The 57,671-nt window shown below is 54.3% G+C and carries 47 protein-coding genes (2 of these 47 only partly in view); 17 read left to right on the forward strand and 30 right to left on the reverse strand.

The window, feature by feature from the left end; all coding sequences use genetic code 11:
- Positions 1 to 683: the 5' portion of a hypothetical protein gene (locus Poly59_RS02575; RefSeq protein ID WP_146532495.1), read on the reverse strand. Its footprint begins 1,156 nt before the window's first position; only the first 683 of its 1,839 coding nucleotides appear in the window; it begins with the start codon at positions 681 to 683; its stop codon lies off the left edge, out of view.
- A 300-nt stretch (positions 684 to 983) separates the two neighbouring features.
- Between Poly59_RS02575 and Poly59_RS02580 the strand changes: the two genes are divergently transcribed.
- On the forward strand, positions 984 to 2,999 hold the full coding sequence (locus Poly59_RS02580; protein WP_146532496.1) for a prolipoprotein diacylglyceryl transferase: 2,016 nt from the start codon (positions 984 to 986) through the stop codon (positions 2,997 to 2,999).
- Here Poly59_RS02580 and Poly59_RS02585 read toward each other — a convergent pair whose 3' ends face one another.
- Positions 3,000 to 3,806, reverse strand: coding sequence for a 4'-phosphopantetheinyl transferase family protein (locus Poly59_RS02585; protein WP_146532497.1), 807 nt, complete (start codon positions 3,804 to 3,806; stop codon positions 3,000 to 3,002). It abuts the gene before it with no gap.
- Between the two features lie 68 nt (positions 3,807 to 3,874).
- Between Poly59_RS02585 and Poly59_RS02590 the strand changes: the two genes are divergently transcribed.
- Entirely contained in the window at positions 3,875 to 4,402 is a 528-nt protein-coding gene (locus Poly59_RS02590; protein WP_186775973.1) for a hypothetical protein, read from the forward strand.
- Positions 4,403 to 4,478: 76 nt separating this feature from the next.
- The gene (locus tag Poly59_RS02595; protein WP_146532498.1) at positions 4,479 to 5,273 is read left to right on the forward strand and encodes an MBL fold metallo-hydrolase; all 795 of its coding nucleotides are present in this window, start codon (positions 4,479 to 4,481) and stop codon (positions 5,271 to 5,273) included.
- A gap of 39 nt (positions 5,274 to 5,312) precedes the next feature.
- Here Poly59_RS02595 and Poly59_RS02600 read toward each other — a convergent pair whose 3' ends face one another.
- The 15 genes from Poly59_RS02600 to Poly59_RS02670 all read right to left on the reverse strand — a co-directional run bounded on the left by Poly59_RS02600 (position 5,313) and on the right by Poly59_RS02670 (position 27,579).
- A complete protein-coding gene (locus Poly59_RS02600; protein WP_146533210.1) occupies positions 5,313 to 6,044 on the reverse strand; it encodes a phytanoyl-CoA dioxygenase family protein in 732 nt (243 codons plus the stop codon).
- A 2-nt stretch (positions 6,045 to 6,046) separates the two neighbouring features.
- Entirely contained in the window at positions 6,047 to 7,636 is a 1,590-nt protein-coding gene (locus Poly59_RS02605; RefSeq protein ID WP_146533211.1) for a sulfatase family protein, read from the reverse strand.
- Between the two features lie 55 nt (positions 7,637 to 7,691).
- Entirely contained in the window at positions 7,692 to 9,071 is a 1,380-nt protein-coding gene (locus tag Poly59_RS02610) for a sulfatase-like hydrolase/transferase (protein WP_246151326.1), read from the reverse strand.
- Between the two features lie 116 nt (positions 9,072 to 9,187).
- Entirely contained in the window at positions 9,188 to 10,651 is a 1,464-nt protein-coding gene (locus Poly59_RS02615; RefSeq protein ID WP_222436029.1) for an arylsulfatase, read from the reverse strand.
- 122 nt (positions 10,652 to 10,773) lie between these two features.
- Complete coding sequence (locus Poly59_RS02620; protein WP_146532499.1) at positions 10,774 to 12,081, reverse strand: DUF1552 domain-containing protein; 1,308 nt, start codon at positions 12,079 to 12,081, stop codon at positions 10,774 to 10,776.
- A gap of 55 nt (positions 12,082 to 12,136) precedes the next feature.
- Positions 12,137 to 14,686, reverse strand: coding sequence for a DUF1592 domain-containing protein (locus tag Poly59_RS02625; protein ID WP_186775974.1), 2,550 nt, complete (start codon positions 14,684 to 14,686; stop codon positions 12,137 to 12,139).
- 109 nt (positions 14,687 to 14,795) lie between these two features.
- The gene (locus Poly59_RS02630; RefSeq protein WP_146532500.1) at positions 14,796 to 16,130 is read right to left on the reverse strand and encodes a FecR domain-containing protein; all 1,335 of its coding nucleotides are present in this window, start codon (positions 16,128 to 16,130) and stop codon (positions 14,796 to 14,798) included.
- Between the two features lies 1 nt (position 16,131).
- A complete protein-coding gene (locus Poly59_RS02635; RefSeq protein WP_146532501.1) occupies positions 16,132 to 16,677 on the reverse strand; it encodes a sigma-70 family RNA polymerase sigma factor in 546 nt (181 codons plus the stop codon).
- Positions 16,678 to 16,862: 185 nt separating this feature from the next.
- Positions 16,863 to 18,347, reverse strand: coding sequence for a DUF1501 domain-containing protein (locus Poly59_RS02640; protein ID WP_146532502.1), 1,485 nt, complete (start codon positions 18,345 to 18,347; stop codon positions 16,863 to 16,865).
- Positions 18,344 to 21,091 (reverse strand): DUF1553 domain-containing protein, encoded by a 2,748-nt coding sequence (locus Poly59_RS02645; protein ID WP_146532503.1) that lies wholly within the window; start codon positions 21,089 to 21,091, stop codon positions 18,344 to 18,346. Before Poly59_RS02645 ends, Poly59_RS02640 begins: the two co-directional genes overlap by 4 nt.
- Before the next feature lie 66 nt (positions 21,092 to 21,157).
- Positions 21,158 to 22,744: a sulfatase gene (locus Poly59_RS02650; RefSeq protein ID WP_390621435.1), complete on the reverse strand. Its 1,587-nt coding sequence runs from the start codon at positions 22,742 to 22,744 to the stop codon at positions 21,158 to 21,160.
- A gap of 65 nt (positions 22,745 to 22,809) precedes the next feature.
- Positions 22,810 to 24,504 (reverse strand): LamG-like jellyroll fold domain-containing protein, encoded by a 1,695-nt coding sequence (locus tag Poly59_RS02655; protein ID WP_146532505.1) that lies wholly within the window; start codon positions 24,502 to 24,504, stop codon positions 22,810 to 22,812.
- Between the two features lie 4 nt (positions 24,505 to 24,508).
- Positions 24,509 to 25,063, reverse strand: a complete 555-nt coding sequence (locus Poly59_RS02660) for a sigma-70 family RNA polymerase sigma factor (protein WP_146532506.1) — start codon at positions 25,061 to 25,063, stop codon at positions 24,509 to 24,511.
- Between the two features lie 385 nt (positions 25,064 to 25,448).
- Positions 25,449 to 26,177, reverse strand: coding sequence for a hypothetical protein (locus Poly59_RS02665; protein WP_146532507.1), 729 nt, complete (start codon positions 26,175 to 26,177; stop codon positions 25,449 to 25,451).
- A gap of 148 nt (positions 26,178 to 26,325) precedes the next feature.
- Positions 26,326 to 27,579, reverse strand: coding sequence for an FG-GAP repeat domain-containing protein (locus Poly59_RS02670; protein ID WP_222436030.1), 1,254 nt, complete (start codon positions 27,577 to 27,579; stop codon positions 26,326 to 26,328).
- Between the two features lie 358 nt (positions 27,580 to 27,937).
- Here Poly59_RS02670 and Poly59_RS02675 point away from each other — a divergent pair, with 358 nt between their 5' ends.
- Positions 27,938 to 29,269, forward strand: a complete 1,332-nt coding sequence (locus tag Poly59_RS02675; protein WP_246151327.1) for an SHD1 domain-containing protein — start codon at positions 27,938 to 27,940, stop codon at positions 29,267 to 29,269.
- On the opposite strand, the gene Poly59_RS02680 is transcribed toward Poly59_RS02675, so the two are convergent.
- A complete protein-coding gene (locus Poly59_RS02680; RefSeq protein ID WP_246151328.1) occupies positions 29,266 to 30,711 on the reverse strand; it encodes a porin in 1,446 nt (481 codons plus the stop codon). The genes Poly59_RS02675 and Poly59_RS02680 overlap by 4 nt on opposite strands.
- Positions 30,712 to 30,934: 223 nt before the next feature.
- The gene (locus Poly59_RS02685) at positions 30,935 to 31,903 is read right to left on the reverse strand and encodes a DUF4380 domain-containing protein (protein ID WP_246151329.1); all 969 of its coding nucleotides are present in this window, start codon (positions 31,901 to 31,903) and stop codon (positions 30,935 to 30,937) included.
- Positions 31,904 to 32,478: 575 nt separating this feature from the next.
- Between Poly59_RS02685 and Poly59_RS02690 the strand changes: the two genes are divergently transcribed.
- Positions 32,479 to 32,949 (forward strand): hypothetical protein, encoded by a 471-nt coding sequence (locus Poly59_RS02690; protein WP_186775975.1) that lies wholly within the window; start codon positions 32,479 to 32,481, stop codon positions 32,947 to 32,949.
- Between the two features lie 43 nt (positions 32,950 to 32,992).
- Here the strand turns inward: Poly59_RS02690 and Poly59_RS02695 are convergent, their stop codons facing one another.
- The 8 genes from Poly59_RS02695 to Poly59_RS02730 form a co-directional block, all read right to left on the reverse strand.
- A complete protein-coding gene (locus Poly59_RS02695) occupies positions 32,993 to 33,427 on the reverse strand; it encodes a hypothetical protein (RefSeq protein ID WP_146532508.1) in 435 nt (144 codons plus the stop codon).
- 28 nt (positions 33,428 to 33,455) lie between these two features.
- A complete protein-coding gene (gene phrB / locus Poly59_RS02700; protein WP_146532509.1) occupies positions 33,456 to 34,889 on the reverse strand; it encodes a deoxyribodipyrimidine photo-lyase in 1,434 nt (477 codons plus the stop codon).
- 46 nt (positions 34,890 to 34,935) lie between these two features.
- Positions 34,936 to 35,640 carry an SDR family NAD(P)-dependent oxidoreductase gene (locus Poly59_RS02705; RefSeq protein ID WP_146532510.1) on the reverse strand — a complete coding sequence of 235 codons (705 nt, stop codon included), beginning with the start codon at positions 35,638 to 35,640 and terminating at the stop codon, positions 34,936 to 34,938.
- A gap of 160 nt (positions 35,641 to 35,800) precedes the next feature.
- A complete protein-coding gene (locus tag Poly59_RS02710; RefSeq protein ID WP_146532511.1) occupies positions 35,801 to 36,232 on the reverse strand; it encodes an arsenate reductase ArsC in 432 nt (143 codons plus the stop codon).
- Between the two features lie 13 nt (positions 36,233 to 36,245).
- Positions 36,246 to 38,021: an arsenical pump-driving ATPase gene (gene arsA, locus Poly59_RS02715; protein ID WP_146532512.1), complete on the reverse strand. Its 1,776-nt coding sequence runs from the start codon at positions 38,019 to 38,021 to the stop codon at positions 36,246 to 36,248.
- 89 nt (positions 38,022 to 38,110) lie between these two features.
- Positions 38,111 to 38,485 (reverse strand): arsenite efflux transporter metallochaperone ArsD, encoded by a 375-nt coding sequence (gene arsD / locus Poly59_RS02720; RefSeq protein WP_146532513.1) that lies wholly within the window; start codon positions 38,483 to 38,485, stop codon positions 38,111 to 38,113.
- A gap of 27 nt (positions 38,486 to 38,512) precedes the next feature.
- Positions 38,513 to 39,733, reverse strand: coding sequence for an ACR3 family arsenite efflux transporter (gene arsB / locus Poly59_RS02725; protein ID WP_146532514.1), 1,221 nt, complete (start codon positions 39,731 to 39,733; stop codon positions 38,513 to 38,515).
- A gap of 76 nt (positions 39,734 to 39,809) precedes the next feature.
- Entirely contained in the window at positions 39,810 to 40,136 is a 327-nt protein-coding gene (locus Poly59_RS02730) for an ArsR/SmtB family transcription factor (RefSeq protein WP_146532515.1), read from the reverse strand.
- Between the two features lie 642 nt (positions 40,137 to 40,778).
- Between Poly59_RS02730 and Poly59_RS29195 the strand changes: the two genes are divergently transcribed.
- The 4 genes from Poly59_RS29195 to Poly59_RS02740 all read left to right on the forward strand — a co-directional run bounded on the left by Poly59_RS29195 (position 40,779) and on the right by Poly59_RS02740 (position 43,729).
- Complete coding sequence (locus Poly59_RS29195; protein WP_186775976.1) at positions 40,779 to 40,925, forward strand: hypothetical protein; 147 nt, start codon at positions 40,779 to 40,781, stop codon at positions 40,923 to 40,925.
- A gap of 117 nt (positions 40,926 to 41,042) precedes the next feature.
- Complete coding sequence (locus Poly59_RS02735) at positions 41,043 to 41,393, forward strand: hypothetical protein (RefSeq protein WP_146532516.1); 351 nt, start codon at positions 41,043 to 41,045, stop codon at positions 41,391 to 41,393.
- Entirely contained in the window at positions 41,377 to 41,616 is a 240-nt protein-coding gene (locus tag Poly59_RS29200) for a hypothetical protein (protein WP_186775977.1), read from the forward strand. Before Poly59_RS02735 ends, Poly59_RS29200 begins: the two co-directional genes overlap by 17 nt.
- A 415-nt stretch (positions 41,617 to 42,031) precedes the next feature.
- Positions 42,032 to 43,729, forward strand: a complete 1,698-nt coding sequence (locus Poly59_RS02740; protein WP_186775978.1) for an SHD1 domain-containing protein — start codon at positions 42,032 to 42,034, stop codon at positions 43,727 to 43,729.
- A 39-nt stretch (positions 43,730 to 43,768) separates the two neighbouring features.
- On the opposite strand, the gene Poly59_RS02745 is transcribed toward Poly59_RS02740, so the two are convergent.
- Entirely contained in the window at positions 43,769 to 44,080 is a 312-nt protein-coding gene (locus Poly59_RS02745) for a VF530 family protein (protein ID WP_146532518.1), read from the reverse strand.
- 297 nt (positions 44,081 to 44,377) lie between these two features.
- Between Poly59_RS02745 and Poly59_RS02750 the strand changes: the two genes are divergently transcribed.
- The 5 genes from Poly59_RS02750 (at position 44,378) to Poly59_RS02770 (ending at position 51,164) form a co-directional block, all read left to right on the forward strand.
- Positions 44,378 to 45,253 carry an MYG1 family protein gene (locus tag Poly59_RS02750; protein ID WP_246151330.1) on the forward strand — a complete coding sequence of 292 codons (876 nt, stop codon included), beginning with the start codon at positions 44,378 to 44,380 and terminating at the stop codon, positions 45,251 to 45,253.
- Between the two features lie 260 nt (positions 45,254 to 45,513).
- Positions 45,514 to 46,449 carry a hypothetical protein gene (locus Poly59_RS02755; RefSeq protein WP_146532519.1) on the forward strand — a complete coding sequence of 312 codons (936 nt, stop codon included), beginning with the start codon at positions 45,514 to 45,516 and terminating at the stop codon, positions 46,447 to 46,449.
- On the forward strand, positions 46,446 to 48,677 hold the full coding sequence (locus tag Poly59_RS02760; protein ID WP_146532520.1) for a DUF1553 domain-containing protein: 2,232 nt from the start codon (positions 46,446 to 46,448) through the stop codon (positions 48,675 to 48,677). The genes Poly59_RS02755 and Poly59_RS02760 overlap by 4 nt, the downstream gene beginning before the upstream one ends.
- A gap of 7 nt (positions 48,678 to 48,684) precedes the next feature.
- Positions 48,685 to 50,013, forward strand: a complete 1,329-nt coding sequence (locus Poly59_RS02765) for a DUF1501 domain-containing protein (RefSeq protein ID WP_186775979.1) — start codon at positions 48,685 to 48,687, stop codon at positions 50,011 to 50,013.
- Positions 50,010 to 51,164: a WD40 repeat domain-containing protein gene (locus Poly59_RS02770; RefSeq protein ID WP_146532522.1), complete on the forward strand. Its 1,155-nt coding sequence runs from the start codon at positions 50,010 to 50,012 to the stop codon at positions 51,162 to 51,164. Before Poly59_RS02765 ends, Poly59_RS02770 begins: the two co-directional genes overlap by 4 nt.
- Here Poly59_RS02770 and Poly59_RS02775 read toward each other — a convergent pair.
- Together Poly59_RS02775 and Poly59_RS02780 are read right to left on the reverse strand one after the other, a co-directional pair.
- The gene (locus Poly59_RS02775) at positions 51,103 to 52,029 is read right to left on the reverse strand and encodes a DUF6528 family protein (RefSeq protein ID WP_146532523.1); all 927 of its coding nucleotides are present in this window, start codon (positions 52,027 to 52,029) and stop codon (positions 51,103 to 51,105) included. The two genes, Poly59_RS02770 and Poly59_RS02775, sit on opposite strands and share 62 nt — an antisense overlap.
- A 141-nt stretch (positions 52,030 to 52,170) precedes the next feature.
- Positions 52,171 to 52,485 (reverse strand): TMEM14 family protein, encoded by a 315-nt coding sequence (locus tag Poly59_RS02780; protein ID WP_146532524.1) that lies wholly within the window; start codon positions 52,483 to 52,485, stop codon positions 52,171 to 52,173.
- A 424-nt stretch (positions 52,486 to 52,909) separates the two neighbouring features.
- On the opposite strand from Poly59_RS02780, the gene Poly59_RS02785 reads away from it, so the two are divergent.
- The 3 genes from Poly59_RS02785 to Poly59_RS02795 all read left to right on the forward strand — a co-directional run.
- Entirely contained in the window at positions 52,910 to 54,208 is a 1,299-nt protein-coding gene (locus Poly59_RS02785) for an MFS transporter (RefSeq protein ID WP_146532525.1), read from the forward strand.
- 807 nt (positions 54,209 to 55,015) lie between these two features.
- On the forward strand, positions 55,016 to 57,118 hold the full coding sequence (locus Poly59_RS02790; protein WP_146532526.1) for a helix-turn-helix domain-containing protein: 2,103 nt from the start codon (positions 55,016 to 55,018) through the stop codon (positions 57,116 to 57,118).
- A 128-nt stretch (positions 57,119 to 57,246) separates the two neighbouring features.
- Positions 57,247 to 57,671: the start of a hypothetical protein gene (locus Poly59_RS02795; protein ID WP_146532527.1), read on the forward strand. It continues 469 nt past the right edge of the window; only the first 425 of its 894 coding nucleotides appear in the window; the start codon lies at positions 57,247 to 57,249; its stop codon lies beyond the right edge, outside the window.

Consider the following 57,671-nt stretch of genomic DNA (forward strand, 5'->3'; position numbering starts at 1 on the left):
CAGAACATGCAGATGTGACGCAGCTTCGACAATCCGCCACAGCTTCCACAGCCGTCCATGCCGCAACCACCGCATGAATCGTCGCCGTAAATTTTGCCGAGCACGCCGCCGCTCGACAGAACCGAACCGCCACCCATGCCGCAGGCACCAGTGCCGCCACAGATTCCTCCGCAGGCTCCGTCGCATCCGCCATACTGCATTTGCTGACCGTACATTGGCCCGCCATACGATTGTCCATATGAAGCGTCGCCGCACATGCTGTCACATCCGCCAGGACCACAGCTATCACAGCCGCCGCCTTGCAGAAAACCAACTTGCTGAACCGATCCTTGGGGACCGTATCCGCCGGCTTGCATGGCCTGAGCCGTTGCTTGGCCGCTGGCATAGCCGTTGATGGGCGTTGCCGCCATCGGCATGCCGTTATTGGGTGCGCCCGACATGGGTGGCACATAGCCGGGACCGGCTTGGCCCGCATATCCGGCTCTTTGGACAGGGCCTGACGTCGTCAGTCCCGCAATCGCTCCTGGTGGCATCTGGCCCTTAGCAGGCATCACAAAGCCGCTGGCTTCATAATCCAGATCGGCGTTCAAAACGCGAGGAGGTTGTGCAGAGGCTTGTCGGCTCTCTGCGGATACGCATATGACCAATGTCACTGCGGCGACCAAGATTGTGATTGATTTCATTTGAGTCATTCGTTGCATCGCAAACGTCTCCGCCTCACTATGGGCCGGTGTTTTACCTGGCGAAACGGCTTTCACCTGGGCCTTCGCGGTCGATCGAGAATCCAAATCCGATCGGCCAGCCACAGAGAACAACCGCTCCAAACGGATTTATCGGCACGACCGACCTCCAACGTTTGGTTATTCCGCTAGATCGGCATAGGAAAACTTTGCGGACCGTAACTCAGACGCACCCGCCAATCCGATAAAATCCGATTGTTTTCCCACTTTGTTTAAAGTCACACTCTCCCATGGACCGAACCGGTGCTCGATCGAAAAACAATCGAATCGACCCTCGAGAAGATTAAATCAGGTGAACTGACGCCCGACGAAGCGACCGAGTTCCTGCTGAAAATCGACTTGGACTCACTCGGCTACGAATCTGGCGACATGCCTTCCACAGCGGTTTCGTCGCGTCTTGCGACACCCAACACTGAGCCAGCCGATCCCGAACTGCTCTCGTCCGTGATCCATCGATTAGGAATCCCCCCCATCGAAGTCGTCCACGACTGGTGCGAGCAGCTAGCCAATATCGCCGCCGATCACGAGTCACGAACCCAACAACCGATCGGCCCAGTCAATGCGTCCGATTGCGCATTGAACGACAACGGCCAATTGATTTGGAACGAACACGTTGCAACCGACACGCTCGTTTTACCAACATCACTTTCAAGCACGTCCCAAGTTCACATTGATCGATTCCGCCATTCAATCCTTGGCAACGAGCCCGCTATCCAAAGCGAACCCGACCTAATCGTTCCCGAACAACAGCGCGACACACCCGATCTTCCCGTGTCACGCACGCGTCCATCCAAACTGCTAAGCCGATCGCTAGCCGCACTGGCCATCGCGGGCTGCGTTGCAGGCAGCGTTTACGTCGTCCAGCAAATCAACCAAGAACAACCCGTCGCGACGACGGACACAAAACCAGCCTCGAAACGCGCTGCGCCGCAGTCGGACATCTTCGATTTCTCGGCTGACTCGGTGACTCAAACGCAAGCGGCCCTCACCGACGCTGCCGAAGCACTCGAGTCGTTTGAATCGATGACCGAAGCCGAGCTAGAAACATTCGAAAAAGAATCCGCCTCGCAGACCGCCAACTTCTCACTCGACTCATTCATGCCAGCGACCCAGAGCTTCGCTCCGGCCATCGAAAAAGAACACCCGATTGCACCGGAGACGACTAACCAAGCACTTGCCGATAACATGATTTCGGATCCTCTGGCGCCGACGACCGTCCCTGTCATGAACAATGCTGTTGACGACGATGCCGAACCGCCACCCGAATCCGAACAATCAACCGCGATCGCCGCGTCCGCGGATCCCATCGAATCTGCCGTCGAACTTCCGCCGATCGAACTTCCCGCCAACGGCGAAGACAAGGAGCAGCCAAGCGTCACGCTGGTTAACCGAAACGCCAGTGGCCTGACGCTGACGTTTCCCTATAGCGTGCCGCTAAAATTGGAAGCCTCTGCCGATGCACTTTGGCACATCATCGACACTCGCAAACCAACGACCGTCGCGGCGCTGACGTCCGGTGGCGAGGACTTGTCGATCAAGTGGGAACCATCCGCCCAGCAATCGCCCAATTCCAAACTGCTTGCCCACGGCCGACTTCGCGACGACAACGGCAACGACCTTTTCCTCCGCCCGCGAATCGCTGCCCCTCCCTACAAGTTCTCGTTCGAAACCTTCGACACGATGCCGACGTGGAATCTTCGCGCACCGATCCCACCGAATGTCGCGCGCATCGCGATCGACTTTGACATTCCCGACGACCTCGAAATCGGTTGGGTCGAACCCATCGAAGCCAACGCAATCCGGCGTGCTCGTGGACTGGCAGTGCTGACGAGCACGGACGACGAAGATGTATCGCTAGGGATTCGGTTCGACATCCGCTGCAACCGCAAACTCGAGTGCCGTCTTCGTTTCGCCGGAAGGCTCGATTCGTCGATGCCCTGGAACATGGTGTCCAACGCTGGCATCGAAGCCTTCGCCAATCAATTGGCCAATCAAGCAGGCTTGGTCAGCACCGAGGCTCAGCGACTCTCCGGTGTCTACGAAATCGCCCGTACGACCATGGGCCGACGGGTGATCAAAATCAAACAAAGCCGCAACGACGCACTAGCCGAAGAAATTCGTACCGCATCCAAACGAGTCGCTCAACTGCAATCGTTGATGGCAACCATCGAGTCAACCGCAACCCTGCGAGTGAAAGTTTGGATCGACTGGCCGGATACGGAACAAACGATTCTGACCATGGACTCCGAATCACAGTAACTAACTCTGACCTACCAGCTCGTCAAAGCAGTGCAACTCGAACGTTGACTTTACTTTTTCGCTTGGCGCAACCGCGACCGCGCCAATGAAACCCGGACGTGGTGTGATCGAAAAGAACTGCCACAACCGATCACTTTCAAGTTTCGGATTAAGCATCCGAATGGTGGGACAATCCGAATCAATCTGTTCGAAAGCAAAATCCGCCAGCGGTGTCTGCAGTCCTGTTCCGATTGCCTTGATGAATGCTTCCTTCAATGTCCACACTCTCAAGAACGCCAAACGTCGGTCTTCGTCGCTGCAATGCGAATGAACGTACTCAACCTCGGGTGTCGAAAAATAACGATCGGCCAGCGCCGGATCGGTTCGACGGTTTAGTCGTTCAACGTCGACCCCCACAAGGGTGTCGGAGCGTTCGCCGATACCACACATCACCAAGCCGTCGGTATGGGCAACATTGAATGGACGTCGGGCCACATTAGGCTCGATCACAAACGGCTTGCCGTACGCTTCAACGTCAAATCGTATCGACTCGGGTGACGTGTCACCGACGCCCAATAATCGGCGAGCCATTCCTCGACCGATCACGTGCTGATTCCGGCTGGTTGGCTGCCGAAACCTTGCCGCACGTTCTCGTTCGGATTCGTCCAACCAGTTTTCGCAACATTGCTCAATCAGTCCGGCGGGCCCCGATGAACTTGTCGCGTGCCACACACGCACGGTCTCGGCGCCGTTGGTTTCGCTATTTGGGGTAAGTGAAGTCATGATCCAGTCCAGCATAGCTGGACCAATCAATACAATCGACGCCATTGATGATGTCGGTTCAATACGAGTTCCGCCAACCCGACTGAATGATGCCTGGGTGATCAACCGATCGAATGAGTATGTACTGGATCCTACCCCTTTCTATCGCCCCCCTCGCCATCGCTGATGTTCAACGATCACAGTTTCTGGCTGTGGCCGGGTTTGTGATGCTCGGCTGGGTGCTAGCGCGTCGTACGCTAAAGATGCGGAAACGGGTCAATGCCGACACCCGCGCAGCCAACAAAGAACTCGCCAAGATCCGCAACGCCAAAGCCCCTGTACTGCCGTTATCAGATGCCCCCCCTGAAACCCAGCGGTGGCAAGTCGCACTGTTCGACACCCAGCGAGAACTAAAGGCCGAACTCGACACGCGAATTGTGATCGTCCAGACTCTATTGCGACAAGTCGACGCCAAGATTCAACGCCTGAGCGAACTTCAAAACGTCGCCCCGCCGACTCCGGCGGCAAACCCAGTTGGCAATCGACGCGCCGATGTTGAGGCACTGGTGATGAAAGGCCACACCGCCGAGGAAATCGCTGCCGCCATCGGTCTGCCTCTCGGCGATGTCGAACTGACGATTGCGACCACTCGCGTCGGCTGATCGAGCAAAAGTCATCGAGCAAAAGTCCAAGCCTCTGCCTTTCGCTTCCCCCACCTGCATCGTTACACTTCACCGCATGGAAGTGATTACCTTGCAATCAGGAAGTAGTGGCAACTGTGTCTTCGTCGAAGCCGACGGAGTTCGGTTACTTTTTGACGCCGGCATCAGTGCCCGCCAAGCTGAAATCCGACTGGCCGAACATGGCCGCGACATCCGCGACGTTGACGCGTTGGTGATCTCGCACGACCACCGCGACCATACCGTTAGCATGGGCACATTCCATCGCAAGTTTGGCCTGCCAGTCTACGTCACTGAAAAGACCTTCCACGAAGTTCGTCGCCGGATCAAAATTGGACATATTTGCGATGTGCGCTACTTTACCGCTGGCGAAACGATTGACTTTGGTCCGGTGTCAGTGGAAACGATCACGACGCCGCATGACGCAGCCGACGGCGTGGTCTTTGTGGTTCAAGATTCCAAGCATCGATTCGGATTGCTAACCGACCTTGGTCATGCCTTCAACGGACTTGCCGAGACGATCGCGACTCTCGACGCCGTCTTGATCGAAAGCAACTACGATCCCGACATGCTGGACCAAGGCCCCTACCCTGAATTCCTAAAGCATCGCATTCGTGGCCCCAAGGGACACCTGTCCAACGTCGACTGCGCCATGCTTTTGAAACAAGCTCTTCCCCAGCGTCTGCGATGGGCCTGCCTCGGCCACTTGTCGGAAAAGAACAACGATCCCGAGGTCGCCATGCGGACGCATCACGAAATCTTGGGCAGTAGCTTCCCCCTACGTTGCGCCGACCGGCAAGCGGTTTCCGGCGCTATGATGATTGGCGAATTGACATCAATCACTGATCCGTGAACCACCAACGCTTGATCTCGACACCAATCGATTTAGCGTTCAATCTGCCAGCGACACAAATTCGTGCCACTCGACTCCATCGGGCAATCTGCGGTCGGCGGAAAATTCCAGATGCAGAATTCGGCGATGACGAGTCGTGCCTGGGACGGATGATCCGCTGCTGTGACTGATCAACGGCCGCATGGCAAGCACGCCGCCCACCGACGCATAGATCGTAACCGCCGCTCCGGCGCCGTCACCTTCGCTTGAACTTGAAACATGAGACCGCGGAATCACCTTCAACGGCCCGTTGTCGTCGGTGACTTCGTCCAAATGCAATCGCAGTGTCAGCATACGGGCAAGCACCGAATCACAGGCCACCAGATGCGGCACCCCAGCCTTCAATGTTGGCCGCGAAAACGACGGCGATTCAATTGAGTTGTTCTTCACCGCAATCGCCGTGTCCTTGTGCCATGGCAACGCCCATGTCCGGTCGGGCGGCTTGTCAAAGAACAACACACGAACCAGACCAAACTCGTCCCCCAAGAAATGCCTCAGAAACCCTAGCAGCGGTTCTTGCCGCCACAGGCTCTTCACGACCGGAACGGCCGTGATCACATTCCGCGCCGCGTAGACGTGACCACGACTCGATCGAGCGAGCGCACTTTGCTGCGATTCCGCGAACACTCGTTCACACGACGCTCGCAACATCTCGCACGTCGAAGCGTCAACCGCATCTTCCAGCACGGCAAATCCGCGACTGGAAAATCCTTCCGCAAGATCCGCGTCCATCTTCACCTGACGGTTTCTTCCGCAAGTCGAGGCGCGGAATAACCTTGTTCACGAATTTTGGCGATTAGCTTTTGCATCTCAACAACCTTCGCCGGATGTTGGTCTGCCAAGTTACGCCGCTGGCCAATGTCATTCTTCAAATCATAAAGCTCAACTGGCTGACCATCATCGGCCGGGTATTGATGCCGTTCTTCCCACCCTTGATCGCGACCAGACTGGTATCCGTCTTTCGAATCAATCAACAACCAATCGCCGTGCCGAATGGCATAGGCATTCTCACGAGTGTTGTGAATGTGAGTCGTGCGGATCTTATCCGTTTCCCCGGTCAATAACGGCAACAGGTTATGCGAATCTTCCGCTGAATCATCGGGCAAGTCGAATTCAAGTGCTGCCGCTAGAGTCGCCATCAAGTCGATCTGGCTGACTAACGCGTCGGAAACTTGTCCGCCTTGCGTGACGCCCGGCCACTTGATGATGTATGGCACATGATGCCCACCTTCGTAGATATCGCGTTTCAAACCCCTCAGTGGTTCGGCTGACCAGTGCCCAAACTTTTGATCACGAGCGTAGGCGTATTTCTCGGGACCGTTATCCGCCGTAAAGATAACAATCGTGTTTTCAGCTTGCCCACTTTCCTGCAGAGCACTAAGCAGCTTTCCGCAAGCATCATCCGTTTCAACGACAAAGTCACCGTAGGGCCCAGCCTGTGACTTGCCATCAAATTCATCATTCGGAATGATCGGCGCGTGAGGCGCAGGGAACGCAAAGTACAAGAAAAACGGTTTATCTTGATCCGCTTGCGACTTGATGAACTCAACCCCGCGCTCGGTCGTAGTCGGAATATTTTGGTACGGATCCCAGTCTGCATCCATTGGACCAGGGCGACACTCCCAATTTCCTTCCTTGATCGGTTTCCACTTGGATGTGTCCATGATTGCGCTGGGGGCGCGGACGACTTTGTCATCTTGGATCCAGCAATATGGTGGGAAGTTGATGACGGTATCCCCAAAGTAATGATCGAATCCGTGCGCTAGCGGGCCATCCGGAATCGACTTATCCCATTCGAACGCCTCCGGTCCCCAACCCGCGTTCCTGCCTTCGCCAAACTTCTTCGCACCAGGTTTTCTGATTGCTTCCCAATCCCAACCAAGGTGCCACTTGCCAATGGCCGCGGTATGGTAACCGCTCGATTTAAGCATCTCGGCCATCGTCAACCGTCCAGGCTTAAACACCGAACCGCCAAACGCGTTGACGATACCGTGAAAATCACGCCAGTGATGTCGCCCGGTCAGCAGGGCATATCGACTTGGCGTACAAATGCCCGATGAAGAATGCCCATCAGTAAACCGCATCCCCTCGGTAGCCAATCGATCAAGATTCGGTGTCGGTATCTTTGACTTGGCGTTGTAGCAACCAAGATCCCCAAATCCGAGATCGTCACCGTAAAGAATCAAAACGTTCGGCTGTTTCGCAGACACGTTCGATTCGGCAGTCAAGCAACCGACCAATGCAGCGCCAAAACAGGCGACGAACAACGTCCATCGCTGCCCAGTGCAACCGGCCATAAAAACTGTGACGGCGGAAAGAATCATCTTCATGTTGTTCAACTACCCTTTGTTCTCGAAATTTATTTCGATCGCGTTAACTTCACTGCGATTGAATTGATTCGCCGTACATATCGACGAGCGGCGGTTCAGCGACCCCGGCCATGGCCGAATCGATGACGTGCTTTAACTTTGCGATCGCCGCGCGATCCTGTTCGCTTGCTTCGCCAAGATCAATCGGCAATTCCTCTAGAGGTCGGTCCGTCAGTTTGAACAAACGCCCGTCGCGAAAGTACTTGTACTGGTGGTCCAGCGCAAACACCTCTCGCGAAAACTGTGACTTATCATACCCAGGGCGAGGATCGTACCAACAGAACACCGACTGCCGCGTCCCATCGGACCGTCCAAAGAGCTGCCCAGCAAAACTGACACCATCACACATCACATCTACGGGCAACTTGCTACCAGCAAGCTCAAGTAGCGTGGGCATGAAGTCCGACGCATCAACAAGCGAATCGACGACCGCCGGTTTGACGTGTCCGGGCCACGACACGATCAGCGGCACATGAACTCCGGTTTGCCGCGTCAGTCCTTTTCCACCGTTGATTGTTCGGCCGTCCGATAGCTGCGACGAAACGTCCAAGTGAGTTCCGTTGTCGCTATAGAAAATCACGACCGTGTTCTCACGCAGACCCTTCGACTTTAACCCAACAACCAAGTTACCGATCGCCGTGTCCATGTACTCAATCATGTCAGTCGCATACTCAAGCGACTCAGTCACCGGCTTTTCGGGATCCCAATCATCGCTGTTGGGCGTGGGTACAAAGGGCCAGTGCGGAAGCGCCATGGGATAATAGACAAACGCAGGTTGATCACGGTGACGCCCCAAGAAATCGATCGTCTTATCAACCCAAATGTCCTCGCCAAACTTTCCTGGATACGTTTTCAGCTCACCAGCTTCGCCCGCGGCTCCCTCTAGCATCGTCGGGTTCGCATATCGCGATCCCTTGTCCTCGGTATTGAGCGCATGATAGAGCGCGTACTCATCGAAGCCGGTGTCCTTGGCATGCATGCCCGTACCTCGCCTTTCATCGGATCCAGGAAAATCAGGCGGGTCATACGATTGCAATTGCCACTTTCCAAAGATCGCGGTCGCGTATCCAGCGTCCTTCATCCGATGCCCGAAGGTTGTTTCATTGGGATCAAGCGTGCCAAAGTACGTCCAGTTGCGATGGTTGTACTTGCCGGTCATCAACTGCACTCGTGTCGGGGTGCAAAGCGGCTGAGAGTAAGCGTGAGTGAATCGCACGCCATCTCGGGCAAGCCCATCGAGCGCAGGCGTACGATAGGAAACTCCACCATAGCACCCCAAGCCTTCAATCCCCACATCGTCCGCCATGATCAGCACGATGTTCGGCGGAGCCTCGGCATTGGCGTGAAAACAACAAATCCAAGGTAACAATATCAACAAAATGGATCGCACTGTTTTTCCCGATCGTCTTACGAATAAATATCTCGCCGCGCCGTTCCCGAACATCTGCAACCGTGACACATTGGCATGCAGCTTTATAAACAACCTGCGGCATCCTGTTGCGACTTCTACTTCAATGGTCGGTGTGCTTCATCCATGTACCGTTCCATCTTCTCAACCAATGCGGCATTCGTTGCAGCCACATCGTGCTGTTCGTCAACGTCGTCCGCCAGGTTGTAAAGCTCAATGGAAAGCATCTGTTTTCCCAGCTTCTTCTCGGACGACTGAACCGCCTTCCAATCGCCCATTCGCAACGATCGGCTGGAATACGGTTTCGCATTTCCATGAATGAATTCCATATAGATCGACTGATGCTTTGCTTGTGATTCTTCGTCCCCCAGCAAAGTGGGCAGGAACGAAAGACCATCCACCTGTGCCGGAACGGCTTGGCCAGTGATCTCGGCCATCGTCGGCACAATGTCCCAAAATGCACTGATGTGATCACTGGTTCGTCCGGCAACGATTTTTGCTGGCCAACGTACTAACAGTGGCGTTCGAATTCCGCCTTCGTAAAGGTCACGTTTGTGACCACGAAACGGACCATTCGAATCCCAGAACTCGGGGTCGTGCCCACCTTCCAAGTGAGAACCGTTGTCACTTGAAAAACAAACAATCGTATTTTCATCGACTCCAAGCTCAATCAGCAGGTCAAGAATACTGCCGACCTCGTTATCCAGGTTCTCCATCATCGCCGCAAAACCAGCGATAGGATTTTGAACCGGCGGGCAATCATCGTCCGGCCCGGCGCCGTATGTGCCGATCTTTCCATCGAACTGAGGATACACCTTACGCCATTTTTCATGCAACTGTTTCGGCGCATGCATCGCGGCATGTGGCACCGCGGTCGGGATATAGCAAAAGAACCGCGTTTTGGCACTCACACTCGACCGAATGAACTGTCTCGCATCGTCGACGATCATGTCATGAATGAAAGTTCCCGGTTGAAGCGGTTGCTCGACACCGTCGCGGACAATGCTGGATGGAAAGTAGGTGTGCGCGATCCTCTGACTCTTCCAACCCGAAAAGTGATCGAAACCATGGGTCAGAGGATTCGAGTTGCCGGAGTCCGACGTGATACCGAGCCCCCATTTTCCAAACGCTCCCGTGGCGTAACCTGCATTTTTAAACATTCGTGGAAGCGTGATCATTTTCGGATCCAGCGCGAACGTGTTCTCTTCGCCGTTGCCTCGGCAATGCACGTGCCCAGGATGCTGGCCAGTCATGATCACCGCGCGAGACGGGGAACACACCGTGTTGCCCGAATAGTGATCCGTAAAACGCAGACCTTCGCTAGCGAGCCGATCGATATTGGGCGTCTTCAATTTCTGCTGGCCATAACAACCAAGATCACCGATCCCAAGATCGTCCGCCAAAATGAAGATGACATTCGGACTGTCCGAATCAGCACCGCTAACAGGTTCGACAAAGATGGAAAACGGTATGGTGCAAAGCAAGATCAATGTGATCCATCGAACCATTGCCGGTCTTGTTAGTAGTACCGAAACAAGGCGAATGGGCTGCTTCAACGTCATGGAGATTATTCCTAGTTGCCGGTCAGTTTGGTTTCAAGCGAGCATACCACGACGCGGCGACGGCCTGTGTGATCCACAACGACGATTGGCAATCCACATGTTTGGCTTGCACGGAACGTTGCCTAGATCGTGAAAAGCTCGTCGATAGCTCCAGTCGAGTCACCAAACGAACCTGCCAAAATCCCACATCCACGCAGTGTGCTTAGCCACAGGTTGCACAATGGCGTCTTGGGATCGTCCATCACCAAGTGACGACCATGCTTGAACCCAGCACCCCCGCCGGTCACCAACGTTGGACAGTTCTTCAGCGTGTGAACGCTGCTTAGGTTCGTCCCCATCGTAATCGCTGCGTGATCATACAAACTGGACCCATCCGCCTCTTTTGTCGACTTTAACTTGTCGATGAACTCAGCCAGCAATTTTGCATGCGCCGTATCACGCGATTCCGAGACCGTCCGGCGTTCGCCTTCGGAATAGTGACTCATGCTGTGTGCGCTCATCGACGCACCAAGACTAGCGATCATCGAATCGACTGGCATGCGATACGTAAAGACACGAGTTGCGTCGACTTGCATCGCTGCAACCATGATGTCGTACATCATGCGAATTTCTTCAACGCCCTCAAGTGATTCCTTCGGCTGGCTGACGGAATCTCGAGGCACCTTCTTTTCAACGCCCAACCACGTCTCTTCTTTGGCCAACCGAACTTCGATTTCACGCACCGACTGAAAGTACTCTTCCAATTTTTCGTTGTCGGCACGATTGATTTTTCGGTTCACCGACCTTGCATCCGACAACACGGTATCAAGCACACTGCGTTGTTCCTTCAATCGTTGTTGCTGTACCGCTAGCGGCGTATTGTCTTGCGAGAACAGGCGATGGAACGCCGCAACGGGCGTATCGAGTCCTGCAACGGGCTTCCCCGATCGATTCCACGCCAATGACGATCCCGGCCCGTGACCGTCGTTCGAGGCACCTTTGGCGGCAAGCTGGATCGATGTGAAACGAGTCTGTTCGCCCAACGTTTCAGCAGCAACTTGATCGACCGAAATCGTGTTATGAAAACTCTGCCCCGGAATCGCGTACCGGTTCGCACCCGTCAACCAGAAAGTGCTTCCCGAGTGACCGTCAGCGGAATACTGGTGCATCAGATTCTGAATGATCGTGATGTCCTTCTGATGCTTTGCCAACGGTTTAAGAATTTCTGGCAACTCATAGTTTTCGCCAACGGTATTCACATCGGGATACCAACGGTCGGCTGTCACTCCAAATCCCATCCCCAAGAACACCATTCGCTTTGGTGGCCCACTGTCGATCGGCGCGGCCGACGCGAACCGCCGGAATCCAAACGACTCGAGCGCGGGCAACGCGATCAGTGCACTTGTGCTGCGAAGAAAACCACGACGTTGAATTTGTTTGCGTTTGCTCATTACCGTCTCGTCTAAGTAAGGAAGGGATGGTCGTTTGAAGTGAACTGGTAACGAACTACTTCGTTTGGAAAGTAGGTGACTGAACGAGTGCGTCAATGAAGTCGCTTAACTGATAGTTGTTTGGCTTTGCCGCGTCGATGATCGTTTTTGCAAGATCATGATCCGCGAAACCATAGGTCCGGCCGAGCCCGTAGGTGATTAGCGACTCAGTAAACCCTTGCGCGAAATCATCCGTGTGGCGAGCTACCGCGTCACGCATCGCGAAATAGTCGGCGAAAGTCTCACCGTCCGGAAGTCGTCCACTTGGATCGATATCGAACACCTTTTCGATTTGCCACTTACCGGCCTTCTGCCTTCCAGTGCCGATGATCTCTTTATCTCGCCACAATCCCGCCGCGTTAAAGTTTTCCAGCCCAAAGCCAAGCGGGTCAATCTTTCTGTGACAGTTCGTGCACTGAGGCTGCTCCTGGTGGGCGCGAGCAAGTTCTCGCGCCGACAGAACTTCGCCGGCCAGCCGGCTAAGCTGGGGGACGTTTGGCGGTGCCGGTGGTGGCGGATCGTTTAACAAGTGACGCAGAACCCACGCCCCTCGCTCGACCGCGGATGCTCGCTGACCATCCGAGCCCATCGCAAGAACCGCCGCCGTGCCAAGCAGTCCACCACGCAGCGAATCAGACGGCACCAGCACTTTGCGAAAGTGATATCCCTGAACGTTGGAAATACCGTAATAGCCAGCCATCAAATCATTGACGACTACAAAATCCGACTTCAGCAATGTCCCAAGAGGCAGCTTTTCCTTCAACATCAGATGCACGGTTTCAAAGATCTCTTCGCGAGCATTTGCGCGAACGGCATTGTCGAAGGTCGGGAAATCCCCACCGTCAAACTGAAACATGTCCAGCCGTTCCATTTGCAACCATTGAAACACGAACCCACGAACAAACTCGTCCGCTCGATCATCTGCCAACAATCGTGCGGTTTGTTGTTTCAACACACTTGGATTCAAAAGTTCACCGCTGCGGGCCAATGCTTGCAGTTGATCATCGGGCGGCGAACTCCAAAGCATGTACGCCAGTCGCACAGCAAGTTCCGCCCCCGTCAATCGCGGCGAAGATGTGTCGCCCGTTGACTCGACCATGTACATAAAACTGGGCGATGCAAGCACGACTGCCATCGGGCCGATCAATGCATCAACCGAAGACTCGCCCTTGCTGAGGCTGCCTAAATACTGATCAACCAGTCGATTGATGAACTCGGGTGCAGGCTCCTCACCACGAAAGGCAAGCGTCGCAAATCGGTGCAGGAATTGCTTCGCGAGTTTCGCGTCGGTTACCAACTCGACTTTCTCTAGCAATTCACTGGCGGAATGATTCGCCCGACTGGGTACGGGATCTGGCCCGATCAATTCGGCCCAGTCGATCCAGATGCCAGGCGGCGTCCCGATACCATTGGCTCGCATGTCCAACGTCGCCAAATTCTTGTCGCCGCGGTCTTGGTGACTGCGTTGGTGAATCCAGACCTGTTGCTTCTGGCCCGGCGAATGCTCGATCGGAAACTCAATGATCTCAGGACGATTCAGCGGCGCGGTGACTTTGCGCCATCCCAATAGTTTACGGCCGGTTCCGTACCCCGATGTGAATTCTAGATAGTGAAACCTTTCGCCAGCGTCGGGATACATGGCCGCACGCAAACGAATCACGTATTTGCCATCGGCGTTTTCATGCAGTACCGGCATTTTGACTTTTGTCATTCCGCCCTGTTTGATCGTCATGATCAAAGTGATGCCGGACTTTGTCTCGGGACGAGCAAGATACTGTTCAAGCTGCGGTAACCATTCGGCAGTACGTTGCTTCCTGGCTTGGTATTCATCGAGCAGCCCAAAATCAGAAGCAGGTTTTTCGCTTTGCGATAGGAACGCGTTCGACCGCGCGGCGATGTCTCGCATCGCAGCTGCGGCGGCGGCATAGTGCGGGTTGTATTCAACCTCGGGTTCAATACGAACCGTCTTTGACTTAATGGGCGACTTCGACGTCAACGCAAGCTCAAGCGTTGCTCTTGCCGTCGCCAAGTACTGCTCGAGCTGATCGCTAGAGAAAAACAGAGACGAACCGACGGTATCGAATCCCGATGTTGCCTGATCGTCAGGCAAAGTCGTGACATCGGGGCGAACGCCAAGCAGCGACTCAATCGTATTGGCATACTCGCGGCGATTGAGACGTCGTAGTGTGATCGCGCCACCCGAGTCGCTCAGAATCTGACGCGCCGTCACCATCCGCTGCGACAAGTCTTCAAGAAAGTCTGCCTTCACCGAGTCCCCAAGTGGTTCGACGTCCTCAGGTGGCATTTCACCCGAGTTGATAGACCCAAGAACCTTTTGCCAAAGCCCAGCAGTTGCAAGATCCTTGCTGACATCGAAGGACAAATTCTCAAGATCAATATTCGCCTCTTTCGTTGCCCCATCATGGCACTCAAAGCAGTGCTCCTTGAACATCGACAAATGCTTTTCGGGCATCAAGGCTGGCGTATCAGCGGTGGCATCAACCGCTCCCGCAGCAACGAGAGTCGCCACTACAAATGCGACGATAAAGTTCTTCGTATTGACCATTTCGATTTCTTGGTTGGTTTCTATTCTTAACCGGCGAACAGCGGACGAGCATCTTGCCACGATTCACAAACACGCGAACGATGGCGGGAAATGACACCTCGCCGACAACTCACTTAATCGTAAATTCAAGCAGCGGACCGGATGCTTCGGGGTTCGCGTCGTTAGCAAACGCGTGAGCGAGCCCGCGATCCTCGCCTTCGATCAGCCCCGTCGTCCGTACCAAAACAAACGTCACCTTGCCGTCTGGGTCCGCCTTCAAAAAATCCAGCAACTCGCTAGTTTCGATTCCGACGACGCCCTTTTGTTGACTGCGTGGAATGTCAAAGACGCCAAGCAAAACGCCGTCGTCGACATCCGGCGCATCTTCCCATGTCGGGTCCACGCCCCAAACTTGCTTGTCGACATGCGTGATTCCGTAGACTGCAAATGTATTGACCACCGGCAATCGAGAAGCGAATCCTTTACCACTGGCAACCTGGTTCAAACGCAGGCGAACCGATGTTACCGATGTCAAATCCACTGATGAAACATCCATCGAAAAGAACGCTCGGCTGTCCCACTTACGATCGTCGACCCACTTCACCACCAACATTTCGGGATGAATCCATTTGCCACGGCGATTGTTCCGGATGACATAGGACGACTGACCCTCGGTACCCACACGAATCAGCGGCAAAGTGTCTGCAAAGGCAGCCTCGGGCCTTTCACCATCGTAAGGAATCAGTGTTTTGTGAGTCATCGCAGCACCTTGGCGATCGGTTAGCCGAAAGTCTTTCCCGGACGCAGGATGGTGAACCGAAATCTCACCTTTCAGCACTTCGAAATCCGACTTCGCTAGTTCCCCTTGAACCGAAACAGCGAACTGGGTTCCGTGATCGACCGCATATCCATCGGGCGTCTCAACGACAAAACCCTCCGCCGATTCGGGGACGTTCACGATTACGGCACCGTCGATCAACTTACTGCGCATCGATGTCAGCAGCTCAAACTGAGCTGGCGCTTCCAATGTCACCTCGGCGCCGGAACGAAAGCGGATCGTCGCGATTCCCGCTATCAACTTTAGCGATCCCGGCGAAAGCGATGATCCCACCGTCGTCGGCAGCGCACTTTCCCAAGCTGCATTTTCACTCGACACCAACGTCGCAACCGACACTGTCTTTGTGAACTGAACTGCACCGCCCACCAACGCCAGCGCCACCGCAGCGATTGCAACCAAAACCGTCATCAGTTTTGCCCACGAAAGCGAGCCGCCCGGACGCGACAAAGCAGGCGGCTCCATCTGGCGTTCCATCGCCACGTTTCGCAAACCCGCATCCGTCGCCGCCGCGACTGCAAACTCTCGGCGCAATGCGGGATCGGCAGCCAACAACCGCTCTAGATCGCCCGTCTCGGCTTTCGAACAAAGCCCCAACAAATAACGATGAATTAAATCGCTCGCATTCATCCTAAGTCGCCTCGGGTTGCAGTCGACCGCGAACGCAATCCGCAAGTTTTAAACGTAGACGCGCCAGCAACTTATAGAATGCATTGACAGACTTCCCACTGGTCTCGGCGAGTTGCTGGATCCGGCCACCACCCGAATAGGGCGCCAACAAGAGTTGCTGATGCGACGCAGAAAACTGTGTCAGGCACGAATTCAATGCCTCGCGAATCTCGACAATCTCGCCCGCGTCGATCGACTCAGCCTCATCGGCGATCTGCTTCAGAACCTCGTCGCTTAGCAAATGCCCATTCCTGCGCAATCCCGAAACAGCCGACAAACACTTGAACCGCAGGATTACCTTTGCCCAAGGTAAAAAACCCTCTTCGTCTCGCAATTGCCCCAGCTTTTCCCACATCGTGACGCTGGCTTCTTGAATCGCGTCGTCAACGGCGTTCCAGTTTGGCAAAATCGACCGCGCAAAGGCACGCAGGGCCGGTTCATGCTTCAAAAAAAGCCGCATGAACTCGCCTTCAGAAATCGCTCGGGTTGGATCGTTAGAACGGGACATAACGACCTATTTGAGTCCGCGGACGATCCTGCCGCAAATTATCCGCAATTTTGCAAATGCACTCTCTCGTAGGCACGGCTCAGAAGTTCGCGGGTTGCGTCAAAACCCTTTCCCTAAAGGGTTTCGGACGAATTCCGCGACGAACGATGACCATCCTAAACTGCAAGACATCTAGCGACGGTTCGCTAGGCCAAAATCCCCTTGATCACGTTGCCGTGCACATTGGTCAAACGCCGCTCTAACCCGTTGTGATAATACGTTAGCTGTTCGTGGTTGAGTCCCATCAAGTGCAAGAGCGTCGCGTTGAAGTCATAGACACTCACTTCATCAACGGCCGCCTTGAATCCGAACTCATCGCTCTCGCCATAACTGAACCCCTTCTTGACGCCCGCTCCGGCCATGAAGCACGTGAACGCATCGGGATTGTGATCACGACCGGTACCGTTAGCTTGCAAGAACGGCATGCGACCGAACTCGGTGCACCAAACGACGAGCGTGTGTTCCAACATCCCACGCTGCTTCAGGTCGGCGATCAACGCCGCCGTCGGCTGGTCCATGATCTCGGCCTGCATTCCGTGCGTCTTTAATATGTCGCTATGCGAATCCCAATTCGTGATGCCGTTGCCACCGGCCGGGTCACTGCCATTGAATAGCTGCACGACTCGAACACCCTTTTCGAGCAAACGCCGCGCCAGGATACAGTTGTTCGCATACGCCTTCTTCAGATCCGTGCCGGTATCGGTTCCATAAGCATCGTGAACGTGTTTCGGCTCGTTCGCGATATCCATCACATCCGGTACCGAGGTCTGCATTCGGCCAGCCAGTTCGTAACTGGCAATTCGCCCCGCCAAATCCGCATCGCCTGGAAATTGTTGCAAGTGTTGAGCGTTCAACTTTTGTAGTAGCGCCACGCTTGCCCGGTCCGACGCAGCGTCGTACCCAGCAGGTCGACTCAAATTCGACGGCGGCGCCGAAGCCGTAAAGTCGGTTCCTTGGAAAGCAGCAGGTAAAAATCCACTGCCGAAATTATTCTTACCGCTACGCGCCATTCCACGAGGATCGTTGATCGCCACGAACGCTGGCAATTCACTGGTCTCGCATCCCAAAGCGTACGTTACCCAAGAACCAAATGACGGAAAGCCTTCCATCGTGAACCCGGTGTTGAAGAAGTTCTCGCCTTGCGGATGCGCACTGGTTTGGGTCGAAAGCGAATGAACAAAACAAAAGTCATCGACCATGTTGGCAAGATTCGGCAACAAGTCCGAAACCATCTTGCCACTTTCCCCGCGCGGTTTGAAATCCCAAAACGGCTTGGCGATGTTGCCTGTTGGACCTTCGAAAGTAATCTCGGGCATGCCTGGCGGTTTCTGACCATCCAACTTGTAAAGGTCCGGTTTGTAATCAAACGTATCCAGATGGCTAACTGCACCGGGCAAATAAATCACCAACACTTGCTTGGCCGGCATTTCGAAATGTGGCGGCCGCGCAGCGTACGGATTCTTGTCATCAATGTCGGGCCGAATCGGCCCCAACTGATCTGCGCCAAGCAACTTGTCCTGGGCCAGCAATTGCGACAACGCAATGGCTCCCATCGACATACCGGATTGACCGAGGAACGCGCGGCGATCAAGTAAGGATCGCCCGATCGATGATAGTTTTTCTGGGTTCATGGCAGGAATGCAAATTCGTTAGTGTTGATGAGTGTACGACACAAAAGCGCCAGGCTTTGTTGCTTTGCGAAGTCAATCGCCTCTTCGGCTTCCTCTTCAGTTGGTTTTCGAGCGAGCAACAACTCGAAACAACGAGTGACCTGCGCCGAGGTATCATTGCCAGCCTCGCGTTTGGCACGCGCAGCCAAGAAAGCAGCTTGCTCGACCACAAAATCGCTATTCATCAGATTCAGCGCCTGCAACGGAGTGGTCGAGACTGGACGCTTGGCCTTAATCTGTCCACAATCCGGAAAATCGAATGCCGTAAACATGTGATCATCGACCCGGCGCATCCGTTCTTGGTACAGCATTCTGCGCCACGTTTGGTCGCTATGGTTGTCAACGACTTCCCACTGGGCATAGCGTGCCTTGACGTTGTGAATTCGATAGCTCGGTCCGCCGATTGATTCGTCCAATCGTCCAGTGGCCTGCAAAATGGAATCACGAATCACTTCAGCTTCGACACGGCGAGGCGGGTATCGCCACAGCAATTGCGCGGACGCATCTTTCGACAGACCGTCTTTTTCCGGTTCGCTCGACTGACGAAACGCCCTCGATAAAACCATCATTCGGATCATGCGTTTGACCGACCACGGCGTCTGCTGCGACGGATCAATGAACTGATTGGCCAGCCAATCCAACAACTCGGGGTGAGTTGGTGGGGCGCCGGCTTTTCCAAAATCACTTGGCGTGGAAACAATCCCAGACCCGAATGTGTGATGCCAGATACGGTTGACCATGACCCGAGGTGTTAGTGGATTGCTAGGATCCACCAACCAATCCGCTAGAGCCGCCCGACGCTGGGGCCCTGGTGCGTCGGGCATCAAATCCAGCGTACCGCCAAGTTGTTTGGGACCGGCCGCATCGACCTTCCCGTGGGGCGTCTCGGGACTTCCCCGCAACAATACGAAGGTTTCCACCGGTTCGATAAACGTTGCCAAGAAAGCGGGCTGCGGTCCTTGCACCAACAGTTCGCTGATCACGTCCTGCATCTTGCTTTGTAAATCTTGCCGTTTTTCCTTTCCGGATTTTCTTTTCTGCATCTCAGCCGTCGATGCAAACGCTTTCCAATTCCCCTCGTCGTCCCGCAACTCGATCTTGAATTCGCCGTAGTTCGCTTTGTTCATTCCATTCAAATAGTCTGTCTCTAAAAAGTCCTCGCGATTGGTGCTGATTCGAATCGTACTGACCGTTACCGGCTCTGGAAACTCAAACTCGACCCACGGACGTTCCTTTGACTTCGGAGGCGATTTCGCAATCCACCCCTTTGTCCCGAAAACACCGTCCGTCAACTTCGCCGCAGGCTTCCCATCGACTAACGTCGCAGGATTGCCTCGCACAACGGTACCGAACGATCGTTGAGCGACGTTTTGACCGCCACCTTTGGCTTCGATGATTTCCAACTCGTCCGCGTTCACCCAACCGTTATCAAACGAAACACGAATCTCTCGAGTCGTTTTGGGTTGGAAGTGAATTTCTTGGTATCCCTGCCAATCTTCTTTCCATGCCCAGCCGGGAGCCCGCATCTGACCGCGAAGCTCGTTCAATTCGCGTCGCAACTCTTGTTCGCGAACCACCCGAGGATGCTCCGGTGAAAGCTCTGGATACCGGCTGCCAAATTCGACGTCTTGGAATGCTGCCGACATCGCGTAATAGTCTTGAATCGAAATCGGATCGAACTTGTGGTTGTGGCAACGCGCGCAACCGATCGTGACTCCCATCACCGACGCACCAACCGTTTGCAAGACTTCGTCGATCCGATCAGCACGGGCTTGGCGGATCGCCGTTTCCTCGGCCCCAACCGTAGCCGATGGAACATGCGGCCCAGCAACCATGAACCCCGTCGCGTCGCCTGCGCCCATCACGTCGCCAGCTAATTGCTCGCGAATGAACAAATTGTATGGCTTGTCCTGGTTGAACGAACGCACGACATAATCGCGATACATCCACGCGTTCTTTCGGTACAAATTGCTTTCACTGCCGTTGGTTTCAGCCCAACGAATCACGTCGAGCCAATGCTGGGCCCAACGTTCACCAAAGTGATCTGACGCAAGCAGTTCATCGACCAAAGCGTCATAGGCTGCGTCAGCATCAACCGCAAAGGCGGCCACAAAATCATCACTGCGCTTCGGAGTCGGCGCGATGCCGGTTAACACAATCGATGCCCGACGAATTAGCGAACGCGGATCCGCAGCACGATTGAAGGTCAGACCTGCTTCGCCAAGCTTGCTTTCCAAGAATTGGTCAATGCTATTGTGATCAAACGCGGTTTGCATCGGCAAAAACGACCAGTGGTCGACTTCGTCTTCGGCGACCTGATCCATCTGGCCGGGCCAGTCAGCGCCTTGTTTGATCCACCGCGTCAGTATCTCAATTTGTTCGGCAGGAATCTTGTCCTCATCCGGCGGCATCGCCGTTTCTTCGTCAACGTGATTGACCACATCGATCAAGTAACTTTTCTCGGGATGGCTCGGAACCAACGCCGCCAAACCAGAATCACCACCACGAAGCATCCGGCCGCGCATGTCGAGTCGCAAACCAGACTCTTGTTCATCTTCTCCGTGACAGTGCAAACAATGCTCTTCCAGAATCGGCAACACATCATCGTTAAAGTCGATCTCGCTCGCCTGCAGGCCACCCGAGAAACCGAACGCAACGAAACTGCACGCAACAAAAAAAAGAGCGAGGGTCGAAATTCGTATCATGAGAATTAATTCGGGTAGAGCCGTTGGATATCAATTGAAATCAATAGTCGCGGAAAGCGTTGACCGCTAGCGACTTACGAACCCGGCCTGGAGCTGGTCGGTCAATTCGCGAACGAGTTCCTGATTCTCGCTGGCAATGTTCTTCGTTTCATTCGGATCGTTTTGGTGATCAAACAGTTCCGTGAACACCGGTTTCGCACTCGAATCACGGTGATCACGCCACTGCACTAACCGATAACGATCGGTCCGCATCGTGTAACCCATCAAGTGTTCCTCGAACAGTTCACGGTCCCACTTATCTCCTTGCTGGTCGATGATCCGAGACTCAACTTCTTTGATCAACGGACCGAACCAAGTCTCACGCATCCCTTGCGACAACGGATTCGCCGCCCATTCCCGCAGTGCTGGATTTGGATACTGACTAAACGCTGCTTTCTTCCAGGGCTGCGCCGGATCATCTAGTAGCGGCACGAAACTGTCACCTTCAAGATGCTCGGGTACCGATAAACCAGCCAGCTCGCATAGCGTTGGATAGATGTCGACTAATTCAACAAGTGCATCCGTCGTTACGCCGCGCGACTTCATATTCGGCGTCCAGATCATCAAAGGCACGCGAGTCGCGATTTCATAGTTCGTTGCCTTTCCCCACACACCCATGTCGCCAAGATGCCAACCATGGTCGCCCCAAAGCACGATGATTGTGTTGTCACGAACGTCAGCATTCTCCAACGCCTCAATCAACTTTCCAATCTGCGCATCGACGTAACTAACGCTCGCCAGGTATGCGTGTTTCAACGTTCGAGACAGATCCGGATCGATCGGTCCCGTCTTTGGAATGCCTGATCGAGTCCGCAGTTCGAATGAAGCGTGCAGCCCCATCGCAGCACCATGGTCCGGTGCATCCACCTCGGTCGCCATTGGAATTGAATCTGCGTCGTAAAGATCCCAGTACTTCGACGGTGCGCACCAATTCAAGTGCGGCAACTTGTAACCCATCCCAAGAAAGAATGGCTTACCATCTACCTGAACCATCTCTTTCATGGTCTCGATAGCCAACTGCGTGTTGTATCCATCCAGGTAAGCAGTATCCGGAACATTGGCTTTCTCGTATGCCGGCCCCGCTGCCAAACCAAGTCGCGCCGCCTCGCCATACTTGGACAACATTTTTCTCATGTTGTCGGCTTTCAACTTGTTATTTTCAGGAAGAGCGTATGCCCCAATTGGCTTCTTGATTCCCTTGATGAACCGCACCGGATCACGACTCCACGACCGTCCTTCGTCGGTGTCGCCTTGGTGAAAAATTTTGCCACAATACGCCGCCTCGTACCCAGCGGCTACAAAATGTTCAGGTAGCGTCAAGATCTCTGGCTGCAACTCACGCAGCGAAACGTAGTTGTGGAACAACCCGGTCGTTTCAGGCCTTGCTCCCGTCATCAGGCTCGCACGCGATGGACGACAAATTGCTTGCTGACAATAGGCTCGATTGAACAGCAACCCTTCACTCGCCAAAGCGTCCAAATTCGGCGTCACGGCGATCGGCGATCCATAGCAACCCAATTCAGGTCTCAGATCGTCAACCGCAATGAACAGAACGTTCGGCTTATCGGCGGCATGGACGATGCCTGCGCAGATAAAAGTGACGACGAATAGCATAGTGAAAATTTTCATAAGTTCATATTTCTGTACGGTGGAACGTCGAGAATGAGTATTGACGAGCGCTAGTACCCAAGCGGTTTTCCCTGGTCGTAAAGCGATTTGATTTCGCTTTCCGTGAGTGCAGCGTTGTAAATCCCCAACTCATCAATCGTGCCATCCAGGTTACGGACAGCAAACTCTGGCGTCTTTCGAAATGGTTGGCCCCAGTTGCCGATCTCCGCTGGGCCAATTCGTAAGGTATCGGTGTAGAACTCGTCCTTGATCGTCTCACTGCCGATGCGTACGCCGTTGACATACTGATCGACCCGGCGGCCCACCGGGTCATAAACCGAAGCAAGATGAAACCACTGACCGCTTTTGGTGATATCCCAAAACGGCTCGGTAAAGTAAACGTGGTGCAAACCGGCCGCTTGAACGACCTGCTGCTCATCTTCGCTGAAATGCGAAAACTCTTTCGTGTCGTCAACCATCACCGACAACATCAGCTTGCCGTCATTGCGAATTTGCCAATGCGGCTCGCCGTTCTCGTAGCCATCGCCCATAAACAATGCATTGTACCGATGCGAAAGGTCATCGATCCGAACCCAGGCGGCGAACGTAAAAGCCAAGAACGTCCCATCAAGCCGCGTGCGAACTCGAGCGGCCGGTCGATCGAATTCCAATCCGGTCGACCCCTCGCCGAAACGCCCGACTGATGCAACGACGGGACCGACCAAAGTGCCGTCACCAGCCGAGCCCGCGACTGCCGCGTTGGTTACCAAACGCGACGAACCAGTCGCGTCACCCAAATCGTGTTCGAATGGGTAGTAGGCAATCAAACGCTTGTCTTTACGAAGCGAATCAAACGCAACTTGCCAACTCGATAACTTCTGACGCTGAAGCTGCGACTGTTGGCTCCGCAGTTCCTCGGACGTGGCTATCGACGATTCGTCCTCCGATGCATCCTTTTGTCCGTCCAGCCACTGGTCTTCGCCAGTTGTCAATCGCTTCGGATCATGGGCCGACTGATGAATTTCAACTTCCCCATCAATCACCCGGACTCGTGCATTGTTGCTCGTGACGGACAGCGAAAACTCGGTGCCCAGATCAATGATTTTAGAATCGGCAGCATGCACCACAAACCCGCGAGCAGCAGGAGGAACCGACGCACGCAGTCGCCCCGACACACATGTCAGCTCCCAATCGGACGTGACATTTAGTTCCGCAGGCCCTTCCACGACAAGAGAGGCACCACAGAAAAAGTCCATTTCGACGACACCGCTGTCGATTGAAAAGGTGCCCGCAGGAATCAAGTCCCCCGACCGGTAAGAAGCCGCACCATCCGACCAGCGGACGTTTAGAACCCGACGCAAACTAGCATGGCCAGCAACCATCGTTTCAACATCGTTTGCGGACACAGGGCCAGCAAATTGCTGGGCCGGTCGCTGAACAGGTCGCTGGGCAATCGATTCGCCTGAGGACCGGCGTCCAATCGCAAACGCAGCGAGCGAACACACCGCAACCAAAACGGCCGCCACCGCAAACCACGCCGGAAAGTCCTGACGACGGGAAACGGCTTGAACCGCTACTGTTGGGGTGACGGTACCAACGCCCGGCCAACCGGTCTCGCCAAGCGATTCATAGAGTTCAACACTCTCAAGGTACAACGCCCGTGCTTCGGCACTTTGAATCAGCGATTGCTGCATTGACGCAAAGTCCTCGAGCCCGATAGTGCCATCAAGCGAGGCGAAGATCTGTTCCTGCAATTTTCGATTCATAAGACTACTGACTCGCCAACTGCGATTGAACACACTTCAACATCGCCGATCGCAACGCGTTAACACGACTGTACAAACGTCTTGCTTCGACTCCCATTTGTTTGGCAATCCCCGCTACTGAATCCCCCGTCGCATGTACGCTTAGCAACAAACGCCGGTCGTCCTGACTCAATTTACTTAAACACTGAGTCAACGCCGCTTGCCGTGGCGACTCCTTCGCCGCCCACGAACTGGAATCCTCGGCAAGCAACTCCACTAGTTCATCGCTAAACACCAAACGTTCTCGCGAAGCATCACGCACCCGGCTGAGCACTTTGAATCGAGCGATCACACAAGCCCACCGAATGAAGGCCTCATGCCGCGAGTCGCCTGGGTCCGCCGATTCCGCAGCATATGAAAACGATTCGAACTTTCGCCAGCACTCCAGCGAAACATCCTGCATCACGTCATCGATGCCCTCTGCCCCAACCATCAACGACCGGACGAAACGGCGAACGCGATGCTCGCAGTGCCCCAGAAGGGATACAAAGTCGTCGTACTGTTCGTCTCGAGTCGTCATGAAGGTTGCTCGCCGTCAAAAAATTGCTCCCTTGTAAGTTCCGTCAGTTGAGTGCTTTACCAAACCAATTTCAAATTTCCTTGAACTTTTTCGGCCCCGGCCGTCGAAACTCCATCTTTTTGCAGCAAGACTTCGAAGCCTACTTCTCCTTTGATGGCCGATTATTTAGCCACGGCAAACGACTCGACCGGGTGGATCGATTCCAAGAGACCAAATTCCGGTTCGTCAAATCGGGCCGAAGAGTTCCGGAAACAGCTTGGTTGGCGGCAAGCAAAGCAGGCGACGAAAGAACGCCAGTGCAGCCGCTGTGATTTTGCGGCAGGCATCAGTGGTGCGATCTCAATCGCAACGACTTATCGGTACTGACTACGCTTATCGGTACTGACTATGCGATTCGTCGATACTGTGGACGCTGGCCAGATTGTTGATCGGTAAGGTCGGCGCAAATGTCGCTGAACATGTCGCTCATCAACCGATTCGATTTCCCCCAATCATACAATTGACCAGAGATCGTCGCGTTGAATGTGATTCGGCAATAGCCATCACAGGCCTCGATCAACACATGCAGACGCCCGCGATTGGTGATCAAACCCGAGGGAAGCTCTGTGCTCAGCGAACACTGGTCGATCGATTGATGAACTTCATCAATCACCCACGCCTTCGATGCAATCGTGCACAAAACGGCCAACATCAAACGTCCTGGACTGGTATCAAACACGCCTTGCGTTTGCCGATCCATTTTGATTCCCAGCTTGTCGTAGATCGGAAGAATCGCCTTGGTGAACTTGCCTAGCGAGAACCCGATGGGCGAGACCGCATCGAAGACTTCAAGCAAATCTTCGCCAGTGACACCAGGCTTCGCGATCTTTGCAGAGGCTGCGATTCTCGCTCGCGCGACTGGATGGTCAAGCACGGTTTGATAGTGAATCGAATTTGTCCAATCCGCAGATTCATCGACGAGAACCGCTTCGACAATCTCGTTTTCCACGAGCAATTGATCATCACTCGAAAAGATCCCCCCGGGATCACCGCTCAGCGAAGCCGGGCTCTGGTTCTTACCACATGCTGAACAGAACTTTGCCGCTCCATCGGCTCCACAATGGACACAGAACATCGATATCAGCTCGCTGTTTGGAATTGGGTGACACAACGCCCGGGGCGACTAAACGAGGCTACCGAAATTCCGAAAGAGGGGGCAAGACACAATTCCGCTCGCTCGGGCGATTGACAGGCCCTCGAAACGAACCGTTGGTATCCAATACTCACTTTGCCGGACGATTCGGGTTCTCGTACCAAGCCACGTTTGCAGTGCCGCGGCCTGCGTTGAGCAAATCCAAGTCTCCGTCGCCATCCATGTCCACGCTGCTGAGGTGATAACTTTGTTGGTTGCGATCGAGCGTGTGATGCGTGAATGAACCGCTGCCATCGTTTTCGTACCACATCAATAGCTCGCTTCCAAAGCCGCAAACGGCGGCATCGATGTCGCCATCCTGATCGTGATCTGCGACGGTCAAGCTGTGTGGAAATTCAATTTCGGGATCAATGGTATGAATTTTCCAACTTGGATTCTCGAACCAGATCACGCCGTTGCCATGACCTCGCGATGCCAACCAATCGACTTTGCCGTCGCCGTTGACGTCCGCAGGCGAGATGTTGGTAGCGGCAGTTTGATCCTCGGCAAGAATCACCTTCTCCCAGACGCCGTCCACTTTATCCTTGCCAGGGTTCTTCCAATAGGCGAACCAATTCCCATCCGTGAATGGCAGCCCCTTTGCTCCCACTGCGATTTCTTTCCATCCATCTCCGTCAATGTCGCCGACACCCATGTAATGGCTGCCACCGCGGGCGTCCTTATCGGCAAAGACATGTCGATCCCAATGGGGAGCCGTCGCCGGATCGATCGGAATCGACAACCACGCGATCGAGTCACCGATGCCTCGGTCGGGTTCAAAATTGTTGATCACCAAATCATCACGACCATCGTTGTCGATGTCACTTCGCGTCAAACAATGGATACCCGTGATTTGCGGATCAATCGTCCGACTCTGCCAAAATGAATCGACGTCGTAACCCCTCTTCACACCACTCTTCCAATCATCTGACGTGGTGACGTTGACCGAACGACCGGGGTTTTCGAGCCAAAACGGATGTTCAGATGCAACCGCGCCGGCCCAGTCCAAGTCGCCATCCCCGTCAACGTCGATCACGGTGCTGTGGATGCATGTTTGCTTTCGATTCGCAAACCGATGCAATACATGCACTTCATTCCAATTCGGCGCAAGAAACAAACTGACCGTTCCACCAAAGCTGCAAACCACGTCCATCAGTCCGTCGGAATTTGCGTCGATCGCGACCGCCGTGTTGCAGTGCCCCCGATCCATCACAAGATGCTTCTTCCAAGCGACCTCGGTGCCATCATCGGCCGCCACAATGGAAGAACCCAACAGCGTGATTGCAACAACGGCCCGCAACCGCGCAAACGCATCGCTGAACTGACACGGATTCGTTTTGGACATATTGGACTCTGCGATCTATTGACAAAACGTAACCATTTTCGCCCGGATCGAAAGATAAAAACATGCGTCAAGTACCACTGACGCCCGGGACCCAAACTATACCTTGCCTATAACAACACAATGTCCAACGACGAGCCTAACGCGGCAATTCAGGTCCGCAAAATGTACCTGCAACCCTAACTAGTGAACATCAGATACCCAAGGATCCGAGCCGCAGATTTGGAAAACTCAACGGAACCTGCGCCCCAAATAATGCTGGATTCAGCCTCTAAAATCGAACACACTTAAAACCCGATAAGCTGTCACGCGCGACATCGACGGGCTATTTTGCCTCCCACCTGAATCCGAAAGCCAATCCATGCGAAATACCAACATCGGTCACGCCGCCTATCTTCGAATGCTTGTCATACCGCTGCTTGCCGGTTTCGGTTTGGCTTTGCCGGCGCAGGCTGAAATCTGGATTGATACGACCGGAAGTTTCAAAATTGATGCTGAATATGAACGCGTCGATGGCAGCAGTGTCGTGCTGCGTAAAGCCAACGGACAAACAATTGCAGTTCCGATCAATCGACTCAGCGAAGCAAGCCGTGCAAGAGCCAAAGAGTTGTACGAGCAAGCCAAGTCAGGCGGTTCGAAGTCGCCGACCAATTTGGCGACCAACTCTGAGTCAGGCGGATCCCGCTATCAACCAGCCAATCGATTCGCAAACATTGTCGCTCCCTCAGCGCCCGACATTGGTCAGATGGATCCGTTTCCTATCAACCCAAAACTGCAACAGCAATTCGACTACATGAAAGCACAGGTGATGAACGGGCACCTGGAAGTGCTTTGGTACTGCCTACCTGACGATGTGCGAACAGAACTCGACAGCCAAGAGTTCCGTGATCTGTATCGGCCGATGTTGGAAAACTACGCTGACCAAAATGCCGCAATGGAAAAGATGACCGCAAAGTTGTTGGAAGTTCTAACCACGAAAAAGGACTTCGTGTTTGGTTCGTCGTTACTCGCTAGCGTGCCACCGGGCGTTCTGCCGATGCTTCAGCAAGGATATGATCCAGGTGTTGGATTGATGTACGAGTGGATGTCGCTTTCTAAGGGTTTTGAATCGATTCCCGAGACCACTTTCACCGAACTTGCCAACTACCACTTGCCACGCCTAGGCGCGCACGCAACAGGACTGCTGCCGCTCGCACCAACCGGTTCGATTGACGGACTACTCGACCAAGTGGTCATCGAACAAACCAGTGCAAACACTGGGACAATCACCGCACCAAAACAAAACGGCGAGACCGAAACCGTTGAGGTAGTCCTTCACGACGGACGTTGGTTGCCAAGTGAGTTTGTCGACCTGTTGATCGCCAACAAAGACAATCTGGTTCAAAAAGCAAAAGAGTCGGCGACTGAGTTCGAGAAAGTCATGAGCCCAGCGAGTCAGGTGCAAACCGCGGCGTTGCTGGAAACCGTTTCTGTCCCTGTGGGCGCAGCTCTCGACAGCCTGCTGGCCGCCACCAACCAACGGGAATTTGATCAAGCCGCCATGGGAATGGTCCAACAAGCCATGATGATGGCCGCCGGCATGGGTGCTGCAAACGCAGCGCCCCCCAGCCCCCCCCAGGATTCTAAAGATGGGCAGCCCCAATCGTCGGTTCGGGTTCCGAGCCGACCCACACTGCTTTGGGCAACTTCCTAAAAGAATGTCCAAAGCTGTGCTCGCAAGAGCGTCCCGCTTGCGCCGGCAACGTAGCCTGTTCGAGACTGCTGTGCAGGCGAGTCACCGATCGACGTTACGTCAAACGTGAAGCGTGCCGATCGCTGATTAAAGAGGTACCAATTCAAACCAGCGGAGACCTCGTCACCGCGACCTTGGTTGCCAAACACTTGTGATCCTCGAGCGAAACACTCTAGCTGTTCGGGAATGATAAACGCGCCGCCTTGGACAAAGAAACCGTGATCAAACTGGGACGGAAGCGATTCACCGGCAGTACCTTCGATGTTGCGTAACCAACGCAAAAACACTTCTGAGCTAAAACTGAGCCCGCGCCATTTGGTTCCCATGTGAATCGAATAAAGCCAAAGATCGAACGCGTTCACGCTGACCCCAGGCTCGAGTGCACCCGGCTCGTTCAAACGCGTCCCGTCACTCAAACGAATCACGGTTTGTTCCGCCCCCGCTTGTGCGTCAATGCTGCTGTCGTTGCGAGTGTACGTAAGCCCGTGACCCACGCGCGCGGCTAGTTGCTGATGACTTTCGATGTCCGAGAACCCAGACCCAAAGTCACCTCGCGGTTCCCACCACGAAAGAAACGAATATGCAAACTGAGTGTCTAGTTCCGAAGCACGCAGCGATAGCGTGTTGAATCCATTTCCCACCAGCGCGTGGTACGAAATGTCATCGGTCAGCTTGCCAATCGCCCAAACCCCAGCCGTGATGGATGGCCGAAAGAACGTCGTCGCCATCGTTCGGTCCGCGCCCAATGTGTATCGAGACGTCTCAGTCCATTCCCAAGTTCCGGGCAATTTTCCAAGCCCCATGTAAATGGCAAGTCGATCGTTGATGCGAAACGAAGTCCATCCCAACAATAGCTGGATCGGATTGCTCGCAACGGTGCTGTAATCGACGTTCGCATAGAACCGAAGATCTTCGTCAAACGCATACCCTGAGAACACGAGGCGTCCACGATTGATGTCGAAATCATTCCGGTTTGGAATCTCGCGAACGATGCCCGCGGCGTCGACCGATGTTGCCTGATCACGATCAAAACCGGTGTATCGAAATTGCTGGTGCAGCCCGACGGTCAACTCGAAAGGCGTCTCGTCGGAATCGTACGGGCGAAGCGTCCACCCCGCGTCATAAGTCGAATAGTGAGTCGGACGATGGGTGGATGAGTCCGAACTCAACGCAGATTCAACAAGACGCAGCTCGGAATCTTGCTGCAGTTCGGCCACCATCTGTTCCAACTGATCAATTCGGCTCAGCGCTGCTGGCAAACGAGCATCCGCTGCGTCTGCTGACGTTGAAACCAGCAATCCTAATTCTTCGGCGCATCCTACTGAGCCGACGAACCCTGTCGTGACGACGACAAACAGAGTTCCCAGAAAATTTATGAGTTGCTTGTGTGCGTATTCTCGCATCCGCAGCTTTCAAGCCGAGTAACTGATCGTATAGTCGAATAATCGGTATTCAGCCGAGTCTGATTGCAACAATTGGACAACTTTTCCCGAGTACTTTGGTCACATGCTCCCACCGACGGATGTGAAACGCAGCCGAGTTGGTTGCCATCACGCACAAATTTTGCGTTAGGTCAACATGATTGCGACCCGTGTCAACGCGTGAAACACGATGCCCATCATTTAATCATGGCGTCGTCTTTTCAATGACAAGTTTTTGAATGACGTCGAAATCGACCTGGCGATTTTCAGCGGGAAAAGTGTGCGGCAGCAACCACCACTCTTCCGAAAAACTCGCTGCTTGGCCGGGTGCCAAATTCTCGGCAGGACCAATTGGCTCGAGTTCCACCATATCTTTTTCCGGGTACCAAATCGAAATCGTTAACGATGCAAACTCGTTGTATGACCGGTCCGGGAACGTCGCAAAACGTTTGACGAACATATGGTCGTTGGGCACCAAATAAGCGAGCCATCCGGCGTGCGAATCGAAACCCAGCTTTGGCTTCGCTGGCACATCGCGAACCACCACCGCTCGATCTGAAACGTCGATATTCGGATCCTCTGGTACGATCGTTAGCACGTTTCCGTTCTCGTACCGAACGTATCCGTTGGGGAATCGACCAAGCGGTAATCGTGGCACGACGGCAATCCCGCCACCAATCGCAAATGTGCGACTCCAATGACAAAGACTGACTGGATGATCCGATTCATTCACGATCGTCTGCGTGCACGTCAGTTGCGAAGTTGTAGCGCTGAGCCAGAAGTCACGAATCAATCGAACACCTGATACGGGGTCAAACTCGCTCGTCATCTTGGCGGAACGCGGACCAGTAACTTCGCCGATCCAAGGACCAGCCCAAAGAACGAAGCCGCGCTTGACCATCTTCTCGGGCCCGATGTCAAACCGCCCGGCATTCATCGGCATTTTCCCCACACCTTCCCTGTAGGTCCATCCTTCGTCGCCCGCAGGCAAAAAGAGCACGTTGACTCCATCGAGCGAATACTCAAGCACACGACCGCCAGCCTCGGGACAAAGCGTCACCGTTGTCGACGAGTTACTCAGCCGAATGCAGTGCTCGTAGCCGTAGTACGCAGTGACCTCGGCATCAGCCGCCATCAAGAACTCACCACCCAAGATCGAGACAACCCAAAGCACGACCACAGAAAACCAACATCGATGACAAACACGACAAGCAATCATGAGTTAACCCGAATCATGCGAAGCGAAGGGGGACAAGCGAAACCAAGCTTACTCAACGTATTTTCAACCTTCGGTACCCGCAAGCGCCAATGCACGCCCCGTACTTCCGATTGCGCAGATCAGTTTTCTGTTCCGACAAGCCAGCTTTTCTCAAACCAGCTTCACTTGCACACGCCCGGCCAATTGCTCGGCAACAGAAACCGGGCACGGCAACAGAAAAGCCAAGAATTCGCCAAGCTTTGGCGATCGGAATCCACGCAAGCATCCTGCACAGGAACCGGGCACGCAGCACAGCAAACAAGCAGCATCGGCAGGCATCACCGACCAGACGCGGTACTTCTAAAATCGTTGATGAGTCCGCAAAAGTGCCGCTAGCGTGACGTTAACCGCACTAACGACCGTGGACACTGCCTGTCCCTGCGTCCGGCACACGCATTGCTAATTGGTTAGGAGTTCTGGTGTGGCAAGTGGCGGCAAAGTGCACACCGAATCAAGCCGAGGCTATTCCCTCCTTTCGGAATTTTTGTTCCATGACCATTCATGCAAGACGATTGCCAACCCGCTTACAGCAAACCTACGCCCATATCCGAGTCCAAGCAGGGCAGGCGTGCGACGTCACTTACGAAATCTTTGACAGTGCAAGTCAGAGCCCGGTCGACTGGTCCGGACAAGACTCGCGGTTCAGGGTCTATAGCCAGGTCGTCGACCGTTCGGTGGTGATGGAAATCACAGATCCAGAACGTTGCACTTTGGGGCCCGACGGAAACTGGCGGTTGCAGTTGTCAGCCAGCGAGACCGAACGACTCCCCCGTGGCGGAATGACCTTCACGCTGGAGCATCGCAATTCGAATAGCGACTACCTTCCAGGTCTGAAGGGCGGGATCAGTTGCTTTGATCCCAACTCTGCGAGTCCACAACGGGTCGATCCCGCAAGCACACGACAGCAGCCGATCAGCCGCAGTCGGCTCCGCAGGAATCTAGTCGGTGAAAGCTCTTACTGAGAAACGACTGAGGCTGCGAAGCCCCAGACTCGCCACGAAGTAGTCAAGTCTTAGGGCAGACCATCCAAAGCACCAATACCCCGCGGACGGTCCAAAGCACCGTTCGCAACCAATTTCCCGTAACCAACTTTCGATGCGTCTCGGCGTCAAACGACGCCGTTAAAATTGCATGCTGAGGAACCTGAACGGTAAAAGTGATTAACCAAATCGCTGCGACAAGTCCAATCCCCAACCAAATCGCAATCGACCCGACACCCATCGGGCGATACCAGATCAACAACACCGCAGTTGCAATTTCGGTCAGCATCAGTGGCATCACAACCCACGTCGTCAGTCGCTGGTGATCCGTCTCGTATCGCTTGAATTCGCTTTGCCCAACTCTCGAGAAAAGTGGATAGTGCACGACCTGGACAAACCAAATCAGTCCCACCATCGCCAGCGTCGAAGCAACTTGCAGAAGAAGGGTTGCGATTGCCATTTCAGTTTTCTGTGTGTTTACGGTGGGATTAGTGGGCATCGCCAATACGCTTGAATTCGTCCAGTGCACGTTGGCGTGCAAACTTGTGATCGACGATGCACTGCGGATAGTTCATCGTTGGGTCGCCTACCGAATCTGCCAATTTCTTCGAATCGTGCAGTGCTTTGGCTGGTACGTTGCCTAACTCAGGACAGAACCGGGTGATGTACTTTCCATCGGGATCGAATCGCTTGCTCTGACTAAACGGATTGAAAATACGGAAGTAAGGTACCGAATCCGTTCCCGTCGACGCAGACCATTGCCAGCCGCCGTTATTGGCCGCCAAATCTCCGTCGATCAATTTTTGCATGAAGTACTTCTCGCCCCATCGCCAATCGATCAAAAGGTGCTTGGTCAAGAACATCGCGGTGACCATTCGCAACCGATTGTGCATCCAACCGGTTTGATTCAGTTGCCGCATTCCCGCATCAACGATCGGGTACCCAGTGCGACCTTCGCACCATGCTGCAAAGTCGTCGGGATCGTCTCGCCACCGGATCTTGTTGGTACTTCGTTTGAACGGTTGGTGCATCGACACGCGAGGTGCGTTTACCATGACGTCGGTGTAAAAGTCACGCCACGTAAGTTCAGAGACCCACGTTGCCGGACCAGTTGCACTGGGAATCGTGAACGATCCATTACGGCGGCCGATCGCCACCGCCAAACATTGCCGTGGCGAAACGACTCCCGCGGCCAAATAGGGCGACAACTGGCTGGTGCCGCTGATCGACGGAATATCCCGATCAGTGCCGTATGATCCGATTTTCGCCTTGAACTTTGCCAATCGCTTATCCACTTCGGCTTCGCCTGCCGGCCACAGATCTGGCCGAGCAGCTGAAAAATCAAATCCCGCTAACTCGGTTGGGATCTTCGATGCCTTCAAATCAACCTTGGGCTGCTTTGGCGGAATCGCAAGCGGCGTCATGTCATCGCACGCCAAAGTGTCCCAAACTCGCCGATACGGCGTGAAGACTTGGTAGGGACGATCTTCCTTAGTTTTGATTTTCCCAGGCCGCACAATGACTCGGTCATCCGACGCGTGCACTTGGATCGATTGACTCTGCAGTGCATCGGTCACTTGGGCATCGCGACTGCGCTCGTTGACTTCGTACTCTGCATTAAAATAAACGTCCCCGCAGCCAAACTGAGAAACAGACTGGCATACCAGCTTGGGTACTTGATCAAACTTGTCGCACGAAACAACACGAAGCGGAATATTGAGCGCCGCCAGTGACTGCGAGAGCGACTGAAGATTCTGTAGCCAGAAGTGAACCTTCGCGTCGGCATCATCATGAAGACGCCACTGGCCAGGCGTCAGGATGAACAGCCCAACAACGCCATCGGTCGATCGCTCCGCTGCGTGGGCGAGCGCCGAATTATCGGTGACGCGAAGATCGCGACGAAACCAAACCAATGACCGCATCTGTTTCAAAATCCATTCAGCAAGAAAAATTCAAGGTGATTCCGCGTCAATTTCGCAGCGTCGACATGCCTCCGTCGACCCCCATCACTTGACCGGTCATCCAGCCGGATTGATCTCCGAGCAAAAACTCAGCCGCAGCGGCTATGTCATCAACCGTTCCGATTCGCTTCAGGGGATATCGGTCCGCCATCGCGTTACGCTTCTCGTCATTGCCCAAGAACTTTGCTGCGAGCGGCGTATCGGTCAGCGCCGGAGCAATGCAGTTGACTCGAATCTTTGGGGCCAACTCGACGGCTAACGTTCGCGTCAGGGCTTCGACCGCACCTTTGGATGCAGCGATCGAGGAATGCATCGGCAAGCCCTGTGCCACCGCCACCGTGCTGAAGAAAACGATCGACGATTTTTCGGCCGCCTTCAACCCCACTAGCGCCGCCTGCAAACACTTTACACCGCCGACCACGTTCAATTGAAAATCATCTAGCATCGCCGCCGGCTTCAGACCACGAAACGGCCCCAAATTGATTGAGCCAGGACAATATGCCAGACCGTCAATCGATGCCGGCAATTGGCTTGCAGCGATTTCGTCAGTGGTCACATCGACGGGTAGGTGCAACACGCCATCCAAGCCCGCAAGTTGATCGCAGGTCCGCGAAATCACGAGCACTTGATCGCCCTTCGAAATCAACCGTTTGACGATTCCCAAACCGATCCCATGACTACCACCGACAACGACATATTGTTTACCAGCCATGCGAAAAAACGACTTTCTGTTTGATTGATTCGTGAGTGCCGTAGCTACCAAAAACTGTTTCGCGTTGAACGAATTTTCAATACTGCGAACAATTTTTGTAGTGTAGACCAACGTCAACCAACACCACCCGAACGGACCGGTTCACTCGCAAGCGAACTCGTTAATTCAGAAGCTTAGGCAATCGATCGATCACAAAACTGCGAATCTCATCACGAACACGTCGATACTGGTCCATGGCCTGATCTTCGCTAGCGGCTTCCTTGGCAAGCTTGGGTGGATCGTCGAAGCCGACGTGGACAAGCTTTGCTTTCGTCAAGAACGCCGGGCAATTTTCGTCGGCGTGACCACACACAGTGACGACCAAATCGAGAGGCACATCGGTAAGACTGCTTGCAAGTTTTGACGATTGGCCCGAAATATCAACACCGGCTTCTTTCATCACTTGCATGGCGTTGGGATTGATACCGTGAGCCTCGATTCCAGCCGAGTACGACTCGATCTTGTCGCCATGAAAGTGCCTTGCCCAACCTTCCGCCATCTGGCTGCGGCACGAATTACCAGTACAAAGAAACAGAACATTTTTCTTGGTCATGTCTTTACGTTCGCTAGTGCGTGAGAGAGGAATTGGAACCGACAACGCGTCGCAGTCCCGCCAGTCCGACAGGCGGTACCGCTTGCCAAGGGATCAGTGCAACGCGACTGGCCAGCGACGACTTGACTTCGTCGATGAACGGCAACTCGTGATGTTGCCGACGACGCAGGGTTGGGTCTGTGACTGCGAGCTGCACGAGACTTTGATTGATGACCCACGCGAACGGTTCAATTTCCGCACGTCGCAAGTCTTGCTGCAACTTGGCTGCTTCGTGAACCGGCGTCGCTTCGGGCAGAGTCACCACGAGCACGCGAGTGAACTCGGGGTCACGCAAACGCGGCAACAAGTTTTCGACCGACTCAGGCATCCCGCTGGCTTGCCGTGTCACTTCGCGGTGGTAGGCGAGTGCCGAATCGAGCAACAAAATGGTATGACCCGTTGGCGCGGTGTCCAAAACGACAAAGCCGTTGGTGCCTGCGGAAACGGCTTTCGCGAACGCTCGAAAGACTGCGATTTCTTCGGTGCAAGGGGAACGCAAATCTTCTTCTAGCAACGCCTTTCCTTCGGCATCCAAATCGCCGCCCGCAGTCTGCAACACCTCGTCGGTGTAGTCAGCAGTTTCCTTTGCCGGATCGATGCGACCAACCGTTAACCCTGATAAATCTTCGGCCGCGATCGTTGCGGCAATATGAGCAGCCGGGTCCGTCGTCGAAAGATGCACGTCGAACCCACGCTCGGCCAAGGCAACTGCGACCGCCGCCGCAACCGTCGTTTTTCCAACGCCGCCTTTCCCCATCGCCAAAATCACGCCATGACCGGTCGCCGCCAAATCGTCGATCAAGGAACCGAGACCTTCCGGATACGAATCGATCAATGGCAAGTCATTGTCGTCATCGACTCGATCCGCCGCTGGCTTGCCAACTTTTCGAAGCGAATCAACACCCATCAATCCATCCCAGGTCAAAGGAATCGTCGTTCGCTCGAAGCCTCGAATAGAATCTGGCATCGCCGCAATCGCATCGTTCCCACGAATTTGCATCGCCGTCGCAATCGGGTCGTCCGTCGAATTAGCTGTGAAGACACCGTTGACGATCAGATGCAGATTGTTCACACCCAAATTCTGCAATTCGACGCTCGTTCGAGCAGCTTCGCGAAATGCCGACGGCTCGGGACGGGTGACCAATACCAAGGTAGTTGAGTTTGAATCTGCTAATGCTTCGACAGTGTGTTTGTAGAGCAACGTCTGAGCTTGCAATCCCGCCAACGGCCCCATACACGATGTTCCGGTGGTGTTGTTTTCAATGAACCCCGACCATGCCGACGGCAGAGTCAGCAAACGTAACGTGTGACCGGTCGGTGCGGTGTCAAAGATCACGTGATCGAATTCGGATGTCGCTTGTTTGTCACCAAGCAACTTTGAAAACTCATCGAACGCCGCAATCTCCAGCGTGCAGGAACCCGAGAACTGCTCTTCCATGCTGCGTACCGCCGCATCGGGCAGCACGCCGCGGTATGGCCCCACCATTCGTTCGCGATACTCCTTCGCCGCCGCCTCGGGATCCAGGTTCATGGCAAACAAGTTTGGCACCGATTCGATCGGTGTCGGATGGTTGCCAAGTTTCGTGCCAAGCACTTCGTCGAGGTTCGATGCCGGGTCAGTCGAAACGAGCAATACTTGCAGCCCGCGATCAGCCAACTGGATCGCCGCCGCGCACGCCATCGACGTCTTCCCGACACCACCCTTGCCGGTGAAGAACAAATTTCGCGTCGCTTTGTTTAAATATCGCATAGTGAAACTTCTCGATTACTTGGAGTTGTCTGTTAGTCGGTCATCGTATCTCGCGAACGATTTCGCAAGCTGGAACCTCACGCGACTCACTAACAACAACCCGTGCTGCCGCCACAGCAACCTGAATCGGCCGCCATCGGTAAAGTCGGTTTTGGTTTTACCGATGTACCTGTCCACATCGCAAGATTCTCTCGCGATGGATACTCGCTGCGACTGACAACACGATCGTCGACAATCACCAACGGCAAGCACTCGACGCCTTCGTCAGCAAGCATCTTTTGCACGGTCGTATTCTTAGCGAACTCGGCTGGCTCTTGAGCCAAATTGAAGCGTGCGACGTCGTGACCTTGGGACTTCAACCAATCAAGATCAGCGGCAAATTTCGGCAACACCGGATCAACTTGTGGCCCGCAGACGCCAGTCGAACAGCACATGGCTTTGTCGTAGATTTGAACTTTTGTCATCACGTTTTCTCGTATGGTAAGGGGATACTAAACAGAGCGTCTCAGTTTGCCTTCGTCGAAAGACTCGGCTGGGAACCAGCCTTTCGTTTTGATGCAAAACTTGACCAAGCCCAGCATCAATGGCACCTCGATCAGCACGCCCACAACAGTCGCCAGTGCTGCCCCGGACGACAATCCGTACAACATCGTGGCCGTCGCGATCGCGACTTCAAAGTGATTCGATGCTCCGATCATTGCGGTCGGAGCAGCGGACTCGTAGTTGAATCCCATCGCTTTGCTGATCCCGTAGCCAAGTGCAAGAATCACTAGAGTTTGAATCGTCAACGGAATGGCGATCCACAAAATCGTCAGCGGGTTTTCAACAATGGTTTCGCCTTTGAAGGAAAACAACAAGACCAGCGTTGCAAGCAGAGCTGTGATCGTGATCGGCGTCAGGAAATGCAAAAACTTTTCGCGAAACCACGCTTCTCCTTGGGTTGCGATCAGCCATTTTCGCGAGATGTAACCGGCCACCAAGGGCAACGCGACATAGACGCCAATCGACAACAATAACGCTTGCCAAGGAACAGGAAGCTGGCCGACTCCTAGCAGGAACCCACCAAGAACTCCGTATAGAACCAGCATCACCAGCGAATTGATCGCGACCATCACCAGCGTATGCCCATCGTTCCCTTTCGCCAAAGAACCCCAAACCAGAACCATCGCCGTGCAGGGAGCAATTCCAAGCAAGATGCAACCTGCCAAGTAACTTCGCCAAAGCGGAACTTGCAGCATCTTCACTCCGTCGACCAGCACCACCTCACCAGCACCATACGATGCACCAAGCTCAAGACTGCTGCCCAAAGGAGCTTTTACGTAATCGACGGCATCGGGGCCAATGAAGCCCAGAAACAAGGTGCCAAGGAAGAAACTGGCGATCGCGTACATCGTGAACGGTTTGATCACCCAATTGAGAACCAGAGTCAAACCAACAGGCCGAATCGCTCTGCCCGCTTTCACGACTTCGCCGAAGTCAATCTTGACCATGATCGGGTACATCATGAAGAACAAACAGACTGCGATAGGAATCGAAATCACGGGCGCATCGTTGACATAGATTGCCATCGCGTCGAGTGACTTGGCGATCCCTGGAGCGATCTTGCCGAGCGTGATTCCGACAACGATGCACAGGCCAACCCAGACGGTCAGATAGCGTTCAAAGAAGCCGATTCCTTTTTTGTCGGTGGGGCAGGTATCGGGTTGATTCATTTCCGTTCTTCCAAGAAGCCGGTTTAATATCGTCTATCGCCGCTAAACGATAGACACGAGTAAAAAGAGCACACGGTCACAATCCAGCCACCAATGCCTTGAGTTGTTTGAGTCGCTCGGCGTTGATGCAGTAACAGACCTTGGGCCCGTCGACTTCCCCCTGGATCAAACCCGACTCTTTCAGAATCTTCAGATGCTGAGAAACGGTCGACTGAGCCAGTGGCAACTGGTCCACGATTTCGCCACACACACATGCCTCGCGACCAATCAACAGTCGCACGATTTGCACACGAGCCGGATGAGCGATCGCCCACGCGAGCTTGGCGAAATCGTCCGCCGTCGGATCAGCCTTCAGCTTGACCGGCGTCGAATCACAGAGTTTCTTTGGAGATTGCTTTGCCATGAGATCCCTTTATCGTCCATCTACGATAAACGATAACACCAAATACCAACGGCGACAACAGAAAAAGCAAGAATCGAAAACACCGCCGTCACCCGATGATCGCGTTGCCCGCGATTAAGCGTTCTCGGCCGAACAAAAAAGCACGCAAAAAGAGCGAATTTCTGAAGCGTGCTCGCAGCACCGAATGCCAAACATGAGGCATCGAAGCAATGATGTTCCAATCGATTCTTCAAGGAGGCTTGTTCACAACGACTAACCACCACAGCGCGACTTCGCCGAAATTCTCTTGATCTAGCCAGCCAGCCACCTTGCTTGAGCATGGGAATCAGCTGTTCACTGAAACCCATTCGGCCCACCGGACCGACGATTGAAGACTCTGCTCTCGCCGTGGCCAAGATCGCTGAGTGTTGGGGTTGCCAACGTCGATCGCTTCTCGCTCGTCTGCAACGGACACCACGTATCCGCCCCGGATGACAACCCGAACCAGACTGTCCGGCTCATGGTCGACGGTTGAAAAAGACGACTTCGAAAATGGCCTGATTTTTCGGATTACGAAAATTGTGTCTCTTCGCGACATTCCACGGTTCTCCGGGCAGCACATCATGCCAGCCTCCCCCAGCAAGCCATGAAAACGCAAACAGCTTGGACTACGGCGGGTACAGCGAAGTCGTTGCCAATCAGAGCGGGTATGGCGAAATTGATCCTGTCGGGGCGGTGGACTGCGCCTACGACAATCACATGGCATCGATCGCAGGTGTTGCGGTCGCGCAGCACAAAAAGAAGATCTGAGAGGATTTTCACGATCAACTAAACACGCAACTCCGAATTGCGCCGTCGGGAAGTGATTCGCTTAGAAACCTGGCACTGGGCAAATACAAACTTGAACAACTGGACAGCCAGCATCGCATGGGTGACCTGCTGCACGCATACTTGACGCATTATAAAGAAGTGAAAGCGACCTTGCCGTTCTTCGAGTGGCTCAACGGGCTCGGTGAATTTGGTGCGGTCGTCGCAGTCCGTCACGCCTTCCAGCGTGGAAACTCGGCGGGCAAGGACAACGGCGCCAACGTCATGCCGTCCGCAGTCAAATCGATGATTCGTGGCGTAGCCAATCTCGATGAACAGGCTCGCGTCCGCTACCGCGTTGACCGACATGCAGAAATTTTGTCCCAAGCTGGCCGACCACTCGACACCACCGACATGCAGACAGGCCTTCTCGGGAAGAGGATGGGCAATATTTGTGCTAAGCCCAATTGACGTTTTCTATACTGGCAGCCACATCATCGGCCAGTTTCACCATTCCAGCTTCCTGCGGGGAAACTCGGTGAAGGGGGCTGGCGAGTGGATGGTCAAAAATGGAACGCTGAAAATCATCACGTCCAAGAGCGGACACTATCGGCCCCAAAAGATACATTTCATCAACTGCTTCAAGTCGCTCGGACCGCTATCGCGCAGCCACGGGACGCAAGTCCGCGTCTAACATGTCAGCGACAAAGATCCAAAGAGCAAGGGCCTACTGGTCGCTGCCACCGAATTTCTTGCAAATGACAAAAGCTATAGCATTTTCAAATCCGACGGCGTTTAAAAACACCGTCGAAAACTCACGACTCGATTCGGAACGAGCCCGCCGAGCGGCTCATAAAACTCTTCGAGACAGCTGCACTGGATTCCTGGAGAACGCCCCCTGAAGGAATTCCTAGCATCCAAGCGTTTGCCAGGTTTCTTCCAGGTCTCGTGGCAAGATGCCGTTGCCGCCAACGTTGGTACAAAGAACAATTGCGACGCCAGTTTGCCTGAAAACAATGATTCGATGCGTTTGCCAGCCGGTCGAGCTAAGATGCTAATCTTAGGTTCGGCGGGGAAATCGATCGAAATCATTTATGCAAAGGTGTCTCGTGAACTATCGAATTGTCTATTTGTTGTTGACGCTTCTTTGCGGGCCAATTTTGTTTGGCGATGCGTGGGCGGAAGGCTTGGCCTATCGCTGGAAGGTGGGCGATCAGTTTGCTTATCAGGTCAAAATCGAAGTCGACAAGCCCGACGAAGTTGAGACGTACGAAGGCGTACTGCGATATGAAGTCAACCAGTCTGACGATCGATGGTCACAGTTGACGTTCCGTGGTGGGATGCCCAAACAATCTAAACGTAAAGCTCAATATCAAACACGCGATCCTCGCGAAATGATCATCAGAATGCCATCGTTCCCTGATCCGTTTGCTCGAAATCGATTTGCGGGAACATCATCGACCACCAACAAGCTGACGATCAGCTCGACCGGCGAAACGGTCGCGATGGAAGGCGATTCGCAACTGCCATATCTGATTGGCAACATTTCGCAGTTGCCGTTTGAACACTTGCAAGGATCGGGCGGCAATGGCAATGCAGACGCCTGGCAGATCGTAGGCGACATCACCGTCGAGCAGAGTGATGGCCAAAGCCGATCGATGTTTCCGTCTGCGTTTGGTCAGCAAGCACCGCGAAAAGTACGTACGGCAAGCGAACAGACAAGCTTTCAGTTGCAGGGTATCGAGGGCTCACTGAAAACTTTCAAAAAGACGTACCTTTTGAAAGCTCCACCGATCGGTGACAAGGCTGCCTATTCAATCCAGGGCCAAGGCACCTGGGTCTTCGATGCCGTCAAACAACGTCCACATTCGCTACGTTTCGAGCAGTCGTTGATGACCGAGGACAGTAACGTCTCGGTTCGTGTGCCGATCAAGATCACCTATGACCTTTTGTCCGAAGAACAATTGGCGGAAATGGATCGAGAGTCGACTGAACGCCGCGAAAAAATGGCGCGAGATGCAGAAGAGCGGAAGCGCCAACAAGAAACTCCGCTGACCATCGGCGAGCAACGCCTGGCGCTCAAGAGCTTGGCATCGGGCAACGACGCACAACTCGTGCAAACACTCAACGAGTTGGCCCAAAAAAATCTGCAAAACCCTGATCCAAAAATCGTCGCCGCGATTGAAAAACGGTTAAATGATCCGAATCGCGCCGTCGCCAGTTCGGCGGACCGAGCCATGAAAGCTTGGTCGCCGGTTTACGAAGAAACAGTCAAGCTAAATCAAGCCTACCACGATCGCTCATCGCCCGTGGATTCAACCGGACTCAGAGTCCAATCGACGCGTCAGCTCTTCGGCGGCCAGATCATTCAAGCTCAAAACCATGGTTCGTTCTGGTATCCCGCCGAAGTGATGGAACTTCTTCCCAGGAACCGAGTGTTGGCAAAAATGCGTGGCGGGTCACGCGAAGAAATTGTGCTGGACCTTACCAAGATTCAATTGGCGCCCGACTTAGTCGATCAACCAGCGCGGCCGTCGCGTTCATCACGGTCACCTTCGTCTCGGTCAACGCCGTCGCCGTTTGAACCAGAAACCGACACCGAATCGGAAGATCACCCTTGGACAGACGTCACCGGCAAGCACAAAATCGAAGCCGAGTTCATCGAGATCAGTGGTGACTCGGTCAAGCTAAAACGGGTCGACGGAAAAGAGATCATCGTCCCTCTAGAAAAACTTAGCCAATCCGATCAACAGCGAGCCAAGGCTTTGCAAGACGCAATCGAAGCGGATGACAATCCCTTTGATTAAAACGATCACGCGATCTCGGCATCCCCACAACTGCCTTCGCTATTTCTTTTTCTTTCGCGCTCGATCCCATGCACTTTCCGTTTCGCTCTGTCCTGCATCGGTTTCAGGTTTGTTCTTGCCGTGCCGCTCGTCATAACTGATCGAGTTCAAATACAACCGTTCAACTTTCGCTCGGGCCCAATCTGTTTTTCGCAGAAACTTCAAGCTGCTGTTGATGCTCGGCTCGTCGTTGAAGCAATTGATGTTGATGCGGTCACCCAACTGCTCCCATCCGTACTCAGCAACCAAGTACTCGAGAATGGTTTTCAGAGTAATGCCGTGCAACGGATCGTTAGACTGAGATTGATTCATGGCTCTAGATAAAACGAACTGGTTATTCTGATCAAACAGTGACCGCCGACCGAAGTGCACTTGCCAAGTTCCTGGATCGGGCAACAAGTCTCGCTGTCTCGCAGCGACATTCTAGACTTGCCCACGTAAGTTCTCGATGGGGAACAAATCCAACAGTTAAGAAGCATTCGAACAGCAAACTCAGGGCGTAGCTCAAATGCAATTGCCAATCGCGACAGGTTCCGTTCATTGGTATTGTGGGTATGTTTTTGTGCTGAGTGATTTTAAACTGATCCCAATTGTGAATTGCGCCTCCTTATGACCATGCAACTGATCGTGACCCATCCGGGCGGAGCCCACAAAGACGATTTCCTTGCCTGCAGTCTGCTGGCACACTTGCATGGGGTCCCAATCCAGCGGCGCGAGCCAACGGACGAAGACTTAGCCAATCCATCAATCTGCGTCGTCGATGTCGGTGGCGCTCACGATCCTGAACGGAACAACTTTGATCATCACCAGTTCCCTCGCGATGCTCCGCCACTTTGTGCCTTATCGCTTGTGCTGCAAAGCATGGGACTTTACGAGGACGCATTGTCCTTTTGTGCTTGGCTTCGTCCGGCAGAATGGCTCGATACGTTAGGCCCAAACCAAGCCGCCAAGTTGATGGGAATTCCTCGCACGGCATTGGGAGCACTGAATTCGCCCGTCGACATCACTTTGCTTAACCGATTCGCTGGCAGCACCGAGCTCAATCCCGACAATCCCATTTACCAAGTCATGTGCATGGTGGGCGAAGACATTGTCAACTACTTGAAAACGTTGCGGCAGCGATTGGACTACCTGAAAGAGCACGGTCAGTACTGGACGATTGAAACGGATGGCGAACCGATCGGAGCATTGTTCCTGGAAAAAAGTGATGCGATCTCAGGTGATCCGTCCTTTGGGATCCACGCGTTCATCGAGAGCGAAGGAAAGGAGAATGAGATCCAAGCGTTGGTCTATCCTGATCGGCGTGGCAGCGGGTACGGATTGACTCGGTACAACGACAGCCAGCGTTTGAATTTTTCGCAAATCGAATCACACGATGAAGTTCGTTTTGCCCACAAACATGGCTTCGTCGCAAAAGTCTCAACAACGGATCCAGCAAAGCTGAGAGAACTACTGAAACTCGCCGTTGCCAAAATCAGTAGCTGAACCGGCAACGTGACACGAGAGCGTCTGGGCTCGGCAAACGCCAGGAAAAATCATCCTCCACGTCCGATCCGCCGCAAACATCCTGAAAGACGCGATGAGCGCTTAGATTCGCGATTGATAACGGACAAGGCAGAATTTTAATTGCCAACCCTACCGGTTTTCCGTTCAATCCGTTTGGAAATTCATTCCGAACCGTGGCGACGTGGATTCCATACTGCGACAATGGGCTGCTTCTGAACTTGAACATTGGGTGACGTGTGATGCGATTCTTTTGGTTGTCGTCGATCGTTTTTTGCTTGACGCTGGCCGCAGTTGCCGACGACTTAATCTTTTCGGGGCCTCAGGTAGGCGAGCCAGTCGTCCCGTTCGAAGCCAGGATCGTGTTCGGCGAGGACGCTGGCAATCACGTCAACGTGATCAAGGGCATCGATGACGGTCCAGTCATGTTGGTCTTCGTTCAACAGGTCACCCGGCCCTCAATCGCGCTGACTCGCTTGCTTGGCAACTACGCCAGCACGAAGAAGGACGAAGGTCTTCAATGCCGACTGATCTTTCTGACCTCGGATCCGACGGAAACGGAGGCCTGGCTTCGCCGTGCTCGTGGAGCGTTGCCCGAAGGTGTCTCACCGATGATCTCGATGGATGGAATCGAAGGTCCGGGTGCCTATGGTCTCCATCGAAAGATGACGCTGACGATCCTGATTGCGAATCAAGGGAGAGTGGTCGCGAACTTTCCCCTAGTTCAACCGAGTATCCAAGCCGATGCAGTCAAAATCGGCCAAGCGATCGAAAAAGTACTCGGTCGCAAACAGACGCCTAGCTTAGCCGAGATGGGATTCGAAGAACGCCAAATGGGAATGCGAGGACGTGCCGATTCGTCTGAACAAGAAGGCATCTATCGCCAAATGATGTCGCCGGTCATCCAGAAGACGGCGACACCTGAGGACGTCCTTGCAGCAGCCGAGCAGGTGGAACAGTTTGCGGCTAAGAATCCCTGGTTCAAGCAACGTGTTCACAAGGCCACCAATCTGATCGTCGATGGCGGCAAACTTTCCAACTACGGGACCTTATCGGCACAGAACTATCTCAAGAAATGGGCCGACGAGTTTGCACCTGACAATGACGAAGACAGCGATGAGAACGGCGGCAAACCAGTGCCAGCGAGCGATGACTCAAAAGACGCCGAATCTTCATGAAACATTCCTCGCTCGATCGCTGTGCTGTGCTTCAGTTCGATGCATTGGCTCGTGCCTTGTTCTCTAGCGCTGCATTAATTAGCACGTTGATCATTGCGATGTCCAACGTCAATGCAGAGGCTGCGGAGATCGATTTCGATACCGAAATTGTGCCGTTGCTGTCGAAAGCGGGCTGCAACGCCGCGAGCTGTCATGGTGGTGCGGCGGGCCAAGCCGGGTTTCGCCTTTCGCTGTTCGGCGGTGACCCCGAGTTCGACTATCGGACGATCGTTCGCGAACTTTCTGGCCGCCGAGCGAACCTTGCACGCCCCGCCGATAGCCTGATCCTGTCAAAACCGACTGCTCAATTGGAACATGGCGGCGGGCAAGTTCTGGAACCCGATGGAGAACCAGCAGAGACGATCGAACATTGGATCGCCACCGGTGCTCGTCGAAGACAACTTCGGAATCTGGAGCATTTGCGAGTGACTCCAACGGACTTTGTCGCTGACTCTGTGCCGGCGACCGTTTCAATCCAAGTGACGGCGTTCTTTGACGATGGTCTTCAGCGAGACGTAACTGCCCAGGCAGTTTACGTTAGCCAAAACGAGTCCGCCGTGACCGTCGACGATTTTGGCATCGCGACAGTTACTGCCCCCGGCCGTCACTGGGCAACGGTACAGTTCGCAGGCCAAGTGGCGACGGTTTCATTCACCACGCCAATGGGCTCCGAAAAATTCACGCTGCCCAGCTCTGCGACAAACAATTGGATTGACGAACAGATCAACACAACCCTTCGTCAGTTGCGAATTGCCCCCGCAAACCCCACAAGTGATTCCGCGTTCCTGCGAAGGTTGTCGCTTGATCTGACGGGTCGATTGCCTTCTCCCACTCAGATTGAACGCTTTGTTGATGACGAGGCAGACGATGATGATTGGCCGGCCAAACGTTCACGCATGATCGACGACCTTCTAGATTCAGAATCGTTCGTCGACTACTGGACGCATCGCTTGGCCATCCAATTGCGGCTTCGCAAACCCGGCACCGATGAAGTCGCGGCCGACGTGTTCTACGACTGGCTAAGGGACCGCGTTGGCGACGACACCGGCTGGGACGAGATTGCAAAGTCGTTGATCCTTGCCGAAGGGGACACGCACCAAAACGGGGCAGCGACCGTCCACCGTTTCTTCGCAACTGCACGCGAGGAAGCGGAGTACATCAGCGAAGTATTGATGGGGGTCCGGCTGAGATGTGCGAATTGCCACAACCATCCGCTGGACCAATGGACTCAGGACGACTACCACGGGCTGGCTGCTATCTTTGCCGGGTTCGAACGAAACCAGCATGTGCGATTTACCGGGCGTGGAACCGTCATTCACCCACGCACCGGATCCGACGCGCTGCCTCGCATCCCCGGTGGTCATTTCCTGCCACCGAACGCCGATAACCGCCACGAATTTTCCCGGTGGCTGACCGACAAAGACAATTCGTACTTTGCTAGGGCCATGGTGGGTCGCGTTTGGCAATCGTTGATGGGACGTGGCCTGATTCATCCGGTCGATGACCTTCGCGCGACCAACCCCGCTTCGCACCCCGGACTGCTGGATCAACTGACACGTTTCTTTGCCGAAAATGATTTCAAGCTCCGTCCGCTGATTCGACTGATCTGTAACTCCGCCGCTTACCAACGATCCTCGGCGGCACCTGCGACAGGTCCGACCGACGACACAATGCAGTTCTACGCCCGCGCAATCGTCAAACCGCTAGACGCTGAAGTTCTGGCCGATGCGATCAGTGACGTGACCGGCGTCCCAGAGAACTTTAACGGCGTGAACCGGGCTATCAACGTGGTCGACCGTGCGTCGACGTCCGACAGCTTGCAGTTTCTTGGACTGTGTCTGCCTGGCGAAAACTGTTCCACGCCCAGCAGCTCGGGTCGCGGGATCGCATCGAAACTGCATCTGATGAACGGAGATTTGCTGAACGCCAAAATCATCGACAACGATGGTCGGCTGCAGAAGATGATTAGCAAGAAAATGGCAACCAGCGAGATTGTTCGTGAGCTCTATGTTCACGCATTGTGTCGCGTTCCGTCGGACCGCGAGCTGACTCAGTGGATCGAACGCATCGATGCCAGCGCGAATGCAAATACACAAGAACAAGAAGCGGAAGCGGAACAGAGGCATCAGCGGAGCGAAGACTTTTTTTGGGCGCTGCTGAATTGCCATGAATTCACTCACAGCCATTAGGTCAACCATGACACCACACGGCACATCGCTTGGACGTCGAGACTTCCTTCGCGTTGGCGGGATTCCTGCCCTGGGATTGGGAATGCACGCTTTGCCAACCCGATCCGCGGCGGGGGCGGAACTGGCGAAGGCACCGGCCAAGGCCAAATCTTGCATTTTGATCTGGCTCGACGGCGGACCAAGCCACCTGGAATCGTTCGACCCGAAACCAAACTCGCCACGGGAAGTCCGCGGGCCGTTTGGCGTTATCGGTACGTCAGTGCCCGGCATTCACGTAAGCGAACTCTTGCCACGAACGGCTGCGACGATGCAGCATTCGACGATCATTCGATCGATGACGTCGCCATTAGGCGAGCACAATTTTGGTACGCATTATCTGTTGACCGGATACAAACCAACACCCGCACTGAACTATCCAGCCATGGGTTCGGTCATTTCGCATCTCGGTTCCCGCGAAACCTCGATTCCGTCGCATGTCGCGGTACCCGACCTACGAGTTGGCGGCGGCAAGTTCCTGGCCCAGGGCTATCTTCCCGCCAATGTTGCTCCGTTCGAAGTTAGCGGTGATCCAGCAAACAAAGATTTTCGCGTTCGCGATCTCGATCCGTTCCCGGGTATCGTGGACGAACGGATTGACCGCCGAGCTGCCTATTTGCGGGCCCTCAATCGCATCGACGAAAACGTGCAATCGAGCTCACCAGACGACCCCGCCTTCGAACAAGCCTATCGGCTGATGACGTCAACTTCCGGCAAGCGTGCCTTTGACCTGTTGGCAGAGTCCTCGGAAACTCGCGGCCGTTACGGTGCGAAGTCGATTGGACAGTGTTGTTTGCTGGCCCGTCGATTGGTCGAAGCCGGCGTTCCGTTTGTGACCGTCAACAATCGTGGCTGGGACACGCACAACGATTTGGTCACACGGCTGAAGGAGGGATTCACTGGCGCGAAACAACCCGTAGGGCTGATTCCATCACTCGACATGGCCTATTCGTCGCTAATCACCGACTTACATGACCGCGGACTACTCGGCGAAACGTTGGTCGTCGTGATGGGCGAATTCGGACGCACTCCCAAACTCAATACGCTCGGCGGTCGAGACCACTGGCCACGTGTGTTCAGCGTGATGATGGCCGGCGGCGGCATCGGGGGCGGGCAAGTGATCGGGTCCAGCGACGACATGGGCGAAAGTCCTCACGACCGCCCCGTGACGCCAGCCGACCTAGCCGCAACCATCTATCAATTGCTGGGGATCGATCCCACGACCATCTTGAACACGGCAGACGGCCGCCCTGTCAAAGTGAGCTTGCATGGCACTCCGATCAGCGAGTTGGTTGGATGAATCCTTGGCATCCTCGACGAAAATTCCAGTGTCGTTTGCTGATCGCAATCACAGTGGCGATTACCGTATCGCTTTCGCCATGCCTGGATTCGGTTGCAGAGCAGCCCGAAAACGAACGCGCTGCCGCATCAGTGACAGCGCCGCCCGTGACAGCGTTAGCGATGGCCCCGTCCGGTGACAGGATTGTTTCCGGATCACAAGCCGGAATCTCGATTTACAAATGGCCATCAATGGCGATTGTTGAAAGTCACGATTTCGAAATCGGGCAAATCCAAAGCTTGCGATTTTCACCAGACGCAACACGATTGCTGATCGCCGGTGGCAAACCGAGCGAGGTTGGACAGTGGCAAATCGCGACGTGGCCGGACCTTTCGATCGTCGCATCAAGCTCGGAGCACGACGATGTGATTCACTCTGCGATCTGGCTTTCGGATGATCGATTCGTCACAGGGGCCGCAGACACCGAAGTGATCCAGTGGCAAATGCAGTCGCATGCGGACGCCAGCAGTCGAGCCACAATTGTCAGGCGCCTGACCGGCCATTCTCGCCGAGTGCTCAGCGTCGAATCAATCGACCGTGGTCGGCTGTTGATTTCAGCCGGTGTTGACCAGAGCCTGCGAGTGTGGAGCAACGACGCGGATTTGGTGACGCCGCTGCGAGTCCTGGACAACCACACCGGCATCGTGCGTGACCTCGCCAGACGCCCCGGTGATCACCCGATCGCATACCTGGCATCAGCCAGCGCGGACAAGACCGTTCGAATCTGGCAACCGTCGATCGGCCGACTTGTACGATTCGCCCGGTTGCCGGTCGAACCACTTTGCATCGCTTGGTCCAGCGACGGCAATCAGATTGGCGTCGGCTGCATCGACGGCAAGCTACGGATCGTCAACGCTAACACCGTCACAGTGGAACAAACGCTGCCAGCGGTCAACGGCTGGGCCTACTCCATCCTGGCCACCCAAGACGGCAGCTACATCATCGGCGGCACCGACGGAAAACTAGCCCACGTCAAACCCATTCCCCCCACCAACCCGCTAATGCAAAACCATCAATCCACCCCAGCGACGCAAGGCGGACGTCGTGCCGTCATTCAGCCGGGTCTTTCGTTGGCATGTCCCAGCGGATTTTGTAGAGACGCTGATCACTGATTTGAATTGGCTTCGCGTCGGTGAATCGAATCGTGTCGCTCCACCAATCCTCTGCCGTAGCTTGGTGAAAGACGATTCGATTCGACGTGGCGTGACGATCGACCGACTTGACCTTTTCTTGATCTCCAAAACCTTCGGCGACAAGGAAGTTGAGTTCGTCACAATCGAAAGTCAACACTTGCGTGTCTGTGGTCACGTAGAGATGTTTAGCATCGTGTTGCGGCGAAAGATCGTGTCCGCCGTTACTAGGTAAGGACGTCCGTGAACGTACCGACCATCGTACAGCCGGCTTTGCGTTGGCATCGGCAACCAACGCCAGCAACTCCTTCTCACCGAGCGCCCAGAGGCAGTCGCGTTGGGCGTCCCAAACCAATCCGTGGGCTCCCAACAACACAAGTGACTGCACGACCATCGCAGGCTGTTGAATTTCGTCGCGATCGAAGAACTGAACTTGATCACCACCGAAACTCGAAGCAACCGCAACCTGACGACCGGGCAACAAGCAAGCACTGTGCGCGTTGCGTGATTCGGCTAAGAACTTGCATGCTTTCGAGGATCGATCTATCAGTGCGACCGCGCCACTCGACGACGTGATCAACAGCAAGTCGCCTTCACACGGCTTGCAGTCGTCCGTCGAACGAAACCGTTTTCTAATGTCTTCTGGAATGGATGGCGATTGTTTCGAATGCCAACTCCATTTCTTGACCTTCGGGTCTTCGATCGCGATGACAAACACCTCATCGCCGCCACAACAAATCAGATCATGCGTGTCCGCAAACGCTGTCGTTGAAAGCGTGGCGATAGCGAGGAAGCAAGCTAGAAAGCAGATCATAAAAGTCGCACAGGTATCTCTAGCACGCTTCATCGGTGGTCTCCAAAAAAGAGATGTTGGACAGATTAGATTCCGAGACCCTGGCCCTCTGCGCAGTGTTCACCAACTAGCGCGAATGTTATTGAGGGCAATCGTCCATGACGAACTGCCGCCATCCGCGTTGATTCCTGGAACCTATTGAAAAAAACTGAAAGCAAGTGTGCCGACGGTGATGAATCCCAGGACGACAATCAACAGGTTTGGCATGACCTTGAACTTCTTCAGCAACGAGGGGCCAAACTGGCTAAGCAACACCAGCGAGACAACGATCCCAAGAATTGCCCCCGCTGTGATGCCTCTCGCAATCAGAAACGCCGACAGCAGGAGGAGTCCGCCGGTGATACTGCCGGCGATCAAAGAAGCTTTGCTTGCCGCTTTGACATACCCGATGACTCCTCCAAAGACGACAAAAGCTCCGAAGATTGCTGTCACGATTACCGGATAGTCCACAAAGTCTCTTTAATTTCAATGGCCAATTTCTGGCAGAAGTGATTCTGCGGATTCGAACACAAGTCCATCCACACAAACTGCCTTTCACTGAATTGTAATGGCTCGCCCCCAAGGTACCAGCCACCAGCACCACCTCCACGCACTTCGCACACCCGCGCAGAACTCAAAGCTGCTTCTGGACAAAGGGAACTTCCATCAGGTGCCATCCATCAACCCGGCGGGGACTTCCGTGAACTGTCGGTCGACTTCGGCCGCGCGTGCGCGGTGCTCAATAGTTTCTGAGTCCTTGAACTGCAGCGCCCGAGTGCTCGATTGCCGAAGTGCTTATAGCACGGTGCGCCTGGGCAAATCGTTTCACTGAGATTGTGGAGAACGCGATTGTCGTTACAAAACAGGCTTTCACGTTCTCTCTAAGCGAAGCGTAATGCTCCACCGGGCTTCGGATACATTGGCCGCCAGGCTGCCGTTTTTCTACGGATACTTGATGATTCCGCTTGCGATGGTGCTGCAAATCACAACCAGCCCTGGGCAAACGTTTGCCTTTAGCGCGTTCACGCCGTCGTTTCGCCAAGCGTTTGCGATGAGTGACAGTCATCTCACATTGGCTTACATGTTGGGGACGTTCTTGGCGGCGATCCCACTCACCATTGTCGGTCCGCTGTCGGATCGTTTCGGATTGAAGTGGTTGTCAGCGTCGGCTGTTCTGGGAGTGTCGGCAACCTGCTGGCTCGCCGCGACTGCATCGGGCTGGTGGAATTTGTTGCTGGTTTTCTTCCTACTACGTTTTCTCGGTCAGGGAGCATTGAGCTTGTTGAGTGGAAATGCGATCTCGATGTGGTTTCGAAATCGCATCGGCCGAGTGTCGGCGATGATGAGCATCGGAACAGCACTCGCGTTCGCTTGGGTGCCGGGGCTGATTGCCGACTCCATCAATTCCATCGGCTGGCGGCAAACGTATCAGGGGATCGCGTTATTGGTCACGGTCTGCACCCTGCCACTTGTGTTGATCTTCTTTCGGAATCGACCTGAAGAGATTGGTCAGTGCGTCGATGGCGGGCAACCGCATCGCACGCTCAACTCCGGCGCCGTCCCCAAGAATGACGGCCTTGACGAGCCCATCAAAATTGAGACCGAGCCGTCGCTGACATTCGCTCAGGCGATACAGACGCCAGCGTTTTGGATCCTCGCCGTGACGAACTTGGCCTGGGCGCTCATCGGAACGGGCGTTGTGTTTTACCTCTATACCATTTGCCAACAGCGTGGTTTCGACGCCCGCGTTCCCAGCAACCTGTTCAAGACTTTCGGCCTGTGCATGTTGGCCGGACAACTTGGAGGTGGAGTGCTTGCTGACTTTGCGCGTTTGAATCGAATGCTTGGCGTTGGCACAGCGATGCTGTGCATCGGCATCGGTTCTTTGCTGGTCGGGCGAAGCGAAACGACACTGCACACATTCACCGTATTTTTCGGCGGCGGCCAAGGCTTGCTATTGGCGGTCGGCTCGGTTGTCTGGGTCCGCTACTACGGCCGCGAATCGCTGGGCGCGATCCGTGGCACTGCTTGGTGCGCGACCGTAGCCGGCAGCGGCTGCGGACCATTGCTGATGGGCCTGTCGCGGGATCACTACGAAAGCTTCGATCCAGCAATCACGCTATTCCTAGCAATCATGATCCTGCTATCGATCGCATCTTGGTTCGCCGTGATCCCCAAACGAGACTTAGCCTGAGCCAAACCGGTCAATTGCTGCACGCAGGATAGAGAGCGATTGCCTGCAAGCCCGCAAGCAACGTTCACGAGAGGCTGCGCCTGCTCGAGCGCACGAAAAACCCCGCCAGACATTGCATCGGGCGGGGTACAGGATGGGCGATACAGAACTCGAATCTGTGACCTCTGCCGTGTGAAAATTATTTTGGCCGTTCCAGTTTTCAGCATTTATCCGGCGTTAGTGCACTATAGCGACCAGTTTGCAGCTTTCTCAAGCCCTCTCGCGTGCTATCACGGATTCTCCGCGTTTCGCGGTATTTGACAGTCGACCGCGGTAGCCAAAACGGTACATACCGCTTTTCGGTTGGACGTCCATTTGCGCCGTGCAGGCGGCCCTAACCGACCGAAACGACTGACGCTTGAACCACTTCCCCGCAGGCCGGCTGAACCGAGCTCCAAAGCCCGGCCCGAACCGACGACGCTCCAGTGCATAGTCACGAGGGAATGCGGAGCAGGGACGAAGCCTTGAAGGGAGCGACGTTCCGCAAACGATCGTTTCTTTCGTCGGAACCGGACAACTGCCGCTCACGGCGAAGGCGATGACCCGAGCGACGGAGATTGCGCAAGCGGTCGCCTTTGCTGGAGAGGGTTTGGACATCCACAACCGCCGAAAGCTGTCAAATAGACTGGAGAGGAGCGGCACTACGACTTCTTGCTGAACTCAAGCCGCCATAAAAAAGCACTCGAAGTAAAACGAGACTTGACAATATAACCTAAAGGTTATAACTTAGCCCTTCTTGGTAATGCCAATTATCCGTTGGAGAAAAAGATGGAAAACCTCGGCGAAAGACTAAAAAAGGCAATGAAGGCAGCAAGGAAATCACAGACAGACCTTGCCGTTGCTCTCGACACATCCCAGCCCGCAGTGTCCCAATGGTGTACAAACAAGAAGAAGCCATCGGAGGATAACCTTGAAGCAATATCTCAGTTATTGGGAGTTACCGCCTCTCATCTAAAGTTCGGCGAGGGCCGTGCCGCCCTTCAAGATCCTGCCTCTGTTCGAGCAGAGTACTCAGAAGGTGATCGCTGGTGTTTTCGAGATGCCCCATCGGATGGAGCCAGAGACTTCGGCAACGCGAACGTGTGGGCTTTTGATCCAACTATTGAGAGCTTTGTTCGCGAAGTGTTACAGAACGCCAGTGATGCGGCGTTGCCGGGCGAAGGCGAGAATGTCCAAGTCAAGTTCAAGCTGATTCGGCTCCGTGGTCAAGATCTGAAGAGCTACTTCGATGCACTGCAGTGGGGAGGACTCTACTCGCACCTCGAAGCGTCTGCGGGCACCGAACAAAAGCTTGGAACGCTACTCGACACCAACCTTCAGCACCTTCAATCCAGCGATGAGCTTCTACTGCTTGTCGTGGAAGATTCGGGGACGACCGGCTTGATCGGACCGGAGGCTGGCGAAGGCAAGTTCGCGGCGCTTTGCCGTAACAATCTTGACTCCAATAAAGAAGGGAATGCGTCCAAGGGGGGAGCCTTTGGTTTAGGCAAAGGAGTGCTATGGCGAGCATCCCGATTTGCAACCGTTCTTTTCTGCTCTGACTTGATTAAGCCTGAGAACGGTAAGAAAGAGCTACGGTTGATCGGACGAACGGACCTAACGTGGCACGAGCTTGACTCCAACGCATACGCAGGACCAGGATGGTTCGGCGATGTTGACGACGAATCAAAGCGAGTGAACTCACTGTGGGAGAACCAAGTCCTAGCAAACGATCTCTATATAAACCGTCGCGGAGTTGGCGAGGGAACCTCTGCATGTGTGGTTGGTTTCCACGACCCGAGCTCTGACCAAGAAAAGGAGCTTGCCGAACTAGCTTCGGAAATCGAGACCGCCTCCGCGAAACACTTCTTTCCAGCCATGCTTTGGGGGAAACTGTCCGTTGCAGTCGAGACCTACGACGGACGACAATCTTACAATCAGAAATCTCCGAAAACTTCGGTCCAAGTTGACCCACGCGAGCATGCCCCAGAGTTCGCGAAAATGATTACAGCGTGGCGAAACGAAGAGTTGGCAGAATTGCCAGCCGAAACGGGCGATGTCGTTGCAGCCCCTGTAAGCCTGACTGTCTCCAAGAAAAAGAAATCGGGGCAATCGAAAGAACTCCAACACGATGGCCTTTTGTTGGTTCGCTACGCAGAGGACGAATGCAAGAGTGAATCATGCAACTCACTGGTGATGCTTCGCGGGCCTGGAATGGTGGTAAAGAAGGTCTCGCTGAAGGGTATCAGTCTTGGGGCGAGGGACTTCCACGCAATACTCCTGGCAGGATTGGCGGTTGATTCGACTCCCGAGGCCGACGCAGCCGATTTGTTTTTGCGGGCCGCTGAACCGCCCGCTCACAACGACTGGACTAACACGCCTGACTTAAAAGCGAGCTACGAGTGGGGATGTGGAAAAAATGTGTCGTCGTTTATTCAGGCTGCGAAGGAACGAATTCGCGAACTCGTCAAGGCTGACGCCCGAGACCTTGGTAACGGCCCCGACGCGATTCGTGAACTATTTCGTGTTGGCACAGAACGAGGCGATACACGAGCCTCTGCTGAACGTCCACGAGTTACTCCGGTTAGCAGTCGAGTTGATGAAGATGGACGATGGGTGATTGAGTGCAAATGCAGATTCACTCAAAGCAAGAAAAGGAGATTTGCAAAGCCAGTCTTGCTCTTTCTAGCCGAATCAGGTGGCGGGCAACCCGTCTCGTGGGAAAAAATCGAGCCGATTCACAATTGTGCTATGGAAGGCGACTGGCTCGTAGCAAACCCGAAGACTCGAGAGATTGTTTTTCGTGGAACCAGCAGTGTAAAGGACCATCCGGTGCCTGCACTTCAATCGTGTGTTTCTGTTGAACTTAGAAAAATGAAGCTAGAAGGCTAAATCAAATGAATCCAATATTCCCTTATCCAACTTTACCCGTTCCTCTCCAGGCGTCGATAACTAAAGCCGTCGTCGATGGAATAACTCTCGATGACAAGATCGTTTTGGAGCAAAAGCAACTTGTGGCAATGCACGATCATTTCGACCCAAAATGGAAGCGTCTTGATGCAACATTAGACGTTGCTATTCAGCCAGAAATCGTCCAGCAATACGAAACTGACCATGGCGAATTGCGTGTCTTCGCCTCGCTAAACTGTCGGCCAACAAACCAACGTAGCAGTGTCGAGCTGTTTCGCTCGCCAACCGAACGAGGAAGATGGACTGGTTCGGTGAGCGTCGATCGCGATTCGTTTGCCGGGCGAGTTGACCTTGCAGTAACTGCATCAGCGACCGCAAATGGACTCGCAGGCCGTGTAGTTGGTTCCAGCGATCCTTGGTGGATTTTCGTGGATGAACCAAACTCACTGAAAGTCGGTGGCGCGTTGCGTGTCGCGTGGGTTTCTTTCCGCGCCCCCGAAGCTCCTGCCCTGGCTCAGCAGTATCCCGAATCAAC

Source organism: Rubripirellula reticaptiva (assembly GCF_007860175.1).
Classification (GTDB): domain Bacteria; phylum Planctomycetota; class Planctomycetia; order Pirellulales; family Pirellulaceae; genus Rubripirellula; species Rubripirellula reticaptiva.

Coding starts and splice junctions, on each gene's coding strand:
- Poly59_RS02585 (WP_146532497.1), bottom strand. CDS start 3,806: ATGGCGTCGATTGTATTGATTGGTCCAGCTATGCTGGACTGGATCATG.
- Poly59_RS02590 (WP_186775973.1), top strand. CDS start 3,875: ATGAGTATGTACTGGATCCTACCCCTTTCTATCGCCCCCCTCGCCATC.
- Poly59_RS02595 (WP_146532498.1), top strand. CDS start 4,479: ATGGAAGTGATTACCTTGCAATCAGGAAGTAGTGGCAACTGTGTCTTC.
- Poly59_RS02600 (WP_146533210.1), bottom strand. CDS start 6,044: ATGGACGCGGATCTTGCGGAAGGATTTTCCAGTCGCGGATTTGCCGTG.
- Poly59_RS02605 (WP_146533211.1), bottom strand. CDS start 7,636: ATGATTCTTTCCGCCGTCACAGTTTTTATGGCCGGTTGCACTGGGCAG.
- Poly59_RS02615 (WP_222436029.1), bottom strand. CDS start 10,651: ATGACGTTGAAGCAGCCCATTCGCCTTGTTTCGGTACTACTAACAAGA.
- Poly59_RS02620 (WP_146532499.1), bottom strand. CDS start 12,081: ATGAGCAAACGCAAACAAATTCAACGTCGTGGTTTTCTTCGCAGCACA.
- Poly59_RS02625 (WP_186775974.1), bottom strand. CDS start 14,686: ATGGTCAATACGAAGAACTTTATCGTCGCATTTGTAGTGGCGACTCTC.
- Poly59_RS02630 (WP_146532500.1), bottom strand. CDS start 16,130: ATGAATGCGAGCGATTTAATTCATCGTTATTTGTTGGGGCTTTGTTCG.
- Poly59_RS02635 (WP_146532501.1), bottom strand. CDS start 16,677: ATGTCCCGTTCTAACGATCCAACCCGAGCGATTTCTGAAGGCGAGTTC.
- Poly59_RS02640 (WP_146532502.1), bottom strand. CDS start 18,347: ATGAACCCAGAAAAACTATCATCGATCGGGCGATCCTTACTTGATCGC.
- Poly59_RS02645 (WP_146532503.1), bottom strand. CDS start 21,091: ATGATACGAATTTCGACCCTCGCTCTTTTTTTTGTTGCGTGCAGTTTC.
- Poly59_RS02650 (WP_390621435.1), bottom strand. CDS start 22,744: ATGCTATTCGTCGTCACTTTTATCTGCGCAGGCATCGTCCATGCCGCC.
- Poly59_RS02655 (WP_146532505.1), bottom strand. CDS start 24,504: ATGAATCGAAAATTGCAGGAACAGATCTTCGCCTCGCTTGATGGCACT.
- Poly59_RS02660 (WP_146532506.1), bottom strand. CDS start 25,063: ATGACGACTCGAGACGAACAGTACGACGACTTTGTATCCCTTCTGGGG.
- Poly59_RS02665 (WP_146532507.1), bottom strand. CDS start 26,177: ATGTTCTGTGTCCATTGTGGAGCCGATGGAGCGGCAAAGTTCTGTTCA.
- Poly59_RS02670 (WP_222436030.1), bottom strand. CDS start 27,579: ATGTCCAAAACGAATCCGTGTCAGTTCAGCGATGCGTTTGCGCGGTTG.
- Poly59_RS02675 (WP_246151327.1), top strand. CDS start 27,938: ATGCGAAATACCAACATCGGTCACGCCGCCTATCTTCGAATGCTTGTC.
- Poly59_RS02680 (WP_246151328.1), bottom strand. CDS start 30,711: ATGCGAGAATACGCACACAAGCAACTCATAAATTTTCTGGGAACTCTG.
- Poly59_RS02690 (WP_186775975.1), top strand. CDS start 32,479: ATGACCATTCATGCAAGACGATTGCCAACCCGCTTACAGCAAACCTAC.
- Poly59_RS02695 (WP_146532508.1), bottom strand. CDS start 33,427: ATGGCAATCGCAACCCTTCTTCTGCAAGTTGCTTCGACGCTGGCGATG.
- phrB (WP_146532509.1), bottom strand. CDS start 34,889: ATGCGGTCATTGGTTTGGTTTCGTCGCGATCTTCGCGTCACCGATAAT.
- Poly59_RS02705 (WP_146532510.1), bottom strand. CDS start 35,640: ATGGCTGGTAAACAATATGTCGTTGTCGGTGGTAGTCATGGGATCGGT.
- Poly59_RS02710 (WP_146532511.1), bottom strand. CDS start 36,232: ATGACCAAGAAAAATGTTCTGTTTCTTTGTACTGGTAATTCGTGCCGC.
- arsA (WP_146532512.1), bottom strand. CDS start 38,021: ATGCGATATTTAAACAAAGCGACGCGAAATTTGTTCTTCACCGGCAAG.
- arsD (WP_146532513.1), bottom strand. CDS start 38,485: ATGACAAAAGTTCAAATCTACGACAAAGCCATGTGCTGTTCGACTGGC.
- arsB (WP_146532514.1), bottom strand. CDS start 39,733: ATGAATCAACCCGATACCTGCCCCACCGACAAAAAAGGAATCGGCTTC.
- Poly59_RS02730 (WP_146532515.1), bottom strand. CDS start 40,136: ATGGCAAAGCAATCTCCAAAGAAACTCTGTGATTCGACGCCGGTCAAG.
- Poly59_RS02735 (WP_146532516.1), top strand. CDS start 41,043: ATGGGTGACCTGCTGCACGCATACTTGACGCATTATAAAGAAGTGAAA.
- Poly59_RS02745 (WP_146532518.1), bottom strand. CDS start 44,080: ATGAATCAATCTCAGTCTAACGATCCGTTGCACGGCATTACTCTGAAA.
- Poly59_RS02750 (WP_246151330.1), top strand. CDS start 44,378: ATGACCATGCAACTGATCGTGACCCATCCGGGCGGAGCCCACAAAGAC.
- Poly59_RS02755 (WP_146532519.1), top strand. CDS start 45,514: ATGCGATTCTTTTGGTTGTCGTCGATCGTTTTTTGCTTGACGCTGGCC.
- Poly59_RS02760 (WP_146532520.1), top strand. CDS start 46,446: ATGAAACATTCCTCGCTCGATCGCTGTGCTGTGCTTCAGTTCGATGCA.
- Poly59_RS02765 (WP_186775979.1), top strand. CDS start 48,685: ATGACACCACACGGCACATCGCTTGGACGTCGAGACTTCCTTCGCGTT.
- Poly59_RS02770 (WP_146532522.1), top strand. CDS start 50,010: ATGAATCCTTGGCATCCTCGACGAAAATTCCAGTGTCGTTTGCTGATC.
- Poly59_RS02775 (WP_146532523.1), bottom strand. CDS start 52,029: ATGAAGCGTGCTAGAGATACCTGTGCGACTTTTATGATCTGCTTTCTA.
- Poly59_RS02785 (WP_146532525.1), top strand. CDS start 52,910: ATGCTCCACCGGGCTTCGGATACATTGGCCGCCAGGCTGCCGTTTTTC.
- Poly59_RS02790 (WP_146532526.1), top strand. CDS start 55,016: ATGGAAAACCTCGGCGAAAGACTAAAAAAGGCAATGAAGGCAGCAAGG.